Raw genomic sequence first — 53,497 nt, forward strand, 5'->3', positions numbered from 1 at the left:
CGGTCTTCGCGATGGCGGGGAGCCATCGAGTGAAGTGCTGCTTCACGATGGTTGCCCTTTCGATCGTTACGACGCGCTCCGGGGTGAGCGCCCCTGGGGGACTACCGGGCGGTACGGGTTTGCGGCCCGGCCGTACGGGGGAAGCAACCAGCTTCACGTGTCCGTCATTCCGGAAATGCCGGTGCATGCGGCGGGCTGCGGTCCAGGTCACTCGCGCAACGGGCAGCCGTTACCGGCCGCCCGCGGACGTCGCAGCGGGTGTGCCGGGGCGTGCCGGTGACGGTGAGGGTCAGATCAGGCGTCGGTGCCGAAGCCGTCCAGGGCGGCCCGCTCGTCGAGGTCGGTCAGCTCCTGAAAGACGGTGACGTGTAACCCGGCGGGCACGTCGAGGCGCGCGTTGAGCGACCGCCACGGGGTGACCGTAGGCGGGGCGACCTCCACCGCACCGCCTGCCACCAGGCGTTCCGTGACCGCCCGACTGTCGTCCACCTCGAAGGCCACCCGGATCCGCGGTGCCACCTGCCGCCCCACCTCGACCTCGTCGATCAGCCGCTTCTGCGCCGGATTGGCGATCTCCAGCGTGGCCCGGCCGGCCTCGAGTATCACGACGCGCGCGCCGTCCCCACCGGAGAAGGCCGCCTGCTCGGGCAGGCCCAGGACGTCGCGGAAGAACGCCACCGCCGCGTCGTGGTCCTCGGCCTCGACCACGAGGCGCAGCTGGCGTACGGTCGGGGGCCGGCCGGCGTCGGTCACGGCCGCCGATCTTAGCGCCACCGAGGCCGCCGGGCAGGCCGGTCCTCCCGATCGGGGCGGAACGTTACAGTGGGGGCGCGAACCGCGAAAGGCGGAAGACGGTGACGGCAAGTGCGGTGGTCGACCAGATCCAGCTGGGCGACCACGTCTGTTGGGCGTACGACGACGAGGCCGACGGCCTCGACGCCGCCGGCGCCTTCGTCGCCACCGGTCTCCGGCTCGGTCAGAAGGTCATCTGCTACACCGACACGATCACACCGGTCGGCATGCGGCAACGGCTGGAGGCGGCCGGAGTGCCGACGGAGGACGTGCTGGCCACCGGGGCGCTGCGGATCGTCCCGGCGCTGGAGAGCTACGTGCCCGACGGCCCGTTCGCGGGCGACACGATGATCGCCGGACTGGCGGACGAGATCGACCGGGCCGCGCGGGAGAACTACCCCGGACTGCGGCTGGTCGGGGACATGGCCTGGGTACGGCGGACGGGCGTCGGCGTGGCCGAGCTGAGCCGGTACGAGGCGGGCCTCAACCAGCTGTTCCTGGACGGCCGGGCGGCCGGCATGTGCCTCTACGACCGGCGGCTCTTCCCGCCGGCGCAGCTGCGGGCCGTCGGCGCCGCCCACCCGGGCACCGCGGGGACGCACGCCGGCCGCGCCTGGCGGCCCATGCTGCGGGCGTACCGGACCACCGCCCCGGCCGGTCTGCGCCTGGTGGGCCAGGTCGACCGGAGCAACCGGGACGCGTTCCAGGCGGTGCTCGCGGAGCTGACCGGGGACCGTGCGGGCCGGCGAGCAGCGGTGCTCGACGTGTCGGAACTCAGCTTCACCGACGTCGACAGCGCGCACGCGCTGGCCGGGATCGTCCGCGAAGGGCCGGTCGAGGTGCGACTCGTGGGTTGCCGGCCGGCCCTGGTCCGCCTGCTCGACCTGGTCGCCGCCACCAGGGCCGGGACCGTCGCGGAGCGGCCCGCATGAGCGCCCGTACCGACGTCGACGGTCTGGTCCACGAGGGACTGCTCTACACGACCACCGCCGATCTGCTCGCCGGCACCGTGCCCTTCGTCGAGGAGGGACTGCGCCGGGACGAGCGGGTCATGGTCGCCGCTCCCGCCCGGACCCGGGAACCGCTGCGTGCCGCGCTGGGCACGGCCGCCGACCGCGTGGGGTGGGCCGACATGACGCAGGCCGGCCGCAACCCCGGCCGGATCATCCCGTGGGTGTTGCAGGCCTTCGCCGACCGGCATCCCGGACACCGGGTACGCATCATCGGCGAGCCGATCTGGGCGACCCGCACCGCCCAGGAGTATCCGGCCTGCGCCCAGCACGAGGCGATGATCAACGCTGCCTTCGCGGCCCGGCCGATGAGCATCCTCTGCCCGTACGACGCGGTCGGCCTGTCCCCGGGGGCGCTGGCCGAGGCGCGGTGCACGCACCCGGTGCTGGTGGACCGGGCCGGCCGGCGACCCAGCGGCGGGTACGCGCCCGACGACGTGGTGGCCCGGCACAACCGGCCGCTGCCCGCCCCGACCGGCCCGGTCGCCACCCTCGACTACGGGCTGGACACCCTGGCCCAGGTACGCCGCTTCGTCACCGGGCACGCGGCCGACGCCGGGCTGGACCCGGAACGCACCGACGACCTGCTGATCGCGGTCACCGAGCTGGCGACCAACAGCGTCGCCCACGGCGGCGGCTCGGGCGTGCTGCGGGTCTGGTCCACCGACGAGCACCTGGCCTGCGAGATCCGGGACGCCGGACGGCTCACCGATCCCCTCGCCGGACGGCTGGCCCCCGGACACGACGGGGTCGGCGGGCGGGGCCTGGTCATCGTGCACGCCCTCTGCGACCTGGTGCTGCTGCACACCGCACCGGCCGGCACCGCCGTGCGGCTGCACATGCGGCGCGGAACGACCGCCCGATGACCACGGACGGGTACGCGCTGCGCCCGGTCGGCCGGGTGGAGTCGCCGCTGACCGACCCGGAGCTGGCGCCGAGACAGGGGGACGAGGGCGCCCCGCCGGCGTGGCTGGTCTTCGCCGACCCGTACGCCCCGGCGCTGCGCGACCTGCGGCCCGGCGCCGACGTACTGGTGCTGACCTGGCTGGACCGGGCCCGCCGCGACGTGCTGGTGGTGCATCCGCGCGGTGACCGTACCCGCCCGCTGACCGGGGTGTTCGCCACCCGGTCCCCGCACCGGCCCAACCCGATCGGTCTGCACCGGGTACGGGTGCTGGCGGTCGACGGCGTGCGGGTCCGGGTCGCGGACCTCGAGGCGCTGGACGGGACGCCGGTGCTCGACGTCAAGCCGGTCCTCGACGGCGAGCGCTGACGCCGGCTCAGTGCCCCCGGGCGATCCACTCGTCGAGGTGCGGGGCCTCCGCGCCGATGGTGGTGTCGTCACCGTGTCCCGTGTGGACCACCGTCTGCGGGGGCAGGGTGAACAGCCGGCTCCGGATCGACTCCACGATGGTGCCGAAGTCGCTGTACGAGCGGCCGGTGGCACCCGGCCCGCCGGCGAAGAGGGTGTCGCCGGTGAAGACCGCCGCCAGGTCGGGCGCGTACAGGCTGCACGCGCCGGGGCTGTGACCGGGGGTGTGCAGCACCCGCAGCGTCGTTCCGGCGACCTCGACGGCCTGCCCGTCGGCCAGCTCCCCGTCCGGCGGGGTGTCCGGGTGGACCAGGTCCCAGAGCACCCGGTCGGCGGGGTGCAGCAGAACCGGGGCGCCGGTCGCCCGGGCCAGCTCCGGCGCGACGCGTACGTGGTCGTCGTGGGCGTGGGTGGCCAGGATGGCGAGCACCCGGCGGCCGCCGACGGCGCGCAGGACGGCCGGCACGTCGTGCGGCGCGTCGACGACCACGCACTCGGTGTCGTCGCCGATCACCCAGACGTTGTTGTCGACGTCGAAGGTCTGCCCGTCGAGGGAGAAGGTGCCGGAGGTGACGGCGTGGTCGACGCGGGCGGTCACGGGAAGACCACCACCGAACGCAGCACGTCCCCGTGGTGCATCCGGGTGAACGCCTCCTCCACCTGGTCCAGGGCGATCTCCTCGGTGACGAAGGCGTCCAGGTCGAGCCGGCCCTGCCGGTAGAGCTCGGTGAGCATCGGGAAGTCGCGGCTGGGCAGGCAGTCGCCGTACCAGCTGGACTTGAGCGCCCCGCCGCGGCCGAAGACGTCCAGCAGCGGCAGGTCGATCGTCATCTCCGGGGTGGGCACGCCCACCAGCACGACCGTGCCGGCCAGGTCGCGGGCGTAGAAGGCCTGCTTCCAGGTCTCCGGACGGCCGACCGCGTCGATCACCACGTCGGCGCCGAACCCGCCGGTGGCGGCGCGGATCGCCTCGACCGGGTCGTCGTCGGAGGCGTTGACGGTGTGGGTGGCGCCGAACCTGCGCGCCCAGTCGAGCTTCCGGGAGTCGGTGTCCACCGCGATGATCGTGGTCGCGCCGGCCAGGGCCGCGCCGGCCACCGCCGCGTCGCCGACGCCACCGCAACCGATCACCGCGACCGAGTCGCCCCGGGTTACCTGGCCGGTGTTCATGGCCGCGCCCAGGCCGGCCATGACGCCGCAGCCCAGCAGGCCCACGGCGGCCGGCCGGGCGGACGGGTCGACCTTGGTGCACTGGCCGGCGTGCACCAGCGTCTTCTCCGCGAACGCGCCGATGCCCAGCGCCGGGGTCAGCTCGGTGCCGTCGGTGAGGGTCATCTTCTGGGTGGCGTTGTGGGTGGCAAAGCAGTACCACGGCCGGCCGCGCCGGCAGGCCCGGCACTGGCCGCACACGGCCCGCCAGTTGAGCACCACGAAGTCGCCGGGGGCGACGTCGGTGACCCCGTCGCCGACCTGCTCGACGACGCCGGCGGCCTCGTGACCGAGCAGGAACGGGTAGTCGTCGTTGATGCCGCCCTCGCGGTAGTGCAGGTCCGTATGGCAGACCCCGCAGGACTGGACGCGGACCACCGCCTCACCCGGCCCCGGGTCGGGCACCACGATGGTGGTGACCTCCACCGGCGCGCCCTTGCGCCGCGAGACGACTCCCCGGACTTCCTGGCTCACCGTGCCTCCTTGGTCGGGACTGCTCTCCCCGCGAACCTACCGTCCGATCGCCGGCGTCGGCACGCTCCGGTGGTTAGCGCGGCCGTCGCCGGGTAGGCGGGGACACCTTTCCGGTAGCGACGGGAGTGATCATGAGGTTGACGCATGCGCCGCTGCGGGTCGTGATCGGCGCGTTCATCCTGAATTCCGGGCTCGGCAAACGGACCCTGGAGGGGCAGGCCGCCCAGGGCCTGCACGGCATGGCCGTCGGCGCCATCCCGCAGCTCGGGGAGCTGGAGCCGGACCGGTTCGCGAAGCTGCTGTCCCGGGGCGAGATCGCCCTCGGCGCGGCGCTGCTCGCCCCGTTCGTGCCGTCGGCGCTGGCCGGCCTCGGGCTCGCCGGCTTCGGCGCCGGACTGGTCCAGCTCTATCTGAAGACGCCGGGGATGCGCGAGCCGAACAGCCTGCGGCCGACGCAGGCGGGCATCCCCCTGGCGAAGGACGCCTGGCTGCTCGCCGCCGGCCTCACCCTGGCCCTCGACTCGTTCACCCACCGCCGGCGGCGCCGCTGACGGCGGGCACCGGCATCGCGGAGCGTTCGGCGGCGACCCGGCGGCGGGCGGCCCGCCGGTAGCGCAGCACCTGCACCGCGCCCAACGCCCAGAGCAGGTACTGCACGGCGAAGGCGGCGCGGAAGGCGTCCAGCGACGGCGCCGGCCGGCCCGCCGGGGTGGCGAGGTCGAGCAGCACCCCGACGGCGAGCACCACGGCGATGGAGGCGACGAAGCCACCCACGTTGACGATGCCGGTGGCGCTGCCGATGCGGTGGGTGGGGTTGAAGGTGCGGGCGTAGTCGAAGCCGATGACCGAGCCGGGTCCGTTGACCGCGAGGACCAGCACCAGCGCCACCAGCAGCCAGCCCGGCGCGCGGCCGGGCCAGGCGAGCACGAGGGTCCACACCGCGGCGGTCGCGCCGGTCACCGCGAGCACCAGCGCCGAGCGGTGGAACGGGTGCCGGGCGCAGAGGTGGGCGATGACCGGGCCGGCCACCAGGCTGCCCAGGGTCATCAGGGTCAGCAGCGACGCCGCCGCCGTGGGGGCCAGCCCCTGCCCCTGCACCAGGAACGGGTAGCCCCACAGCAGGGCGAAGACGGTGCCGGAGAACTGGCTGACGAAGTGGGTCCACAGGCCGAGCCGGGTGCCGGGATGTCCCCAGGCGGCGGCGAGCTGCCGGCGTACGGTGGCCAGGTCGGGGGCGACGGCGGCGGCGTGCTCGCGGTGCGGGGTGTCGCGGACCACGACGAGCACCAGCAGCAGCACGGTGGCCCCGAGCGCCGCCGCGGTCAGGAACGCCGGGGTCCAGCCGGCCCGGTGCAGCAACGCCACCAGGGGTACGGCGCCGAGCACCGCGCCGAGCTGGCCGAAGGTGCCGGTCAGCTGCACCAGCAGCGGGTTGCGCCGGCCGGGGAACCAGAACGCCACGATGCGCAGCACGCTGATGAAGGTCATCGCGTCGCCCAGGCCGACCAGCACCCGGGCGGCGACTGCCAGGGGCACGTCGCCGGCGAGGGCGAAGCAGAGCTGCCCGGCGACCATCAGGGCGCCCCCGGCGAGCAGCAGCCGGCGGGAACCGTAGCGGTCCAGCAGCACCCCCACCGGCACCTGCATGGCGGCGTAGACGGCCAGCTGGGCCACGGAGAAGGTGGCCAGCGCGGAGGCGTTGATCCCGAACCGGTCGGCGGCGTCGACGCCGGTGACGCCGAGCGAGCTGCGGTGGAACACCGCCGCCACGTACGCGCTGAGCGCCACCGCCCAGACCAGCCAGGGTGAGCGGCGGTCGGTCGTGGTCGGGGCGTTCACCGCAGGGTCCGCAGCACGGTGGCGGCGTTGTCGATGTGCCCGGCGACGGCGGCCAGCCAGGGCTGCGGGTCGTCGCCGTCGAGGGCGGCGAGCTGTGCGGCGTGTTCGGTGAGCGCCACCTCGGCCCAGCCGGGCGAGAGCCGGAAGGTGGCCTCCCCCATCCGCAGCTGCCGGTCGCGCAGCCGGTGGTACAGCTCGGCGAGGATCTCGTTGCCGGCCGCCTCGACGACGGTGGCGTGGAACGCCCGGTCGGCCGCCATCAGGGCCCGGACATCGCCGGCCGCGTGGGCGGCGCGCATCTCGGCCAGCCAGCGGGCCAGGTCGGGGCGGAGCAGGTCGCGCCGGGGCCAGACGCGTTCGGCGGCGTGCAGTTCGACCAGCCGGCGGGCCTCGATCACGTCGGCGATCTCCCGGGCCGACACGGGCCGGATCAGCGCGCCGCGCTTCGGGTAGAGGGCGACCAGCCCTTCGGCCTCCAGGCGGAGCAGGGCCTCCCGGACCGGGGTGCGGGACACCCCGGCGGCCTCGGCGATCTCGCCCTCGCTGACCAGCGAACCACCCGGGTACACCTGCTCCAGGATCGACCGCTTGAGGTGCCGGTACGCCCGCTCGGCGGCCGAGGGGGCGGCCGGCGGGCTGGGATGCGTCATGTATCTATGATGCGTCCCAGCGGTACGGCGCCGCATCCGCCCGCCGCCGGGGTGGCCGCCGTCTCAGTCCGGGGCGATCCGGCCCGCGGCGGGCGGCGTGAGATCTCCGTCGGCGGGTACCAGGGCGGCCATGACGACCGACGTGACCGTGGTGGTGGCCACCCGCAACCGGCGGCACCAGCTGCTGGAGACGCTCACCCGGCACGCCGCGCCGGTGATCGTGGTGGACAACGGCTCGACCGACGGCACGCCCGCCGCGGTCCGCGCCGAGTTCCCGGAGATCCGGGTGATCGAGCTGGGCCGCAACGCCGGCGCCGGGGCGGCCCGCAACGCTGGTGTGGACGCGACCGACACCCCGTTCGTGGCGTTCGCCGACGACGACTCGTACTGGGCGCCCGGCGCGCTGGACCGGGCCGCCGACCTGCTGCGCGCCCACCCCGGCACCGCCCTGCTGGCCGCCCGGGTGCTGGTCGGGCCGGACCGGCGGCTCGACCCGATCTGCCCGGCGATGGCGGCGGCGCCGCTGGGCACCGCCCCGGGGGCGCCCGGCCCCACCGTGCTGGGCTTCCTCGGCTGCGCCGTGGTGCTGCGCCGGGAGGCGTACCGGCGGGTGGGCGGGTTCACCGAACGGCTCGGCACGTACGGCGAGGAGGCGCTGCTGGCGATGGACCTCGCCGCCGCCGGCTGGAACCTGGCGTACGCGCCGGAGCTGGTGGCCCACCACCTGCCCCAGCCCGACGGCCGGGACCCCGGCGCCCGGGCGCGTGTCGAGGCGCGCAACCGGCTGCTGACCGCGGCGTTGCGGCGCCCCGGCCGGGTGGTGCTCGGCGAGATGGTGCGGGCCTGGCGGGCGCCCCGGCAACGGGCCGCGCTGGTCGACGCCGCACGCGAGCTGGGCTGGGCGCTGCGGCACCGACGCCCCCTGCCGTCCGGTGTGGAACGAAATCTCGCCACGCTGGAGCGCGGCGGCGATGGTCGGCCGGATCACATGACGGACACGCCGAGCACACCGGGACGTACGGCGGTCGGAGCCGGCAGAATCGACGGATGACTGCTCGCCGGTGGCTGCTGGCCGACCAGCTCGGCCCGCACTTCCTCGACGACGACCGGCAGCCGGTGCTGCTGATCGAGACCCGGGAGATGCTCGGCCGCCGGTCGACCCACCGGCAGAAGGCGCACCTGCTGCTCTCCGCCCTGCGCCACCGCGCCGCCGAGCTGGGCGACCGGGCCCTGGTGGTCCGGGCCGACACCTACCGCGACGCGCTGGCCCGGGTGGACGGTCCGGTGGAGGTCTGCCACCCGACCTCGCGGACGGTGCTGGAGATCGCCGGTTCGGCGGAGGCGGTGACGGTGCTGCCACCCCGGGGCTTCGTCACCGACCAGGCCGAGTTCGCCGCCTGGGCCGACCAGCCCCGGCGTGGGCCGCTGCGGATGGAGGAGTGGTACCGGCACGCCTGCCGCCGGCACCGGGTGCTGACGGACGGGCCGGCGGAGCCGGGCCGGGCCCGCCGCGCCGCCACCACCCGCACCACCCCGCTGGAGGTGCCCCCGCCGCCGGCGGTCGTCGAGGACGCGATCGATGCCCAGGTGCGCCGCGACCTGGACCGCTGGGTCGCCGAGGGGGTCCGGTTCGTGGGCCGGGACGGTCCCCGCCAGCATCCGGCCACCCACGTCGAGGCCAAGGCCCGGCTGCGGCACTTCCTGCGCCACCGGCTGCCCGAGTACGGCCGGTTCGAGGAGGTGATGAGCGCCGACGACCCGCTGCTGGCGCACAGCGTGCTCTCCTCCTCGTTCAACCTCGGCCTGCTCGACCCGGAACCGGCCGTGCGGGCGGCCGAACGGGCCTGGCGCACCGGCCGGGTGCCGCTGGCCGCGGTGGCGCCGTTCGTGCGGCAGCTGTTCGGCTGGCGGGAGTTCATCTGGCAGCTCTACTGGTACTTCGCTCCGCAGTTCCGCGGCCAGGACTGGCTGGCCGCCAGCGAGCCGCTGCCGGAGTGGTTCGTCGAGCTGGACGCCGACGCGGTGGAGGCCCGCTGCCTGTCCCACGTGCTGGCCGGGGTGCGGGACCGGGGCTGGGCGCACCACCCGCAGCGGCTGCTGGTGCTCGGCAACTACGCCCTGCAACGCGGCTGGCGCCCCACCGAGCTGGTCGAGTGGTTCCGGCACTCGTTCGTCGACGGCGCCGACTGGGTGATGAACACGACCGTGGTCGGGATGAGCCAGTACGCCGACCTGGCCCGGGTGGACACCCGGCCGTACGCGGTGGACGGCAGCTACATCGACGAGCTCAGCGACTACTGCACGGGCTGCCGCTACCAGCCGCAGCGGGTGCTCGGCGACCTGGCCTGCCCGTACACCGGGGGGTTCGAGGCGTTCCTGCAGCGCAACCGGGAACGCCTGGCCGGGGATCCGCGGCTCGCCGCCGAGCTGGCCGACCGCGACGACCCGGAGCGGCGCGAGGCGGTGCTGGCCCAGGAGGAGAAGCGCGGCAGCAACCCGCCCTGACCGGCTCAGTCCACCGTGGCGGCCGGGTCGGCGGGCTCCAGCCGGGACGTGGACCGGGCGGCCGGGCCACCCGCCGCGCGGTTGAGCCCGACGGCCAGCAGCCGCCCGTACGATGCCGGGGCGACCCGGGCCAGCAGGTCGGGCAGCTTCGCGGACCAGCCGATCAGGACCCGGCCGCGCCGGCGCCGCACCCCGCGCAGGATCACCTCGGCGGCCGTCGCCGGCGGGATGGAGAGCAGCTTCTCGAACTGCCGGCGCCCCTCCTCGTACTCCTGCACCGAGACGCCGCTGCCGACCCGGGCGCTGGAGGCGATCCGGGTGGCGATGCCGCCGGGGTGCACGGAGGTGACCCCGACGCCGTCGTCGACCAGCTCGTGCCGCAGCGCCTCGGTGAAGCCGCGTACGGCGAACTTGCTCGCCGAGTAGGCGGCCTGCCCGGCGGGGGCGATCAGCCCGAACAGGCTGGAGACGTTGACCAGGTGGGCGCCGGGTTCGGCCTTGAGCGCGGGCAGCAGGGCGTGGGTCAGCCGGACCACGGCCCGGAAGTTGATGTCGATCACCCAGTTGAACTCCTCCAGGGTGACCTGGTCGAAGCGACCGCCCAGCGCCACGCCGGCGTTGTTGACCAGCAGCCGGATCCGCGGGTGCGCGGCGCGGACGGTCGCGGCGACCCGGTCGGTGGCGTCCGGGTCGGCCAGGTCGACCACGTGGGTGTCGACGGCGCGGCCGGCGTACGCGGCGCGGACGGCGGCGGCCACCGCGTCGAGGCGGTCGGCGTCCCGGTCGAGCAGGACCAGGTCGGCGCCGCGGCGGGCCAGCCCGTGGGCCAGCGCCTCGCCGATGCCGCTGGCGGCGCCGGTGACCACGGCGGTTCCGCCGGGGAAGACGAAGTCACGCATCGGTACGGCTCCTTTCCGCCTCCGGCGCGCCTGCGGCGAACGGCGGGGCGGTCGTGGTCGGGGCGGTGGCGCGGGAGAAGCGGACGCCTTCGTCGGTGAGCCGGCCGTGCCGCATCAGCAGCACGTCGCGGGGGTAGTTCTGGTGCAGCCGCCACGGCGCGGCGGGCCCCTGTTTGGGCAGCTGGTCCACGGCGCGCAGCACGTACCCGGACTTCAGGTCGATGATCGGTTCGAGGTCGTCGGACTCCGGCGCGAGCGGGGTGACGATCTGCTGCCCGGTGGCGTCCAGGTGGCGCAGCAGCCGGCAGACGTACGTCGCGACCAGGTCGGCCTTGAGCGTCCAGGAGGCGTTGGTGTAGCCGATGGTCATGGCGAAGTTCGGCACGCCGGAGAGCATCATGCCCTTGTAGGCCACGGTGTCGGCCAGGTCGACCTCGGCGCCGTCGACCGACAGGGTCATCCCGCCGAAGGCGAGCAGGTTGAGCCCGGTGGCGGTGACCACGACGTCGGCCGGCAACTCCTCGCCGGAGGCGAGCCGCAGCCCGTGCTCGATGAAGGTCTCGATGGTGTCGGTGACCACCGACGCCCGGCCGGACGTGACCGCGGCGAACAGGTCGCCGTCGGGCACCACGCAGAGCCGCTGGTCCCACGGGTCGTAGCGGGGCGAGAAGTGCCGGTCGACGTCGTACCCGAGGGGCAGCTTGCCCTTGGCGGCCCGGCGCAGCAGCCGCTTGACCAGCCCGGGCGCGCGCCGGCTGAGCTGGAAGTTCGCCACCCCGAGCAGGACGTTCTTCCAGCGCACGATGGGATACGCGGCCTTCGCCGGCAGCCGGCTCCGCAGCGCGTCGGCGAGCGGGTCGCGCGAGGGCAGCGAGATGACGTACGTCGGTGAGCGCTGGAGCATGGTGACGTGGGCGGCCTGCCGGGCCATGGCCGGGACCAGGGTGACCGCGGTGGCGCCGCTGCCGATCACCACCACCCGCTTGCCGGTGTGGTCGAGGTCGGCGGGCCAGTGCTGCGGGTGCACCAGCAGGCCGGTGTAGCGCTCCACGCCGGGGAAGTCCGGGGTGTAGCCGGAGTCGTAGCGGTAGTAGCCGGAGCAGGTGAAGAGGAAGTCGCAGGTGAGGACCACGTCCTGCGCGGTGTCGGTGCGGTGGGCGTGCACGCTCCAGCGGGCGGTGGCGCTGTCCCACTCGGCGCGGACCACCCTGTGGTGGAAGCGGATGTGCTCGTCGACGCCGTACTCGCGGGCCGTCTGCGTGACGTAGTCGCGGATGGAGTCGCCGTCGGCGATGGCCTTGGCGGCGGTCCACGGCTTGAACGAGTAGCCGAGGGTGTACATGTCGGAGTCCGAGCGGATGCCCGGATAGCGGAACAGGTCCCAGGTGCCACCGATCGCGCCGCGCGCCTCGAGCACCGCGTAGGTCTTGTCGGGACAGTTGCGGCGCAGGTGGACGGCAGCGCCGATGCCGGACAGCCCGGCACCGACGATGAGCACGTCGACGTGGTCGGTGGCCATGGGTATCAGTCAACACCCTGTCGACTCCAGCCGACAAGGTGTCGAGCCCGGGTAGGATCGGGCCCCATGACCGTCGCCCGTACGCCGACCGGGGCCGTCCCGCCGCGCGGGCGCCGGGCCGGACGCTCGGCCGGCGACGACCGGGAGGCGGCGATCCTGGCCACCGCCGAGCGGCTGCTGGAGCAGCGGCCCTTCGGTGACATCTCCATCGACGACCTGGCCCGCGGCGCGGGCATCTCCCGGCCGACGTTCTACTTCTACTTCCCGTCCAAGGACGCGGTGCTGCTGACCCTGCTGGACCGGGTCACCGCCGAGGCGGACAGCGCCGGCGGCGACGTGCTGGACCGGCTCGCCGAGGACCCCCGGGCCCGGTGGCGGGAGCTGATCGGCCGGTTCCACGCCACCTTCGGCGCGCACCGGGCGGTGGTGCTGGCCTGCGCGCAGGTGCGCGGCACCAACGCCGAGGTCCGCCGGCTCTGGGCCGACGTGCTGGAACGCTGGGTGCAGGCGGTCCAGGCGGCGATCGAGGCGGAGCGGCGGCGCGGCGCGGCCCCGGGCGGACTGCCCGCCCGGGACCTGTCGATCGCGCTGAACTCGATGAACGAGCGGGTCTGGTACGCCACCTTCGCCGGCGACGGCCCGGCGGTGGCCGAGCGGGACGTCGTGGACGTGCTGCTCGACGTGTGGCTGACCGCGATCTACCGCGACACCGCTCCCCCACCGGCGTGACCCTGGCCGGTCCGGGTGAAGTCCATGATCCAGTTGGTCTCCCAGGTCCGCTCGCCGTCGGTGGAGAACGCCTGCTCCCAGCGGCAGGAGGTGGGCGTGATCGCCGACCAGAGGAACCGGCAGCGGACCGGGCGGCCCTCGTCGGTGTCGTCGGCGAAGAAGGTGCCGACGCCGTCGACGAACCGCCCGACCACCGGCGGCAGTTCCAGCGCACCGCGCCGGCTGTTCATCCAGTAGATCGACCAGAGTCCCGTCGCCTGGTCGAGGAGCCGGACGGTGGAGCCGGAGAACCCGCGGGTCGGGAAGCGGATCTCGTCGAAGCTGCCGGCGCCGTCGAAGAACGAGTGGGCCACCGAGGCTCCGGGGAAGACGTCCCAGTCGTCGCTGCCGACGTGCCGCTCGCGCAGCCGCCGGTTGGTGACGTCCCAGGTGCCGACGAAGAAGTCGAAGTCGCCCATCAGCTGCCCACCGGGCCTTCGGCGCGGGTGTCGGCCAGGTATCCGGCCAGGTCGGGGCGGTCGGGGGCGAGGACGTGCCGGATCCAGGCGGTGCGCTCGTGTTCCAGCATCCCCAGTTCCCAGACGCAGCCGACGCCCGGGCGGGTCATCGGGACGAAGTGCGTGGGGTCGTCGTCGGGGCTGCCGACGGCGGGCTGGCCGGCGACCGCGATCCGGCACTCCACCACGTTGTCGAAGAACCAGCTGTACGCCAGCAGGTACGCCCCGGTGTCCGCGCCCCGGTGCAGCACCACCCAGCCGGCCGGCGGGGTGCCGTCCGGCTCGGGCAACAGCTTCGGCAGGTACGCGTACGCGGCCTCGACGACCGCCGGTTCGAGTCGGCGGTCAGGCTGGTCGACGTGGTAGCGCTTGACGTGCCGGCCGGCCACCTCGACGGTCCCCGGCACGGTCAGCTCCTTGTCGTGAAAGGTCATGCCGGGAGGCTAGGAGGGCTTCCCTGACAGCTACTGTCAGTGGATGCGGGCCAGTCGACTCCTCTCCGTCCTGCTGCTGCTCCAGGCGCACGGCCGGTTGACCGCCGCCGAGCTGGCGCAGCGGCTGGAGGTGTCGGTGCGCTCCGTCTACCGGGACGTGGAGGCGCTGCACGCGGCCGGCATCCCGCTCTACGGCGAGGCCGGGCACGCCGGCGGCTACCGGCTGGTCGACGGCTGGCGTACCCGACTGACCGGGCTCACCGCCCAGGAGGCCGAGCGGCTGGTCTTCGCCGGGCTGCCCGGGCCGGCCGCCGAGCTGGGCTACGACGCGGTGGTCGCCGAGGTCCAACGCAAGCTGCACGCCGCGCTGCCCGGCCCGTACGCCGACCGGGCCGCGCAGGTGCGGCAGCGCTTCCACCTCGACCCGGCCGGGTGGTACTCCGACGGGGACGCCTCGGCGCACCTGCCGGCCACCGCCGACGCGGTCTGGCACCAGCGGCGGATCCGGGTCCGCTACCGCGGCTGGCGGGGCGAGGTCACCCGGGTGCTGGAGCCGTACGGGCTGGTGCTCAAGGGCGGCCGGTGGTACGCGGTGGCGGCCCGCCCGGACCGGCCCGAACCGGCCACCTACCGGGTCAACCAGGTCCTGGAGCTGACCACGCTGGACGAGCGCTTCGACCGGCCCGCGGACTTCGACCTGCCGGGCTGGTGGCGGGCGCACGTGGTGGACTTCCGCTCCCGGCTGCACCGCGACGAGGCGACGATCCGGCTCTCGCCCCGGGGCCGGCAGCGCCTCGGGGAGGTCGCCAGCGACGTGGTGGTCGCCGCGGTGGACGCCACCGCCGGGCCGCCGGACGACGCCGGGTGGGTGGAGGCGGTCGTACCCATCGAGTCGCTGACCCACGCGCACGGCGATCTGCTGCGCCTCGGCGCGGAGGTGGAGGTCCGCTCCCCCGCCGCGCTGCGCGACCGGCTCGCGGCGACCGCCGCCGGACTCGCGGCGCTCTACGCCGCCGGCTGACCGTCAGCGCAGGTCGCGCAGGGCCGCTCCGAGCGCGGCCACGCCCCGCTCGATGTCGCCCGTGGGGTTGGCGGCGTAGCCGAGCACCAGGCCGGGCGGCTGGGCACGCTGCCCGTGCCAGGACAGCGGCTGCACCTTCACCCCGCGGCGCAACGCGGCGGCGGCGAGCGCCACGTCGGGCCCGGACCCGTCGAGCGTGACCATCAGGTGCAGGCCGGCGGCGGCGCCGTGCACCACCGCGCCGGGCAGGTGGGCGCGGACGGCGCGGATCATCGCGTCCCGGCGGCGGACGTGCCGGCGGCGCAGCAGCCGCAGGTGCCGTTCCAGCGCCCCGGACTCCATCAGCTCGGCGAGCACCAGCTGCGGCAGGGCCGCGTTGCCGAGGTCGGCGGTGCGCTTCGCGGCCACCAGCGCCGTGCGGTACCGGGGCGGGACCAGCACCCAGCCGATCCGCAGCGCCGGGGCGAGCAGCTTGGAGACGCTGCCGGTGTAGCAGACCCGGTCGGGCAGCATGGCCCGCAGCGCCGGCACCGGCGGCCGGTCGTAGCGGTGCTCGGCGTCGTAGTCGTCCTCGATCACCAGGCCGCCCCGCTGCGCCCAGTCGATCAGCCGGCGCCGTCGGGCGCCGTCGAGGACCACCCCGGTCGGGAACTGGTGCGCGGGGGTGAGCATGACCGCCGGCGCGCCGGTCGCGGCCAGTTCGTCGACCCGCAGGCCGTGGGCGTCGACCGCGACCGGCGGGGTGGACAGGCCCCAGTTGCGCAGGTGCTGGCGTACGCCCAGCGAACCGGGGTCCTCCACGGCGACGGTGTGCACCCCGTCGGCGTGCAGCACCTGGGCGAGCAGGCCGAGCGCCTGGGAGACGCCGGCGACGACCACCACCTCGGCCGGGTCGACCCGGATGCCCCGGTTGCGGGCCAGCCAGGTGGCCACGGCGTGGCGCAGCGCGGGCGTGCCGGTCGGGTCGCCGTAGCCGAAGGCGGCCGGGGCGAGGCGGTGCAGCACCGTCCGCTCGGCGCGTAGCCAGGCCGCGCGGGGAAACGCCGCCAGATCGGGTACGCCGGGGGTCAGGTCGATCTCGGCCGGGGCGGTACGCAGCGCGTCGAAGACGTCGGTGCCGGGCCGGTGCGGGAACAGGTCAGCGTCCGGGTACGCCGGGTCCGGGGCGGTGACCGGGGGCGGTGCGTGCCCGCCGGCCGGCCCCGGGCGGGCCACCACGACGGTGCCGGCCCGACCCCGCCCCGCCACGTGCCCGTCCTCGGTCAGCCGCTGGTACGCCTCGGTCACCACGCCCCGGGAGACGCCGAGGTCGGCGGCGAGCACCCGGCTGGCCGGCAGCCGGGAGCCGACCGGCAGTTGGCCGCCGGCGATGGCCGCGCGCAGGCGCCGCGCCAGCCACTCGGCGCGCCCACCGCGGGGCGCCTGACCCACGTCGAGCTGGAGGAAGTCCGACCCGGCCGTTATGGACCGGTCGTCGGTCACCGCTTTGGCACTGTCCACCGGACCATTGTGGCCGCAGGCTGGACGGCGTGAGCATCGCCTTCCTGTCGGCCACCCTGCTGGTCGTGGTCACCCCCGGTCCCGGGGTGCTCTACACGCTCTCCGCCGCGCTGGCGCACGGCCGGCGGGCCGGGCTGGTGGCCGCGCTGGGCTGCACGGTGGCCACCGTGCCGCACGTGGTGGTGGCGCTGGCCGGGCTCGCCGCCCTGGTGCATGCCGGCGGACCGGCCTTCACGGCGGTCCGCTACCTGGGCGCGGGCTACCTGCTGTACCTGGGCCGGGCGATGCTGCGGGAGCGCTCCGAAAACACCGGGCCGGTGGATGCCGCACCGCCGACCGCGGCCCGGTTGGTCGGCACGGCGGTGCTGGTCAACCTGCTCAACCCGAAGCCGGTCCTGTTCCTCGTCGCGTTCCTGCCCCAGTTCGTGCCGGCGGACGCGCCGGGGGCGGCCGGCCGGATGCTCGCCCTCGCGGCGATGTTCACCCTGGTCACCCTCGTGGTCTTCGGCGGGTACGCGATCGGCGCCGCCGCCGTACGCGACCGGGTGCTCGCCCGGCCCCGGGCCGCCGACCGGCTGCGCCAGGGCTTCGCCGTGTCCTTCCTCGTCCTGGGCGTCTCGCTCGCCCTCAGCACACCGTAGGAGTCCCACCGTGCGCTTCCAGCACTCGGACGTGATCTGGTCCCGCTTTCCCGAGCTGACCTGCGGCGTCCTGCACGCCACCGGCATCACCGCGGAGCCGGACGCGACACCGTGGACCACACCGTTCGTCGAGCGTGCCCGCAGCCGGCTGGCCGCCGGCCCGGAGAGTGGGCTGCCGCAGGTCCAGGCCTGGCGGCGGGTGTTCGCCGCGATGGGCCTGCCGCCGACCCGTTACCGGTGCGCCGCCGAGTCGCTGCTGCGTCGGTTGCGCCGCGACGGGGCGCTGCCCCGGGTGCACCCGCTGGTCGACCTCTGCAACGCGCTCTCCGCCGGGCACGCGGTCCCGGTGGGCGTCTTCGACCTCGCCCGCGTCACCGGCGACCTGACCGTGCGGCCCGCCGACGGCGACGAGGACCACCTGACCTTCGCCGGGGAGTCGCAACGCCCGGAGCCGGGTGAGGTGATCTTCGCCGACTCCGCCGGGCGGGCCCACGCGCGGCGCTGGACCAACCGGCAGAGCGGCTGGTCGGCGGTGGGGCCGGGCACCGGCGAGGTGCTGGTGGTGGTGGAGGCGGTGCATCCCGGCGGCGCCGAGGAGGTGGCCAGCATGCTGGCGGAGCTGGCCGGCGTGCTGGCGCGGGCGTGGGGCGCGCCGGCGCGTACGGCGCTGTTGAGCGCCGCCGCGCCGGTGTTCGAGGTGCCGGTGTCCCGGCCCGCGGATCAGGCGGTCTCGCCCGGGCCGAGGTAGCGGTACCGGTCGCCGAGGGTCTCGCCGAACCAGCCGTCGACGCTGGCCAGGCCGCGGTCGTTGAGCTGCGCGTCGTGGATCGGGACGACCCGGCGGGAGCGGACCTCCTCGGCGAAGGCGATCGCCTCGGTCAGCTTCAGCCAGGACGCCTGGGCCGGGACCAGCAGCGTCTCCACCGGCATACCGGGCCGGTGCAGCGAGTCGCCAGGGTGGTAGACGGCGTCCTGCACGAGGTAGCCGAGGTTGGCGCAGTCCGGCTGCCCGCCGTGGATGGTGGCGTGCCGGCCACCCACCGCGGTCACCTCGAAACCGGCGGCGGTGAAGCGCTGTCCGGCGCGGACCCGGGTGGCCGGCAGGTCGGGCGTCCCCTGCAGTACGGCGTCCTCGGGCAGGAAGACCGGCACGCCGAGGCCGGCCAGGCGCAGCACGTCGATGTGGTCGGTGTGCTCGTGGGTGACCAGCACCGCGTCCGCGCCGGCCAGGGCGTAGGGCTCGCTCCAGGTGCCCGGGTCGACGACCAGCACCCGCCCGGCGTCCTCCAGCCGTACGCAGGCGTGGGTGAACTTGGTGATCCGCATCCGGGCACGCTACCGCGCCGGTCACCGCCCTCGTGGACCCGACGGGATCGACGTGTCGAGCTCCGACGGCGACCCGTCGGTGACATCCGGGCAGCGTCGCCGGCAGCGGCACGGTGGCGCGGATGCCCGGCGCGTTCGTCCCCGACACCTGCCGGAGCGGCCCCCGACCCCGCACGGCGGCGGCAGGATCGAGGCATGGAGCCAGCACGACCCGCGCGCGGCCACCGCGCCGTCCCGCACACCGCCGACGTCCGGATCGAGGCCTGGGCGCCCCGGCGGGAGGAGTGCGTGGCCGAGGCGGTCACCGCGCTGGTCGAGACGTTCGCCGACACCAGCGGGGCCGCCCCCGGCGCGGAGACCGGCTTCACCGTCCCGGCCGCGGCCGACCCGGACCTGCTGGTCGGCGTCCTGGACGAGGTGATCTTCCGGCTGGAGACCGAGGGGACGCTGCCCCTGGAGGTCCGGGTGACCGCGGCCCCCGACGGCGGCCTGCGGGTGCGCTGGCGCGGCACCGACACCGACGCGGTGGAACCCGTCGGCGCCGTACCGAAGGCGGTGTCCCTGCACGAGCTGCGGTTCGGCCCCGACCGGGGCGGTTGGTCCTGCGCGCTGACCCTGGACGTGTGACCGCCTCAGCCCTTCACCACGCCCAGCGGCACCAGCCGGGCCACCCGCCGGCACAACCCCGCCCCCTCGGCCGCCGCCACCACCGCCGTGACGTCCTTGTACGCGGCCGGCATCTCCTCGGCCAGCCCGCGCCGGGAGGCGCCCCGCACCGCGATGTCCAGTGCCTCCAGCTCACGGCGCGGGTCCCGGCCCCGCTCCGCCTTCGTGGCCTGGTTGCGGCTGCGCACCCGACCCGCGCCGTGGCAGGTGGACGCGAAGGCCGGCGAGCCGGCCACCCCGGTCAGCACGTACGACCCGGTGCCCATCGAACCGGGGATCAGCACCGGCTGCCCCACCGCCCGCAGGTCGTCGGGAAGGTGCGGATGGCCCGGCGGCAGGGCCCGGGTGGCGCCCTTGCGGTGCACGCACAACCGGCGGCCGGCACCGTCCACGTCGTGCGTCTCGATCTTGGCGAGGTTGTGCGAGATGTCGTAGACCAGGTCCAGGTCGCAGCCGAGCACCCGGGTGAAGACCTGCCGCGCGGCGTGGGTGAGCAGCTGCCGGTTGGCCCGGGCGTAGTTCGCCGCCGCGGCCATCGCCCCCAGGTACGCCCGCCCCTCGGGAGAGGAGACCGGCGCGCAGGCCAGCTGCCGGTCGGGCACCTCGATGCCGTACCCGGGCATCGCCTGCTCCATCGCCCGCACGTGGTCGGTGCAGATCTGGTGCCCCAGCCCCCGCGACCCGCAGTGGATCATCACGGTGACCTGGCCGGCCCGCAGCCCGAACGCGGCGGCCGCCGCCGTGTCGTAGACCTCCTCGACCGCCTGCACCTCCAGGAAGTGGTTGCCCGAGCCGAGGCTGCCGACCTGACCCGCGCCACGCTGCACCGCCCGCTCGCTCACCTGCGCCGGGTCGGCGTCGTCCACCGCGCCACCGTCCTCGCACCGGTCCAGGTCCCGCCGCACGCCGTAGCCGCGCTCGACGGCGTACCGGGAACCGCCGCGCAGCACCGCGTCCAGCTCCGCCCGGTCCGCCAGGTGCCACACCGCGCCCCGGCCCATCCCCCGCGGGGTGGCCGCGCCGAGGCCGTCGAGCAGCGCGTCCAGCCGGGGCCGCAGCCCGGCGCGGTCCAGGTCGGCGGTGAGCAGCCGAACCCCGCACGAGATGTCGAAGCCCACGCCGCCCGGGGAGACCACCCCGCCAGCCGCGACGTCGGTGGCGGCCACCCCGCCGATCGGGAAGCCGTAGCCCCAGTGCACGTCGGGCATCGCGTACGAGGCGCCGACGATCCCGGGCAGCGTGGCCACGTTCGCCACCTGCTCCAGCGACCGGTCCTCGCCCGCGTCGGGCAGCAGCGACCGGGAGGCGAACACCACGCCCGGCACCCGCATCGGATCCCGCCGGTCGATCCGGAACCGGTACGGCGACTCCTCGACCAGCTCCATCCACGGCGGCTACCCCCTCACCGCCCGGATACACCCGGCCCGGCCCGCCGCGCACCGGGACTCGCACCCGACCCGCAGGGTCCAGCGGCCGGCCCGGCCGGCCCGGGTCAGCGCCGCCCGCCTCAGAGTCGCCCGGCGACGGTGATGATCTCCGGGCTGGTGGCGGTGAGCGGGCTGCCGTCCCAGTCCCCGTGGCGCCGCCGCACCACCAGGCCGGCCTCGGCGAGGAACCCGTCGAGGGCCGGTGCGTCCAGGAAGCGCAGGCTGCTGCGGCTGGTCCGGGGCGCCGGCCAGGCGGGAGCGGTGAAGCTGGTGGTGAAGGTGACCACCGGACCGTCGAGGCGGTCCACCCGGTGGGCCACGTCGACCGGGGCGCCGTCGGGGCCGGTGATCCGCACCCCGTTGGCCGGGGTCCAGCTGTCCCAGGGTCGGACCGCGGGGTTGCGGGTCTCGAAGGCGAACCGGCCACCGGGGGCGAGGACCCGGCGCACCGCGGCCAGGCCGGCGCGGACGTCGTCGTCGGTGAGCAGCACCTGGAAGGCGTGCCCGGTCATCACCACCAGGTCGAACTCCGCCCGCCACGGCGCACCGGCCAGGTCGCCGAGGACCCACTCGACGTCCGGGCAGACCCGCGCCCGCTCCAGCATCGCGGCGGCCGGGTCGAGCCCACAGAGCCGCCCGGTGTGCCCGGCCTCCCGGGCCCGGCGCAGCAGCACGCCGGTGCCGCAGCCCACGTCGAGCACCGCCTCGGCGTCGCGCACCAGCCGCAGGTGGAAGTCGTCGCCGGGCCCCCACGGGTTCAGCGCGTCGTAGAGGGCGGCCAGCGCGCCGTCGGCGTACGCCTGGTCGATCATCGGGCCAGGATGCCCGCCGCCGCACCCGAACGCCACCGGGTTGCCCGGCCGCACTCAGCGGTTCAGCAGCGACGAGCGGTTGACGTGGAACAGTTGCCCGGCGAAGGCGAGCAGCGCCCCGACCACACCGACCAGGATCGCCGCCGTGGGACCGACCCCGGCCACGCCCAGCAGCAGGGCCACCCCCGCACCGATCAGCAGGGCGTTGACCGCGCCCACCATCGCCGCGGTGGTGAGCAGCAGGTGGTAGCGGGCCGGGCGCGTCCCGACCGCCGCCCAGCTGGCCCGGACCGGGTCGGTGATCGTCGCGTCGGCGAAGAAGTCGTACCCGGTGGCGTAGTGCTCGTGGTAGTAGGCCCGGATCTTCTGGATCCGCCGCAGGTCCAGCGAGTTCTCCACCATATTCTGCACCAGCCGGGCGAAGGTCAGCAGACCGGTGATCACCAGGGTGGGCAGCACCGCGGCGAGGTACGGCTTCACCAGCGGCCCGTTGCCGGAGACGAAACCCAGGCCGATCAGGGCGGCGGAGAGCAGCGAGAGGAAGATCGTGGCCCGGCCCACCGACTCGGAGATCGTCGCGCCCCGGGAGGTCTGCAACACGAAGTGCTCGGTGGTCAGGGCGGTGAGCAGCGCCTGTTCCCGCTCCCGGTCCGCCATGCCCGGACTCCCCCGCCGCCTGTGAGCTGGACCCCATCCACGATACGGAGCCGCCCGGCCCCCGGTGGGCGAACGCCGACCCACCGGCCGGCTGCCTGCCGCCGGGGCGGAGAATGGCCCGTCGAGGCCCCCGCCGGGGCGCGGAGAAACGGGAGGTCGACGTGCCGGAACGCGAGCTGCGGGCCGACTGCGGTCGCTGCTTCGGCATCTGCTGCGTGGCGCCCGCCTTCGCCGCCTCGGCGGACTTCGCCCTCGACAAGCCGGCCGGGCGGCCCTGCCCCCACCTGGGCGCCGACTCCCGCTGCGGCATCCACGCCGACCTGCGCGACCGCGGCTTCCCCGGCTGCACCGTCTTCGACTGCTTCGGCGCCGGCCAGCACGTCGCCCAGGTGACCTTCGGCGGGCGGGACTGGCGCGACGACCCCCGGCACGCGGCGACGATGTTCGACACCTTCGCCGTCGTCCGCCCGCTGCACGAGCTGCTCTGGTACCTGACCGAGGCGCTGGCGCTCACCCCCGACGGCGAGCTGCGCGCCGCACTGACCCGCGCGTACGACGACACCGCCCGGCTGGCCGACGGCAGCCCCGCCGAACTGCTCACCCTGGACGTCGACGGGCAGCGGGCCAGGGTCAACCCGCTGCTGTCCCGGGCCGGGGAGCAGGCCCGCTCCCGGGCCGGACGCGTCGGCGCCGACCGGCGGGGCGCCCCGCTGATCGGCGCCGACCTGCGCCGCGTCGACCTGGCCGGGGCGAACCTGCGCGGGGCGTACCTGATCGGCGCCGACCTGCGCGGCGCGGACCTGGGCTGGGCCGACCTGACCGGGGCGGACCTGCGCGGCGCCGACCTGCGCGGCGCGGACCTGCGCCACACCCTGTTTCTGCACCAGTCGCAGCTCGACGCGGCCCGCGGCGACGCGACCACCCAGCTGCCCGCCCGGTTGCGCCGCCCGACGCACTGGTCGGCGACCCTCATCCCGATCCGGCCCGCCCGCCGGTCCCCCGCCGGACGCCGCCGACGCTGACCACGCCCGCCGGGCCGGGTTTGTCCCGACGTGGGGTGGGCAGAAGGTGCGCCATGACGAGTGAAGAGTCCTTCGGCCGCGCCGACACCGACGAGCCCGACGGCGCCACCGCCTACGAGGCGTCGCTGCGCCCGCCGGGCGAGTCCCTGCACAGCACCGACGACACCGGCGACGACTTCGCCGACGAACCGGCCGAGAACCGGCGCTCGGCCCAGGAGGTCAGCCGGGCCGGCTACGACGTCGACGCCGTCTCCGGCGCCGGTGACCCGGCCGACGGGCCGGAGCAGATCGAACAGGGCCGCCCGCAGCGGTAGCCCGCCCCGCGCCGGGTCAGCGGGCCGCCGCGAACCCGGCGCGGGCCTCGGTCATCCCCCGGTTGGCCAGCGCGTCCGCGCGCTCGTTCTCCGGGTGCCCGTTGTGCCCCTTCACCCACAGCCAGGTCACCTGGTGCCGGGCGCAGGCCGCCTCGAGGCGCTGCCACAGGTCCGCGTTCTTCACCGGCTGCTTCGCCGCGGTCCGCCAGCCGTTGCGCTTCCACGACGCCAGCCAGCTGGTGATCCCGTTACGCACGTACGTGCTGTCGGTGTGCAGCTCCACCGTCACCGGCCGGGTCAGGCTCTCCAACGCCTGGATGGCGCCCATCAGCTCCATCCGGTTGTTGGTGGTCGGGGTCGCCTCACCCCCGCACAGCTCCCGCTCGTGCCCGCCGTAGCGCAGCACCACGCCCCAGCCGCCCGGGCCTGGATTGCCGCTGCACGCCCCGTCGGTCCAGATCTCCACGACCCGCCCGGCCGCCGCGTCCACCATGCCGGCAACCTACCGTGCCCGACCCGCCGGACGGAAAACCCGGTGCGACGCGCGTCGCGACGATGGCAGGGTCGACCACCATGAGCGACGGCTGGGACGGCCTCCGGGCCAAGGTGCACGAATTCGTCGACGACCTGGTCGGCTCCGGCCGGGAGGCCGGCGTGCAGGTCGCCGCGTACCTGCACGGGCGGCCGATCGTCGAGGCGTACGCGGGGACCGCCGACCCCGCCACCGGCCGGCCGGTCACCCCCGACACCCCGTTCCCCAGCATCTCCACCGGCAAGGGCCTCACCGCCACCGTGGTGCACGTGCTGGCCGAACGCGGTCAGCTCCACCACGACCTGCCGCTGGCGCGGGTGTGGCCGGAGTTCGCCGCGCACGGCAAGGACCGGATCACGCTGCGGCACGTGCTCACCCACACCGCCGGACTGCCCGCCCTGCCCGCCGACACCACCCCCGCCGACCTGGCCGACTGGGACCGGATGTGCGCGCTGCTCGCCGACGCCGAACCGCTGTGGGAACCCGGCGAACGGCTCGCGTACCACGCGTGGACGTTCGGCTGGCTGGTCGGCGAGACGGTCCACCGGGCCACCGGCCGGCGCATCTCCCAGGTGCTCGCCGAGGAAATCGCCGCCCCGCTCGGCGTACCCGGGGAGCTGTTCTTCGGGGTGCCCGAGGCGGACCTGCCGCGGGTCGCGCGGCTGACCGACAACGGCCTCGCCGCCATGATCGACCAGGCGGCCGGCGTGCTGCCGAACCTGGACCGGGTCGCCCCGCCCGGCGTGCGACCCGACGCCCGCACCGCCGGCCGGCCCGAGGTGCTCCGCGCCGACCTGCCGGCGGTCGGCACGCTCAGCGCCCGCGCCGCCGCCCGGATGTACGCGGCGCTGCTCGGCGACGTCGACGGCGTACGCCTGATCTCCGCCGACCGGCTCCGCGAGGTCACCACCGAAGCGGTCCGCGGCCCCGAATGGGTCTTCGGCGCGGAGGCGGCGTGGGGCCTGGGGTACGCGGTGGACGCCGACGGGTCGTTCGGCGCCGCCGGCAGCGGCGGCAGCCTCGCCTTCGCCTACCCGCAGCTCGGCCTCACCGTCGCCGCCACCCGCAACCGGGTCGCCGCCGGCGACGGTGACCCGATGGAGCAGCTGCGGACGCTGATCCGCGACGAGGTACGCGCCGGTGTCGAATCGGACGGGGGCCGAACGTATCGGAGGTGAGGGGCCGGCGACCGGCCGGCCCACCGATCCGCGAGGTAGCCGGATGCGAAAGATCGTGGTGACCAACAACCTCACCCTCGACGGGGTGATGCAGGCCCCCGGGCGTCCCGACGAGGACCTCCGCGGCGGCTTCGACCGGGGCGGCTGGGCGCTGCCGTACCAGGACCCGGTGCTGGGCCGGAAGATGGGCGAGGGGATGGCCGGCACGGATGCCCTGCTGCTCGGCCGGCGCACCTACACCGACTTCGCCGGCTACTGGCCCCAGCAGACCGGCAACCCGTTCACCCCCGTCCTCGACAAGCTCGACAAGTACGTCGTCTCCACCACCCTCACCGCCCCGCTGCCCTGGCAGAACTCCATCCTGATCGGCGGCGACCCGGTGGCGGAGGTGACCCGGCTCAAGCAGCGCCCGGGCGGGGACATCGCGGTGCTCGGCAGCGGCGAACTGGTCCGCACCCTGCACCGGCACGGCCTGGTCGACACCTGGGTGCTGCTGGTGCACCCGCTGCTGCTCGGCCGGGGCCGGCGGCTCTTCCCCGACGGCACCACCCCGGCCGACCTGCGGCTGACCGACAGCGTCACCAGCACCACGGGCGTGCTGATCGCCACCTACGAGCGGGGCTGACCCTCCGCTGGCGACCCGGCACGCGGACGGGGGGTCGGGTCGCGGCGCAGCCGGGCGCGCAGCCGGCCGGCTGCGTCCCCGGCCACCGCCGACGTCATCGGCAGCAACGGGCTGGACCGCATCACCGCCAGGTCCTCCGCCGGGCTGGTCGCGCCGTCGAGGAACCGCAGCACCCGCTCGGCGGGGTTGCGGTCGAACAGGCGCTGGAAGAACTCCGGCCCGCCCACCCGACCCCGGTCCAGCGCCCGCAAGGCCACCGCGTCCATCCACCGGTGCCGCCCCGGGTACGCCGGCCGGGGCACCGGCGGCCGCCCCGCCGCCAGGGCGGCGGCCACCTCCCCGGCCTGCCGGTGCATGGCCGAGAAGGTGAACCCGGTCGACGGTCGGGTCGCCCCGCCGGCGGTGCCGAGGCGGACCACCCGCGGCGACGGCCGGCGCGGGAACGGCGCGTCGGTCATCGGGATCACCCCGTCCTCCACCTCCCGCACCCGCAGCTGCGCCGGATCCAGGCCGAGCAGGGCCAGGTAGCCGCGCAGGCCGGCGTCGTACCCGGCGTCGTCGAGCAGGGCGGGCGAGAACTCGGTGTACTCCACCAGCGCGTACCGGTCGCTGACCGGCAGCACGTAGCCGAAGGACACCCCCCGGGCCGGCTGCGGGGTGCGGAAGTCCATCAGGACCGCCCGGTCCGGGTCGAACAGCGGCCGGTCACTCTCCACCCACCAGCCCCGGAAGTGCTGCAACCAGCTGGTCAGGCCGGGGCGTACCGGCGGCCGGGGACGGGAGTCCAGCACCCAACCGGCGCGCAGCAGCGCCCGCCCGTCGGTGTCCCGCACGGTCACCCCCGACCCGTCGTCGGCCAGCCCGCCGACGGCGGCGTCGAACCGGGTCGCGCCCAGCCGCTCGGCGGCCTCCGCGGCCCGCGCGTAGACCGGGGCGGAGCGCAGCATCGCGTACCGCAGCGGGGCCAGCGGCAGCACCTGCCGGCCGGCCGCGGTGACCACGTCGACCCGCGACCAGCTGGCGCTCAGCATCGGGTCGAGGTCGGTGCCGGGCCGGCCCCAGAACGCCCAGGTGCGGTCCTGGCCGCTCTTGCGCACCGGATCCAGCACGGCGATCCGCAGGCCACGCAGGTCGTGGCGGTCCAGGGCGGCGAGGACGAGCGAACCCGCTCCCCCACCCCCGACGAGGGCCAGGTCGAAGTGCGGCGGCGCTGCGGTCACCCGCCCACGCTGTCACACCGCCGCCCGGGTGACCGCGCCGGCTCCCCGCCGGCCGCGTAGGTTCGAAGGCGCCAGGCTCACCGACCGGACGGGGGACGACCATGGGTGACGCGCCACTGCGGGTGGGCTTGCTGGGGTACGGGGTGGCCGGCCGGGTGTTCCACGCCCCGCTGATCGCCGCCACCTCCGGGCTGCGGCTGGACGCCGTGGTCACCGCCAACCCGGAACGGCGCGAGCAGGCCCGCCGGGAGCACCCGCAGGCCCGGCTGGTCGACGACGCCGACGACCTCTGGGCGCAGGCCGACACGCTGGACCTGGTGGTGGTGGCGACACCGAACGACCAGCACGTGCCGCAGGCCCGGGCGGCGCTGGCGGCCGGCCTGCCGGTCGTGGTGGACAAGCCGCTCGCCGCCACCGCCGACCAGGGCGCCGACCTGGCCGCCGAGGCCGACCGGCGGGGAGTGCCGCTGACGGTGTTCCAGAACCGCCGCTGGGACGGCGACTTCCTGACCGCCCGTCGGCTGGTCGCCGGGGGCGAGCTGGGCCGGGTGGCCCGCTTCGAGTCCCGCTTCGAGCGCTGGCGGCCGGCGATCAAGCCGGGGTGGCGGGAGAGCGGCAGCCCCGAGCAGGCCGGTGGCGTCCTCTACGACCTCGGCGCCCACCTGATCGACCAGGCGGTGCAGCTCTTCGGCCCGGTGCGGCGGATCTACGCGGAGGTGGACCGGCGGCGGCCCGACGCCCGGGTCGACGACGACGCGTTCGTGGCGCTCACCCACACCGGTGGGGTCCGTTCCCACCTGTGGATGAGCGCGGTCGCCGCGCAGCTCGGGCCGCGGCTGCGCATCCTCGGTGACCGGGCCGCCTGGACGACGTACGGGCTGGACCCGCAGGAGGCGGCGCTGCGCGACGGCGGGCGGGCCGACGCGCCCGGCTGGGGCGAGGTCTCCCCCGACCGGTACGGCCGGCTCGGCGCCGACGACGACCTGCGCCCGGTGCCCACCGAGCCGGGCCGCTACCAGGACTTCTACGCCCAGGTGGCGACCGCGTTGCGCAGCGGCGCCCCGATGCCGGTGGACCCGCGGGACGCGGTGGCCACCGTGCGGCTGATCGAACTCGCGCACGCCTCCGCCATCGAGGGGATCACCCTGCCGGTCCCGCCGCCGGAGTGACCGGTCAGCCGACCGGCGCCGGGGCGACCCGGTCGGCGGGGGTGGCGTACGTGCCGGCGTCGACGGCGAACGGGACGGCGGCGGCCACCAGGAAAAGGAACCCGCCCAGCGGACCGGCCACCAGGTTCTGCGTCACCTGCGTCCCGCCGCTGAGCCAGCCGTTGGCCCGTTCCAGGCGGGATCGCGGCACCACCGCGGGGACCAACGCCTGGGCGGCGACCCGGAACACCACCTCGCCGGCGTTGACCACGAACAGCACCGCGTACAACAGGGCGATGCCCGCCCGCCCGGTGAGCAGCGCGACGGCGAGCACACCGAGCACCGCCACCCGGGCCCAGTCGATGCCGATCATCAACCACCGCCGGTCGACCCGGTCGGCCAGCACCCCACCGGGCAGCGCGAAGAGCAGCCACGGCAACCAGGAGACCGCCGCGCCGGCCGAGACGACCAGCGGGTCGTCGGTCCGGGACGCCACGTAGAGCGGCGCGGCCACGGTGGCGAGACCGCTGCCCAGCGCCGACATGGTGGCTGCGGTCCAGAGTCGGGCGAAGCGCCCGTCGAGCCTTTCCCCCGTCACAGCGGCGGAAGCTACCAGGGGCCGCGCCGCGCGCCGGCCGAGTTTCGGGTCGGCGCGCGGCTGTCGCACACACTCCCTAAAGCGTCCTAGGAGGGTAGTTGGGTTCGCCTCGATCGGTGGGCGCGGGTCGGCGCCGCCGAGCCGCGTCGGGACTCGTGGGTCGACGACTGCTGCGGCACAAAGCCCGCGCGAGCGTGATACCTCAGGGTCATCAATATGACTCTGAGGTATCACTCTCGATCGCCTTCTCATCTCCGCCGCGTCACGACGCTCACCGCCCGCGCCAGCGACGCCGCCCATGCGCGACAACGGCGCTCACCCCTCCACGCCAGCAGCGCCGACCGCCCACCGCGGGGTCGGCGACCACCGCCCCCGCGACGCCGACCCCACATCCACCACCGACGACGCCCACAGCGCCGACGAGGAGAGCCGAGGACACCGACCGCCGCCCGAGCAGGGCCGGCCGTCCGCGCGCTCGTGAACCCGGCGGCGGGATACCTGGACATGCAACCATCAGGCTGCCTATCCTGCGAAGGGCAGCCGGATGGCTGCCTGAACGAGGTGGTGACAGGTGGACGAGGTGTTCCGGGCGCTGGCCGACACCAGCCGGCGCCGGCTGCTGGACAGCCTCAACGTCCGCAACGGGCAGAGCCTGCGGGAGCTCTGCGCCGGGCTCGACATGACCCGCCAGTCGGTGAGCAAACACCTCGCCGTGCTGGAGGCCGCCGGGCTGGTCACCACCAGCCGGCGCGGCCGGGAGAAGCTGCACCACCTCAACGCCGCCCCGATCAACGCCATCGCCGACCGGTGGATCAGCCGGTACGACCGTGAGCGGGCCCGCGCCCTCGCCGACCTGCAGACCGCATTGGAGGCCCGATCCGTGTCCAGCCCCCGCTTCGTCTACACCACCTACATCCGCACCACACCGCAACGGCTCTGGGCGGCCCTCACCGAGCCGGCCTTCACCCGTCGGTACTGGGGCGGGGTCGCGCTGCGTTCCGAGTGGACCACCGGCTCCCCCGTGCTCTGGCAGGACGAGCCGGACGGCGAGTTCCGCGACCTCGGCCAGCGGGTGGTCGTCGCCGAGCCGTACCGGCGGCTGGCGTACACCTGGCACGGGTTCCAGCCCGAGCACGCCGCCCACTTCGGCTGGTCCGCCGAGGAACTGGCGGCCCGGCTCGGCGAACGCCGCTCCACCGTCACCTTCGCCCTCGCGCCCCACGGGGACGCCGTCCGGCTCACCGTGACCCACGACGACTTCTCCCCGGACAGCGAGATGTACCGGGCGATCAGTGGTCAGCTCGACGGCAGCGGCGGCTGGCCCGAACTGCTGGCCAGCCTCAAGACGCTGCTGGAGACCGGCGAACCGCTGCCCGAGCCGGCGCCCGCCGCCACGGCGGGCGCCTGACCCGACGCGCGGCCCCACGGTCCCGGTCCGCCCGTCGCACCCGGGCCGACCGGGGCGGCGGGCCCACCGGTCAGCGGACCGCCGTACGGCGCAACGCGGGGACGAGCAGGCCGGCGGCGAGATGCATCGCCACCAGGGTGAGCTTCGCGGCCACCCCGACCCCCTCGACCAGCGGCGGGAGCAGCGACACCAGCAGGACTGCCAGCGCCAGCCCGGTCCAGATCGACCGGGCGCGTCGGGTACGCCGCTCCAGCAGGGCCAGCACCGCCCAACCGGCCAGCCCCACCAGCAGGGTGGTGCCGGCGACGGCACCCGGCCCGACGCTCCGGTCGGCGCCGCCGGACCGGGCGACCAGGTCCACGCCGGCGAGAGGGACGGCCACCGCCCAGACCGCGACGGTGGCGCAGGTGACGGCGAGGATCGCCAACGGACGGGCCCGCCGCGGCGGGCGGGTCACGCCGGCGGGGTGCGTGGCGACAGGGTGGACGGTGCTCATGGCGTACCTCCGGATCGGTCGCGGGCCCGGCCCGCGACGGTGGCCTCACCGGCACGCTAGGCCCGAGCGGACCCGGTCCGGATCGGGCCGCGGAACGGTTCCGGAGTACGTCCCGCGACCCGGTCCCGCCCGGATCTCCGTCTCGCGACCGATGAGCTCACCCCCGGTACGCCTCTAGCATCCGCGGTGTGTGCAGATGGCCGAGGTCCCTGGTGCTCCCGCTGATCGACGGCGGGATCGCCGCCGTGCTGTTCGCCCTGCTGCTGGTCGCCGTGACCGCCGGCGGGCAGCGACCGGACAGCCCGACAGGTGTCGCCCTCGCGGTCGCGCTCTGCGCCGTGCAGGCCGGCTGCCTGCTGTGGATCCGCCGGCACCCGATCCCGGCCCTGGCGGTGGCGGCGCTCGCCGGCGTGGGGCTGGAGGCGCTCTGCCCCCAGCTGGGCTGGCTCGGGCAGGTCGCGGTGCCGTTGAGCTACGTCGCCCGGCTGCGACCGCCGCGGGTTTCGCTACCCGCCCTGGGCGTGCTGCTCGCCCCCACCCCGTGGAAACTGGTCCACGGTGGCTGGCGGGACCTGCTGCTCGCGGTGGCCGGGCTCGGCCTCGGCTGGGCGTTGGGCGAGGTGCAGCGCGGGCGGGCCGAGCGCTGGCAGGCCCACCGGGCCCGCGCGATCGGCCGGGAGCGGGAACGGATCTCCCGGGAACTGCACGACGTGGTGGCCCACCATGTGGCCGTCATCGCGGTGCAGGCGGCCGCCGCCGAGGACGTCCTCGACGAGCGCCCCGACCAGGCCCGGGCCGCCCTCGGGTCGATCCAGGACGCGGCCCGGTCCGCGCTGACCGAACTGCGGGCGATCCTGCACGCCCTGACCGCCGACGCCGGGCCCGACCCGGCCGTCCCACAGCCCCGGCTGACCCAGCTCGACGCGCTCGCCGACGCCGTCCGCGCGGCCGGTCTGGAGGTCACCATGGACCGGCCCGGCGGCACCGTCGGGCTGCCCGGTGGGGTGGAGCTGTCCGCGTACCGGATCGTGCAGGAGGCGCTGACCAACGCCGTGAAACACGGCCACGCCACCCGGGCCGAAGTCAGCGTCCGCTACGACGACGGCGTGCTGCGGGTGGAGGTGGTCAACGACGGCCCGGTGGCGCCCGCCCCGCGTACCGCCGAAGGGCACGGCATCCTCGGCATGCGGGAACGGGCCCGGCTGCTCGGTGGCACCCTCGACGCCGGTCCGCTGGCCGCCGGCGGCTTCCGGGTCAGCGCCCAGATCCCGGTACGGGTGACCCGATGACCGTGAAGGTGGTGGTCGCCGACGACCAGGACCTGATCCGCGCCGGCCTGCGGATGATCCTCGAGGCCCGACCCGACCTGACCGTGGTCGGGGAGGCCGCCGACGGGCGGGAGGCCGTCGACGTGGTGCGGCGGACCCGGCCCGACGTCGTCCTCATGGACATTCGGATGCCCCGGCAGGACGGCATCGCGGCGACCCGCGAACTGGTGGCCGCCGGTGACCCGGCCCGGGTGGTCATCCTGACCACCTTCGACCTCGACGAGTACGTCTACGCCGCGCTGCGCGCCGGGGCGAGCGGCTTCCTGCTCAAGGACACCCGTCCCGGCGAACTCGCCGAGGCGGTCCGGGTGGTGGCCCGCGGCGACGCCCTGCTCGCCCCGGGCGTCACCCGCCGGCTGCTGGACCGGTTCGCCGACCGGCTGCCCGGCGCGGGTACGCCCGCCCGCCGGCTGGCCGCCCTGACCGCCCGGGAGGTGGAGATCCTCGCCCTGGTCGCCGGAGCGTTGTCCAACGCCGAGATCGCCGCCCGGCTGCACCTGAGCACCGCCACGGTGAAGACCCACGTCTCCGCCGTGCTGACCAAGCTGGGCCTGCGGGACCGGGTCCAGGCCGTCGTCCTCGCCTACGAGGTGGGCCTGGTCCGCCCGGCCCCGCCGGTCGACTGACCGCCCCTGCCCCACACCGAACGGAGCCGAGATGAGCACGTTGACCTTGCACCGGACCCACCGTCGATCGTGGGAGCTGACCGACGGAGCCACCCCGCGCGGCACGCTGCACGCCGGTCGAGGTCTGGTCCGGGCCGAGGCGACGACCACCGAGGGGAGCTGGGCGCTGCGGTCCCAGGGGAACCGGCGCTGCCGGATCGTCGCCGGACCGGCCGGAGCCACCGCCGTGGAGCTGGAGCCGCCGCTGGCCCGGCTGGCGGGTCGGGACGCCCCCGCGCACTGGTCCGTCGGCCGGGGCTTGCGGCACTACCGGGGTGTCCTGACCGACGGGGACCGGGAGATCTCCGCCCGCACCGTTTCCGGGCGCGCCGGGACCATCCGGGTGGAGGTGGCCGGCGTGCCGTCCGACCTGCTGGTGGTGACCGTGTGCTTCGCCCTGCTGAGCCGGCGGCACCAGGACCGGATGCGGGCGCTGTGGATCGCCGCGATCACCTCGCACGGCCCGCGGTGACCGAGGTACACACCCGCTGCCCGGTGACTCCCGGGAGGGAGCGGACCTCCCGTGCCGGAGGGAGTCGCCGGGTCCTGGCCGCTCCTAGCGTCGTGGGCATGCAGACTCCACGCCCGCACCTCGGCAGCCCGGCCACGGCGGCGGTCGTCGTCGCGCTGGTCACCGCCGGCATCGGCGCGACCTGGCTGGCCCGGCCGTCGAGCTACCCGTTCGGCGCCGCGGACCGGGTGACCATGTCGGTCACCCACGTGATGCCCGTCGCGGTGGCCGGCTGGCTGCTGCTGGCGGCCTCGGTGGTGGGGCTGTCCATCGCCGCCCTGGCCGGCCGGCCCACGCCCGGCAACCGGGTGGCCGGTCCACTCGCGACCGCGCTGGCCGGGTTCTTCGCCCTGGTCATGGCGGACACCTCCCTGATCAGCCTGCTCGGGTACGCCATCGCGCTGGGCGCGCCGGTGGCGGTGACCGCGGGGATCGTGCTGGCCTGCGTACGCGGTGGGCGGTGGGGACGGTTCGCCGGGGCGGTGCTGCTGCTCGCCACGGTGGCGGTGCTCGCCGGCCCGGTCGACCCCGGTGTGCTCCTGCGGTTCGCGCGCAACGTGCTGCACGCCTTCGCCGGCTACGGCACCCGGCTGCTCTGGGGGCTGGCCATGGCGGCGGTCGCCGGGGCGTGGGGTGCGGTCGCGTACCGGCTGCTGCGCGCCGGGCGGACCGGTACGCGCCCCGGGTGGGCCCGACCGGAGCGGGCCCGCCGCTGGGGGCGGGTGGCCACGCTCGGGGCGGCCCTGTGCCCGCTGCCGTACGCGTTCGTCCGGTTGACCTGGCTGACCCCGTGGGCGATCGGCCTGGACCGCGACTTCGACGATCCGGCGGTGCGGTTGCAGGGCGGGTCGCTGGGCTGCGCCGCCCTGCTCGGTGCCGTGCTCACCGTCGGCCTGGTCAGCCGCTGGGGCGAGCGGATCCCCGGCTGGGTGCCGCTGCTCGGCCACCGGCCGGTGCCGGTCGCCCTGGCGGCGGCGCCGGGCGGTCTGGTGGCGGTGGCGACGTGCGTGGCGGCGCCGGGGCTGCTGCTGCACGCCGTGGAGACCGACGGGTTCGGGGAGGGGCTGCGGGGCGTCGCGCTCGGGCTGCTGTTCTTTCCGTTCCCGGTGTGGGGCCCGCTGCTCGCCGCGGCGGTGCTGGCGTACGCGCTGCGACGGCGGCCGGTGGAGGCACCGGTCACCGGGTGAACCGCGGCGCGAACGGGGGTCGGCGGCCCGGGCGGTGACGCCCGGGCCGCCGGTGCGCCGCCGACGCTACAACCGGGCGTCGACCTCGTCGATCAGCGGCAGCAGGCCCCGGGAGCCGGTCGCGGCGGCTATCCGCGCCGCCTAGGCCGCCAGCGCCGTGGCGTCGTCCGGGCGCCCCTCGTCGACGGCGAGACGGGCCAGCCCGACGAGGTTCGCGGCGACGCCGGGCAGGAACCCGACCTCCCGACGCAGCCTGGTCGACTCCTCCAGCAGGAGCCGGGCCTCGTCCACCCGGCCGGCGGCGTGCGCGGCGAAGCAGAGGTTCCGCAGCGCGTACGAGCAGTTCAGCTGGTCACGGCGACCTGCGGCCAGCCAGCGGCGACGTGGCCGGTTGATGGCCCCGTGTCCGTTTGCGCGCCGCGTCCCCGGCGCGGATCCGACCGCCCGGTCGGAGGCTCCGTGCCGGCATGTCCGCACCTGCGCGGCGAGGGGGCGGACACCGGACGGCAAAGAGGAATTCTCATTTTCCCTGGGTGGAGGCACCAAGCGGCCTAGTGTTGGCCACACCGGTGCTAGTCACGGAGTTGGCCACCCGAACGACGTCCCACGCAGTCAGCGGACGAAAAGTGAGGGAAGACGCGTATGAAGGCAAAGGCAGTTCTCGGCTCTGCGGCGGTCGGCGTGGGTCTCGGCGCGCTCCTGCTCCCGGCGATCGCCCTCGCGGAGACCACCGTGTCACCGGCCACCACACCGGTCGGCGGAACGGTCGTGCTCACCGCCAAGACGTGCAACCCCAAGGACGGCGACGCGATCTTCCGCGTCACCGGCCCCGACCGGGACCAGAACGTCCGGTCGACCACCGCCGCCGCGGGCGGCGGGCTGAGCGCCGAACTCTTCACCGCCGGGTTCACCCTCGGCACCTACACGGCGGCCGCCACCTGCGGTGACGGCAGCTCGGCCGGCAGCGCCCAGTTCACCGTCACGCCGATCGGCGGCGCGCCCGCCGGCGCCGGGGGCGGCGGTGGGGGCACCGGCACCGGCGCCGCGGTCGCCTTCGGCGCGGGCGGCGCGCTCCTCGGGGCCGGCGCCACCGGTCTGGTCGTGCTGCTGCGCCGCCGGCGCCACGCCGGCGCGATGGCCTGACGCGCCGGCACGCCGCGCGAGGTCGGGCCCGGCCACACGACGGGCCGCACGACGACACACCATCTGAGAACGGGTGCCCGCGCCGGTGACACCGGCGCGGGCACCGGTCACCCCCGTCGGACGGAGGTGGGACCCTGCCATCGCCGAACCGCGCCGGCTCCCCGGCGCCCACGACCCGGTCGGCGGTCGCCGCGATCGCCGTCGCCGGGGCGACCGGGTTCGCGCTGCTCGCCGCCGGCACGGTCCTGGAACCCGCGCCGCCGCCCCGCCCGCCGGCCACCACGGTCGCGCCGGAGCCGTCCGCCCCCCGCGGGGACACGCTGCCCCGCTCCGCCCCGGTGCGGGTCACCATCCCGGCGATCCACGTGAGCGCCGACGTGGTCCCGGTGGCCGGGGACGCCGACGGGCGGCTGGAGGTGCCGCCACTGGACCGGCCCGGGGTCACCGGCTGGTACCGACCCGGCGTCAGCCCCGGCGAGGCCGGCAACGCGGTGATCGTGGGGCACGTCGACTCGCTGAGCGGCCCGGCGGTCTTCTTCAACCTGGGTCGGTTGCGGACCGGCGACACCATCCGCGTCGACCGGACCGATTCCACGACGGTCACCTTCCGGGTGGACGGGGTGGGGTCGTACCCGAAGGACAGCTTTCCCACCGAGCGGGTCTACGGTGGCGGTGACGCCCCCCGGTTGCGCCTGGTCACCTGCGGGGGCCGGTTCGACGTCCGGCGGGGTGACTACCTGGACAACGTCGTCGTCTTCGCCACCCGCGTGCCCTGAGCCCGAACCCGGTCCGGGCCGGTCGGGATCGGACGGCCCGCACGGCGCGGGCCATCCGGCGTGGTCCCGGTCCTCCGGGCCGGATAGGTTGTCCGACATGCGTTCGGCTCTCCTCACCGGCACGCTCGTCACGGTGCTCGTCGGCGCGCTCGGTTGCGCGGCCACCCCGCCCGAGGCGCAGCCGCCCGTCCAGCGGCATCCCTTCCGCGACGCCGTCATGGCGGTCGACCCCGCCCTGCCGGCCCTGCGGTGGCAGCGGGCGCACCGCGCCGGTTGGCTCGACCCGATCACCCAGCGACCGCAGGCCCGCTGGGTGAACGGACCACGGGACCTGCCCGAGCTGGACCGGCTGCTCCGCTCGGCCGACCAGGCCGGCGCCCTGGCCGTGCTGGTGGTGCGCTACCTGCCGAACCGGGACTGCGAGGGCTGGGGGGCGGCCGACGGGGCCACCTACGACGCGTTCCTCGGCGACCTGGTCAGCCGGATCGGTGACCGCCAGACGGCGGTGATCCTCGAACCCGGCGGCCTGGACGCGGAGTGCTTCGACGACGAGCGGGCCGCGCTGCTGACCGCCGCGGTGACCCGGCTCGCCGACGCCGGGCAGTACGTCTACCTCGACGCCGGGATCCCCTACCGGCTCGACGAGAGAGAGACCGCGCAGCGGCTGCGCCGGGCCGGCATCGACCGGGCCGAGGGTTTCGCGGTGAACGTGGGCGGCCGGGAGCTGACCCAGTTCAGCCACCTGTGGGGGCTGGCCGTCTCCGACCTGGTCGACGGCCGGGAGATGGTCATCGACACCTCCCGGAACACCGGGCCACCGCCGGCGGAGGCGCAGTCGTGCAACCCGCCGAAGCGGGGGCTGGGTTATCCCCCCACCACCCGGCCCGAGCTGGAGCGGGTCGCGGCGCTGCTGTGGGTGAAGCATCCGGGTGAGTCGGACGGCGACTGCGAGCGCGGCGAGCCGGCGGAGGGGCAGTTCTTCCCCACCCTGGCCTGGGACGCCATCGTCCGCGCACCGTGGCTCGCCCCCTTCGAACGGTTGCGGGCCGCCTCGGCCCGGCGTCCCGAGCCGCCGCCGGCGCCCGGGCCGGACGGCGCGGCGCTGCGCTACTGACGGCGCCACGCGACGGAGCCGGGCCCGCCGACAGCGGACCCGGCTCCGAAGGTACGACGGTCAGCCGGCCAGCTCACCGTGCGAGTGCGCGTCGACGCCCGCCTCGGCGCTGTGCCCGGCGTCGTGCGACCGGCCCGGGGCCCGCCGTACGCCGTTGATCGCCGAGGTGTCGAACGCGAACGTGATGATCGCGGTGGCGATCGCGTCCGCGTTGACGTCCAGCGCGAAGGTGTTGACGTTGCCGTGCAGGTCGTACGCGGCGTCGAGGGCCGCGTACAGGTCCGCGTCGGCCCCGTCGGCGACCGGGGTGAGGCTGTCGCAGGCCTGGTGGTAGCAGGGGTCGTAGGACTTGCCCGCGACGCCGCCGAAGAGCGCGGCCTCCTGCGCGGTCTTCACCCCTTCCGCGCCGGTGAACAGGCCACCGGCCGGGATGTCCACCCCGGCGGCGATGAACGGCCCGTAGTCGGAGCGGCCGGTAAAGTCGGCCGGCACGGTGGCCAGGCCACGCTCGGCGAAGAACCGCTCGAACACCGACTCGATCTGCGCCGAGCCTTCCGGGCCGGGACCGGCGCCGGTGGTGGCCGAGTCGTCACCGTCGTAGACGCCCAGCACGTAGTTGGGCGAGCCGACCATGTCGAAGTTGAGGTAGAGCGCGATCTGCGCGATCTGGGCGTCGGTCAGCTCGGCGACGTAGTGGTTGGAGCCGAGCAGGCCCCGCTCCTCCGCGCCCCACCAGGCGAACCGCACCGCGTTGTTCGGCTTGACCTTGGCCATCTGCAACGCGACCTCGAGCAGCGCGGCGCTGCCGGTGCCGTTGTCGTTGTAGCCGGGGCCCTCCGGCACCGAGTCCAGGTGGGCGCCGGCCATCACCACGTTGTCGGTGCGGCCGTACCGGGACTGGGCGACGACGTTCCAGGTGGTGCGGATCTCCGACTCGGTGTCCGCCACGATCCGCACGACCAGCCCGGCGGTGGCCGCGAACTGCGCGCCGGTGTCGAAGGAGACGGAGACGGCGGGAATGCCGACCGGGGCGCTGAGCGTGCCGGCGAACAGGGCGAACCGGTCCGGGTTGGCCTCCCGGGTGCCGTTGCCCTGGTTCATGATGATCACCGCCGCCGCGCCGGCGTTCTTGGCGTTGGTGGCCTTCACCCCGAAGCCGCAGTTCGTGCCGCCGCGCTGGATGAGGGCGACCTTGCCGGTCAGGTCCAACCCCGCGAAGTCGGAGGCCGTGCAGCCGGAGGTGGCCGCCGCCGGGTTGGCGAGGTTCAGGTCGACCGGCACCACCGCGCCGGTGACGTCTCCCGGCCCGGAGTACGTCATCAGGCTGTAGTCGACGCCCGCCGTGTAGGTGGTCGGGTTCGGCGCGACCTGGGCGAAGGACGACCCGTGCGCCTCGTAGTAGGGGAACGGGAAGGCCTGCCGGGTGACCTGGTAGCCGGCCCCCTCCAGCTTGCCGGCGACGTAGTCGACGCTGGCCTGGTAGCCGGGGGTGCCGGAGGCGCGGGTGCCGCCGTTGGCGTCGGCGATGGCCTGGAGCGCGTCGAGGTGGCGCAGGACGCCGTCCACCGTGACGGCCTTGGTGAGCTTCTTCGCGGAATTGTTGTTGGGATCGGCCTGGACGGGGGCCGCGAGGGCCATCGACGCGGCCACGACACCGGCGACGGCGCCGGCGAGCCTTCTCTGGACAGACACCACGATGTGCCGTACCTCCTCGGTGCGGGGAACCGGCGACCAGCTCCGCCCGCCGGTCCATCGACTGTAGACACAGTTACGGGTGCTGGGAAGCGCCGGAGCAGCGCAATCGCCGGACCCGGCGGCGACGTCCGGCCGACCGTCGGGCACCGGGCCCCGCCGATCGGTGCGGGACGATCGGGGACAATGGTGGGGTGGCGAGACGTGCAGCCCGGCCGGACGTGGCCGATCGACCCTGCCCCTGCGGCTCCGGCCGGCCGTACGCGCGGTGCTGCGGGCCGCTGCACCGCGGCGAGTCCGACGCCCCGACGGCGGAGGCGCTGATGCGTTCCCGGTTCAGCGCCTTCGCCGTCGGCGACGCCGACTACCTGCTGCGCAGCTGGCACTCCACCACCCGGCCGGCGCGGCTGCGCCTGGACCGGGACCAGCGCTGGGTCCGCCTGGAGGTGCGCGACACCCACGGCGGTGGCCTCTTCGACGCCGAGGGCACCGTCGGGTTCCGCGCCCACTACCGGGAGGCGGGCCGGCCGGGCACCCTGGAGGAGCGCAGCCGCTTCGTCCGGGAGGACGGCCGCTGGGTCTACCTGGACGCCCTGCCCGACTGAGCCGGCCGGCGTGGCCGCGCCGGCCGGCGGGCCACCAGCAGCCAGCCGGCCACCAGCAGGTAGGGCACCGCGGCCACCGCGAAGGCCCACCGGTGCCCGCCCACACCGGCGGCCAGCGCGTAGCCGGCGTAGACCCCGATGATGGTCAGGTCGGTGGCCATTCCCGCCAGCGACGTCACCGTCGCCCGGCTCGGGCCGGTGATCCGCGTCTGCAGCCCGGCGTCGGCCAGCACGGTGGCCAACTGGAGGCCGCCGAACGCCGCAGCGACCAGCGCGAGGCCGACCGGCTGCCCCGAACCGGCGCCCACGGCCAGCGCCACGGCCGAGGCGGCCAGCAGGGCGGCGTACCCGCGGTCGCCCAGCCGCTCCCCCAGCGGGGCGGCCAGCCCGCCGAGGGTGACCCCGATCGTCATCAGCGCCACCAGGGCCGGCACACCGGCCGCCGGCACACCCGTCTCGCGGATCAGCAGCGGCACGTACTCGTCCAGGCCGCCCCAGACCGCGGCGACCACCGCGACCAGCAGCACCGCGGCGGCGAGCCTCCGGTCGGTGCGCGCCTCGTCGAGGCCGGTGCGCAAGCTGGCCAGCCAGCCGGATTCCGCGCTGACGTCCGTCTCGGGATCGCCGTGGGCGTGGGTCGGACCGTCGCCGGTGGGCGGACCGGTCGGGGCGGGGTCGGGCGCGCGGTGTTCCGGGAACCGGACCGCGATCGCCGCGGCCAGCAGGCACGCCGCCACGCTGGCCACCCCGACGGCCGGATAGCCGCCGGCCGCGAGCACCGGCCCGGCGAGCGCCGCGGCGGCCAGGGTGCCGAGCACCCCTGCCGTCTTCGCCCGGCCCATGGTGCGCGCGTACCGGCCGGCGGCGCCCAGCCGGTCGAGTTCGGTGAAGACCAGCGCCTCCAGGGCCCCGGAGGCCAGCGCCCCGCCGGCTCCCCAGAGCAGGAAACCGGCGGCGAAGGCCGGGTACGACGGGAGGAACACCCAGACCGCGAAGCCGGCGCCGGCCAGCAGCGGGGCCAGGCACAGCAGCAGCCGGCGGGACACGGCGTCGGCCCAGGCGCCCGAGGGCACCTCCAGCGCGATCGCGGTGACCGACCAGAGCACGAAGAGCGAGGAGATCTGCCCGACCGACAGCCCGGTGTCGCTGAACAGCAGCGGATACAGCGGATAGAGCAGGACGACGTCGGTGAGGAACGCGTAGCCGTAGAGGGTGGCCGCCAAGCGGCGCACACGGGTGTCGGGCACCCGCGCGGAGGTGACAGTCATGAGGCCTTCCTGGGGACGAGGTGGACGCCGGCTGGTGCGGCGGCCACGGCGGCCCGCGGTCAGTGCCTCTGGCTAGGGATCAACATCGCCAGGTCATGGGGGTGATGGTAGCCCGACGGCCGCTCCGGCGCGGCCCGGTGCGGATGGCGAAGGGGTGGGACCGGACCGGTCCCATCCCTTCCTGCTGCCCGCCAGGGTCAGCGGCGGAACTTGTCGACGTCCTGCTGGGACGGAATGATCATGGTGGCCTCGGCGTCACCGCCCGGGCGCTCGGCGGGCGGCGCCGGCTGGCTCGGCACGGTCGGCTCCGCCGGGACGGCCGGCGTGGTCGGAGACGTGCGGTCGGCGTCGGCGTACGGCGCGACGGGCTGGGTCAGCTCCGCCTCGTCGGGTCGGGAGACGATCTGGGTGGTCTCGGCCGCGTCGTACGGGGTGGCCGGCGGGGTCGGCACGGCGTCCGCGGTGGCGGGGGCGGCCGGCGGGGTGGCCCGGGCCGCCTCCTCACGCCGCTGCTCCCGGTAGGCGCGGGCGTGCGTGGCGATCGTCGAGGACTCCCGCTCGGCCCGGCTGAGCCAGGACTCCCAGCGGCTCTGCATCGGACGGACCAGGCCGCCACCCACCCCGACGACCAGGATGCCGCCGACCGTGGCGAGGACCGCGATCAGCACCGGGGTGGTCACCGCGGTGGCCACCCCGATCTGGTTGAGGGCGGCGATGACGCCCAGGCCGAGGATGAACACCGAGGCGACGGTGGCCAGCACCCGGCCGTACGACAGGCCGCCGAGCGCGGCGCCGATGATGTCCTTGACGGCCCGGGCGATGGCGGCGGCGACCACCACGATGACGATCGCCACGAAGGCGCGCGGCAGCCAGGCGACCACCCCGGCGATCAGGTCCGAGATGGGGTTCGGGCCCCAGATGCCGAAGGCGAGTTGCAGGGTCACCAGCAGCACACCGTAGTAGGCGAGCTTGGCGACGATGTCGCTGGCGTCGTAGCGGGACCGGGCCAGGGCGGTCTTGACGCCGCCGCGCTCGACCGCCCGGTCGAAGTGCACCCGCTCCAGGACCTTGTCGACAATCTTGAGTACCGCCTTGGCGATCAGCCAGCCGACCACCAGGATCGCCACGAAGGCGACCGCCTTGGGCAGGAACAGCATCACCGACCGGAGCGCGTCACCCACCGCGTCCCCGAAGTTGTCCTTCATCTGAGGTTCCTCCACGCCTGTCAGCTCGGGTCGTACCGGGCGGCACTACCCTGGCTGGCTGAGCGGGAAACGCCGTCATGGTTCGGTTACCCTGCTGCCGTGAACAGCAGCTCCACAGCGGGAGGCGGCCGACGGGCCGCCCTGACGACCAGCCGGTGGCTCAGCATCATGATGCTGGCGATGACCGTGCTGGTGCTCGCCGGTGGCGGGTTCGGGGCCGGGCAGCTGGCCCACACGGCCGCCGTGTCGAACCGCCTCTCCGACCGGATCGCCCCGGCCCGCACCGCCGTCGGGCGCTTGGACGTCGGCCTGTTGGAGCAGGTCGCGGCGGTTCGCGGGTACGTCATCACCGGCGACGCCCAGCTGCTGCGCCCGTACGACGAGGGGTTGCGGACCGAGCGCGCGACGGTGACCCGGGTGCGCGGCCTGCTCGCCGGCGAACCGGCGGCGCTGGACGAGCTGGACGCGGCGCTGGCGCTGGCCGACCGCTGGCGGGCCGACTTCGCCACCCGGCTGATCGCCCAGCGGCGGGCCGGAACGTCCGCGACGGCGCTGGCGCCGGTGGTGCAACGCGGCCGGCTCGCCTTCGACGCCGCCCGGGCCGCGCTGACCCTGCTGGAGAGCCGGCTGGACCGGGTGCAGGCGGCAGGGCGGGCCGACCTGGACCGGGCGCGGGCCCGGCGGGACCTGTTCTTCGTGCTGCTGCTGGCCGCCCTGCTGTTGTCCAGCGTGGTCATCGCGGTGCTGGTACGCACGACGGTGCTGCGCCCGCTGAACCGGCTCGGCGCGTCGGTGCGGCAGGTGGCCGGCGGCGAGTTCGACCACCGGCTGCGCCCGGAGGGCCCGGCCGACATCGCCCGGCTGACCGCCGACGTGGAGACCATGCGGCAGACGGTGGTCGACGCGCTGATGTCCAGCCGCCGGGACCGCGACGCGTTGGAACAGCAGGCCGCCGAGTTGCGCCGCTCCAACGAGGACCTGGAGCAGTTCGCCTACGTGGCCTCGCACGACCTGCAGGAGCCGCTGCGCAAGGTGGCGTCGTTCTGCCAGATGCTCCAGCGCCGCTACGGCGACCGGCTCGACGACCGGGCCCGGCAGTACATCGGGTACGCCGTGGACGGCGCGACCCGGATGCAGGACCTGATCAACGACCTGCTGGCGTTCTCCCGGATCGGCCGGGTCTACAGCGACGAGCGGGAGGTCCACCTGGCCGAGGTGTTCGCGCAGGCCCGCTCCAACCTGTCCGGCGCGGTGGCCGAGGCCGACGCCGAGATCGAGGCCGACCCGATGCCGGTGGTCCACGGCGACCCGACGCTGCTCACCATGCTCTGGCAGAACCTGCTCGGCAACGCGGTGAAGTTCCGCAGCCCGGACCGGCCGCCCCGGGTGCGGGTCACCGTCATCGAGGAGGCGGCGGGCTGGTCGTTCGCGGTGGCCGACAACGGCATCGGGGTCGACCCGAGGTTCGCCGACAAGATCTTCCTGATCTTCCAGCGGCTGCACCCGCGCGGCACCTACGACGGCACCGGGATCGGCCTGGCGATCTGCAAGAAGATCGTCGAGTACCACGGCGGGACGCTGCACCTGGACGACGCGTACGCCGACGGGGCGCGGTTCGTGTTCACCCTGCCGAAACCGACGGATCCGGTCGTCGAGCCGCTGCCGGAGCAGCGCGACGGACGGGAGCCGGTGGTCCCGGTCTGAGCCCACGACCACCGGTGCGAGGCGCCCGCCCCGTCAGTGCCGGGTCTCCGGGTGGCCGCGGTGCCCGTCCCCCGCCGGTACGCCCTGCGGGGTAGGCACCGGTGTGACCGGCTGCCCGGCGGCCGGGGCGGGCTGCTGCCGGGTGCCGTTGGCGAACTCGTCGAAGAACCGCAGCAGCTCGACCGGGAACGGCATCACCAGCGTGCTGTTCTTCTCCGCCGCCACGTCCACCACCGTCTGCAACAGCCGCAGCTGGTACGCACCCGGCGTGTCGGCCATCGCCCGGGAGGCGTCGGCGAGCCGCCGGGACGCCTGGTACTCGCCGTCCGCGGCGATCACCCGCGCCCGGCGTTCCCGCTCCGCCTCGGCCTGCCGGGACATCGAGCGCTTCATCCCCTCGGGCAGCGCGACGTCCTTGACCTCCACCCGTTCGATCAGCAGGCCCCACGGCTTCTCGGTCGGGGCGTCGATCACCGACTTCAGTTCGGCGTTGATCCGCTCGCGGTCGCCGAGGACGGTGTCCAGGTCGGCCTTGCCGATCACCGAGCGCAGCGCCGTCTGGGCCACCTGGAGCACGGCCGACGGGTAGTCCCGCACGTTCACCAGCGCCTTCACCGGGTCCACCACCCGGTAGTAGACGACCGCGTCCACGGTCAGGGTGACGTTGTCCCGGGTGATCGCGCCCTGCGCCGGCACGCCGATCACGGTGGTCTGCATGCTCACCCGGACCATCCGGTCCGCGATCGGCACGATCAGGTGCAGACCGGGCTGCCGGATGCGTTCCAGCACCCGGCCGAAGCGGAACACGATCCCCCGCTGGTACTGCTGGACCAGGCGGACGCTCAGCGACGCGAGCAGCACCACCAGGACCACGACGACGACCAGGCCGATGACGGCGGCGGCGCTTCCCATGACCCCTCGATCCCGGAGGCCCCCGCCTCCCGGCGCCGCGCATACCCACCGCGGCGCCGGTCACTCCTACCCGGCCGCGCGTACGGTCAGCGCAGGTCGTCCAGGACGTCCGCGGCCAGCTCACGCAGCTGCGGGCGCAGCGCCCGCAGCTGCCCGGTGACCACCGGCAGCCGGTTCTCCGGCGAGCGGCCCAGCAGGATCCGCACGGTGACCACGGCGTTCGCCGACCGGACGGTCGTCGCGGCGACCTTCTCGGCCGGGTAGAGCACGGTGAACGCCTCGTCGCCCGGCGTCGCCTCCGGCACCAGCACCGTCCGTCCGCCGTTGCTCGCCTCGCCGGCCTCGGCACGGATCCCGGTGAGCAGCCCGGCCAGCTGCGAGGTCGCCTCCTTCGTGACGTCCCCGCCGGCCGGCAGGCGCCGGTAGACGGTCACCTTGGCGTTGACCCCGGGACGGCCGCCCTGGGCGGCGGCACCCCAGGCGCAGCCGGCCGTCGCCACGTACGTCCCGTCGCCGGACTCGGCGCGGTCCGGCGTGCCCGCCCCGGTGGCCTTCAAGGTCCGGGCGGCAGCGCTGGTGAGCTGCGGGCAGCGCTGCGCGAGCCCGGTCCACCGGGCGCCGGTGGACGCCGCCTCGGTGGCCCGGGGCGTACCGGCGGCCGTGGTCGGCGCGGGGTCGGGCTGCTCTGCGTCGTCCCCGGTGGATCCGCAGCCGGCCGCCAACAACAGGGCGGGCAGGGCGGCGGCGGTGACGAGACGGAATGCGCGCACGCGGGCTCCTCCTGGTGGGTCAGCCGGTCACGGACTGCGGCCAGCGGCCGCCGTTCAGCTCGCCGCTGTGGTCGGCGATCTCGTTGGCCAGGGTGTTGATCGACTGGATCACCTCGGCGAGCCGCTTGCCGAGGTTGAGCAGGTAGCTCATCCCCTCGCTGACGGCGGTGCCGATCAGGCTGGAGAACTCCTGAAGCGCGAACGGCGCCTGGGTGACCGCGCCGGCCGCGGTCTCCGAGATGTCGATCGCGGTGCTGGTGATCGCGCCGGCCACGGCGGCGTAGTGCTCACCCACCTCGACGATGTACGCGGTGTTCGCCGTGGCCACGTCGGCGAGCCACTGGCTGGTCGCCTTGACCTTGCCGACGCTGGCGTCCACCGCCTTGGTCTGCCGCTCGACCTCCTGGGTGTAGACCTCCTTGGTCGGGCCCTGCCAGTAGGCGAGGTTGTGGCCGCCGCCCATGTCGTTGCCGATCTCGGAGAGCGGGGTCAGCACGCCGGTGGTGAACTGGAAGCCGGTTTCGAAGAGCGAGCCGATCGGCACGGAGCCCTGGAACGCGTACTCCAGCCGCTGCAGCGCGTTGCTCACCTCCTTGCCGATGGTCTCCATCAGCTCGTGGATCTTCCGGACCGCGCTGGCGATCTTCTCGGTCCACCACTCGGAGATGGTCGCCCAGATGCTGTCGTTGTCCAGCTCGTCCTCGACCCGCTTGAGCAGCGAGTTGACGCTGGCGACCAGCTTGTCCCAACCCTCGCGGATGCGCCGGAGGACATCCTCGACCAGGTCGACGCCCTTCCGGAAGGCGCTCATGATGTTGGGGGCGAACTCCGTGCTCTGCGGCGGCACGACGGCTCCTGTCGGTTGGGTCGGGCGGGAGGGTCAGGCGGACCAGATCTTGTCGAAGTTGGCCACGTTGTCCTCCTCCGCGTGCTCGTACCAGTCGGCGTTGCGGTTGAGCGCCCCGGCGAACTGGTCGAACTCGGTGGCCGCGTCGGTGAACAACGTGGTCAGCTGGCTGTGCATCTTCTCGTAGGCGCTCTGCAGGTCGGTGGCGGAGACGCCGCCGATCAGCGGGTCGGGCACCACGAAGGCCAGTGGGGAGAGGTTCTGGTCGCCGGTGGTCCGCGCGACGGTCTGCATCCGGTCGGAGAGCTTGCGCCACTTGACCGCCTCCGCGCGGATGGCCTCGGTGGCGACCTGCACCTTGGCCCGCGAGTAGTCACCCATCGGTCTTCCTCCCTGTCAGCGCCGGGCGGCGGTGGTCAGCTGTGCGGCCTCGCGGAGCGCGGCCACGGCGTCGGCGGCGATCCGGTCACCGTCGGCGGGCCCGAGGTCGTACCCGTCCACCTCGGCAGCGAGCACGCCGCCGCCGGCCAGGGTGAGTCGGACCAGGCCGTACGGGCCGACGACCACCCGGTGGTCGAGCTCGGCGGCCTGCCGACTCAGCCGGTCCGCCGCGGCGAGGATCTCGAAGCCCCGGTCGGCCTTGGCCTGGATCGCCTCGACGTAGCGCGGCGAGTCCGGGTCGGGCAGCGGCCCGGTGGGGGACGGCAGCAGCCGCTGCGGGCGCGGTGGGGCGGGCAGCTCGTGGCCGTACCGCTCGGCGACCGCGCGGGCGACGCCGAGCTTGGAACGGGCGAAGTCCAGGGCCGCCAGCAGGGCCACACCGACACCGGTCGGACCCACGGCCCGCCACCAGCCCGGGTCGAGCCAGAGGTCGACCAGGTCGCCGTCGGTGTCGACCAGGCAGGTCACCGAGCCGGTGACGTCGGTGCCGGAGACCGGGCCGTACCCGCCGACGTCCTCGCCGGGGCGCGCCTGGCCGAAGTGGCGCTCCATCCGGGCCAGGAACTCCCGGGCGTCGTCCAGGCGCGGGTCGTCCGCGCCGTGCTGCTCGTGGTAGGGCATCCGCTCCCCCGCTGGCCGGCACGGGTCCGGCGGCCGGCCACGCGACCGTGCGGCCACGCACCCCCGTGCTGAGTGACGCCGACGACCATAGTCGACCACCGCCACCGCGCGGTGCCCGCCACCGCCGCTCAGGGAGCCGGATATCGCCGGCGCAGGAAGGCGACCAGCCCGCCCTGCTCCAGGGTGACCAGCTCCCAGTTGCGGGTCTCCAGGAACTCCACGGCGGCGAGCAGCCGGTCGACCTCGGCGAGCGTGCCGGCGCCGAGGGAGAGGGTGTTGCTCACCATCGCGCCGGGCGACGGCGTCAGCATGATGTACCGGAACGGGTACGGGTCGAGGTTCACCCGACCGCTGAGGATGTCGTCGGAGTGGAACCGGCGCGGCGGGCGCTGCGGTACGGGATGGGCCACGCCCCGAGGGTAGGGCCCGGCCGCCCGTGGCCCGGGACGGACGTACCCGCCGTCGACGGTTTTCGATCGACGCAGCCTCTGGCGCCCGACCGTTGTTGGCAATATCCTCCACTGCACGCGTAGCCGATGGAGTTCCTTTTCACGCACCCCGGCGTGCCCGCGCTGGCCACTGAGGAGACGTCATGCACTTCGACCACCCCGAACTCGACCGCCGGACCCTGCTGCGGGCCGGTCTCGGCGCCGCCGCGGTCGCGGTCGTCGGCAGCGAGCTGGCCCTTCCGTCCGCCGCCCTGGCCGCCACCGGCGCCGACCTCGACTGGATCATCAGCTGCGACGAGTGGGGCGCCCGCCCGCCGGCCGACCCGCTGTCGATCAGCGCCATCGCCACCAACAAGATCATGCTGCACCACATGGCGTTTCCGAACGTCACCGACTACTCCGAGGAGCACGCCAAGCAGCTCGCCCGCGACTGCCAGGACCTGCACCTGGACGTCAACCACTGGTCCGACACCGGCCAGCACTTCACCGTCAGCCGGGGCGGGTACGTCCTGGAGGGACGACACGGCAGCCTGGAGCGGCTCGGCGTGGGCGACCGGCAGATGATCTCGGCGCACTGCCCCGGCGAGAACGGCCGGTCGATCGGCATCGAGAACGAGGGCACCTACGTCACCGACACCCCGCCGCAGCAGCTGCTGGACTCGCTGGTGAAGCTCTGCACCACCATCTGCCGGCAGTACGGGCTGCACGCCCACGACATCTTCGGCCACTGGGACTTCCGGGCCACCCAGTGCCCCGGCGCGATGTTCTACCGCGAGTTCCCCGCCCTGCGCCGCCGGGTCTTCACCGCCCTCGGCACCGACCTGGCCGACGTGCCGGCCCGCCGCTGGCCGGACATCTGGCGCTTCGTCGGCGGACCGGTGGTGCGGGTGGCGCAGTACCTGCTCACCCACCGTGGCTACACCGTGCCGGTCACCGGCGTCTTCGACGCGGCCACCGTGGCCGCCGTGCAGGACTGGCAGTCCCGCAACGGCATCCCGGTCGACGTCGACGCCACCCTCACCGGCCCCACCTGGGAGACGCTCGCCCCGGAGCTGGGCAAGGACGCCACCGGGATCCCGGTGCAGGCGGTCCAGTTCATGCTCAACTCCAAGGGCTACACCGACGTGGCGATCACCGGCCAGTACGACTGGGTGACCAAGAAGGCCCTGCAGGACCTCCAGGAGCTGCACGGGCTGGACACCAACGGCAAGGTCTCCACCACCACCTGGTGCGCCCTGGTCGGCGGCGTGGTGCGCCAGTCGTTCACCCAGGACTGACCGGGCCGTCCCCTCGAGGCGGCGGTGGGGGCGTCGACGGCGCCGCCCCCACCGCGTACGCCCGGCGCGCCACCCCTGTCCCCACCGGTCCGGATGCGACGATGCGCTGACCAGGACAGGAGGAGGGCGCGATGAGATCCCGGCTCAACCCGTACCTGAACTTCCCCGGCAGCAGCCGGACGGCGATGGAGTTCTACCAGCGCGTGTTCGGCGGCAAGCTCACCATGAGCACGTTCGCCGAGTTCGGCAACGACGACCCGGCGCTCGCCGACAAGATCATGCACGCGCTGCTGGAGACCGACGACGGCTTCACCCTGATGGCCTCCGACACCGCCCCGGGCATGGACCACCACCCGGGCAACGACATCGCGATCTGCCTCAGCGGTGACGACGCCGGGCAGCTGCGCGCCTGGTGGACGGCGCTCGTCGAGGGCGGCACCGTCTCCGTGCCGCTGGAGCGTCAGATGTGGGGCGACGAGTTCGGCACCTGCACCGACCCCTACGGCGTCGCCTGGATGGTCAACATCACGACACCCCGGGACTGACCGGCGGGTCGTCCGGGCAGCAGACGGTCAGCGCCCGCGGTACCACCCGTACCTTCAGCCGGTCGGTCTCGCCGCGGTCGCCGCCGTCCAGCTCGTAGGTCATCGGCGCGCCGAACCGCACCCTGATCCGGCGCCCCCGGGTCAGCCGCACGAAGGGCGAGTCCTCCGACCGGCCGCCCGCCATCCGGCCCAGGGTGCGGGCCCACTGCATCACACCGGTCGCGGTGGTCACCCCGACATCCAGGCAACCGTCGTCGGGGCGGGCGTCGTCGAAGGCGGGGATGCCGCCGGTGATCGTGCCGACGTTGCCGAACAGCACGCAGGTGGCCTCGCCGTCGAACCAGTCGGCCCCGTCGACCCGGATCCGCATCCGCACCGGCTCACCGCGCACGTGCCGCAGCCCGGTCCAGACGTACGCGAGGCGCCCCAGCCGGCCCTTGAGCTTCCGGTCCGCCTCGGCGATCATCTCGCCGTCGAAGCCGGCGCCGGCCATCACCGCGAAGTGCTCGCCGTTGACCCGGCCCAGGTCCAGGGCGCGACGCCGGCCGAGCAGGCCGATCCGGACCGCCTCGGTGAGATCGTGCGGGATGCCGAGGTTGGTGGCGAAGAGGTTGGCGGTGCCGGCCGGCAGGATCGCCATCGTCGCCCCGGAGCCGGCCAGGGCGTCGGCGCAGCGCTGCACCATGCCGTCGCCGCCCCAGACGAAGACCAGCTCGGCGCCCTCGCGCAGCGCCTTGCGGGCCTTCTTCGGGGCCTTGCGGCTCTTGGGCACCTCGTACCAGATCGGGTCGGTGATGCCGGCGTCGGCGAGCGTGGCGCGCAGCTCGGCCAACCCACCACCGAGGGTCTTGCGACGGTGGGCGACCACGGCGACGGTGCCCACCCGCTCGGCGGTCGACGGTACGGCACGCAGGTCGGCCCGGCTGCTGCTCATGACGGCGTTGGTACCCACCCCGCATGATCGGCATGCCCGCGCGAACCGTGCGGACCGCCACGATCCCGGGGAGACTGGCGGGCATGACCTGGGCCCGTCGAGCCGTACCCGTCGCCGCCGCCGCTCTCGCGGCACTCGCCGCGCGCGACCTCACCCAGCGCGACCACGCGCTGCTGCGCAACTTCCCGCTGCTGGGCCGCGCCCGGTACCTGCTCGAGTCGATCGGCCCGGAGCTGCGGCAGTACATCGTCGCGGCCAACGACGAGGAGCGGCCGTTCACCCGCGACCAGCGCCGCTGGGTGTACGCCTCGGCCAAGCAGGAGAACAACTACTTCGGCTTCGGCACGGACAACGACATCGAGCACACCGCCGGATATCCGATCATCAAGCACAAGACGTTCGGCGCGGCCGTGCCGCCGTCCACGCCGGCCGCTGGGCACGACGTGCGGCTGCCCTGTGCCAAGGTGCTCGGCGGCGCCCGGGGCCGGACGAAGGCGTTCCGGCCCGAGTCGGTGGTGAACATCTCCGGGATGAGCTTCGGCTCGCTGTCGGGCAACGCGATCGAGGCGCTGAACAAGGGCGCCGCGCTGGCCGGTTGCTGGCAGAACACCGGCGAGGGTGGCCTGTCGCCGTACCACCGCAACGGCGGTGACCTGGTCTTCCAGCTGGGCACGGCGTACTTCGGCTGCCGCGACGAGCACGGCCGGTTCAGCCTGGACCGGCTCAGGGAGGTCGTCGCGGGCGCGCCGGTGCGGGCGCTGGAGGTGAAGCTCAGCCAGGGCGCCAAGCCCAGTCTCGGCGGGCTGCTGCCCGGGGCGAAGGTGTCGGCGGAGATCGCGGCGACCCGCGGCATCCCGGCCGGCCAGGACTGTGTCAGCCCGTCCCGGCACGCCGAGTTCTCCGACTGCGACAGCATGCTGGACTTCGTCGAGCTGCTCGCCGCCGAGACCGGCCTGCCGGTGGGGATCAAGTCGGCGGTCGGCGACCTGGGCTTCTGGACCGAGCTGGCCGACCTGATGCGCGACACCGGCCGGGGGGTGGACTTCGTGACCGTCGACGGCGGGGAGGGCGGCACCGGCGCCGCGCCGTTGATCTTCACCGACTCGGTGTCGCTGCCGTTCCAGCAGGGCTTCTCCCGGGTCTACCGGACCTTCGCCGAGCGTGGCCTGCACGAACAGGTGGTCTTCGCCGGAGCCGGCAAGCTCGGCCTGCCGGACAACGCGATCGTGGCGTTCGCGCTCGGCTGCGACCTGGTCAACGTGGGCCGGGAGGCGATGCTGGCGATCGGCTGCATCCAGGCCCAGAAGTGCCACACCGACACCTGCCCCACCGGTGTCGCCACCCAGAACTCCTGGCTGGCCCGCGGCCTCGACCCGGCCAGCAAGTCGGTGCGGGCCGCCAACTACCTGCAGACCCTGCGGCGGGACCTGGTCAAGGTCGCCGAGGCCTGCGGCGTGGAGCACCCCGGCCTGATCGACACCTCCGCGGTGGAGATCCTCAACGGCCGCACCGGCTCCACCCCGCTGCACGAGGTGTACGGCTACCGACCGGAGTGGGGGCTGCCCGGCGCCACCGACCGGGCGGAGATCAGCCGGCTGATGGCCGGCGAGGCGCCGCGCGGCGGCAGCGCCCCTCCCTCCCCCACCGCGCAGCGCTGACCGCGCCGGTCCGGCGGTGACCGGCGCCGGTCCCCGGCACGGTCGCCGCCCGGACGAACCACGTCGCACCACATCGGACGTCCGGAGTGGATGCCGCCGCGCGGGGCTTACCAGGACGGCCCTACTGGCCGGGCGCGCCCGGCTGCACGATCCGTTCCGCCGGCGCCGGGCGGTACGCCTCCTTCTCGTCCGGGGCGAGGGCGGCGAAGAGCCCCACACCGGCCGGCCGCCCCGCCAGCCGGCTGCGCTGGGTCACCACCACGCAGGCCAGCACCGCCACCGCCGCCGCGACGGAGGCCGCCGTGACCCGCTCGCCGAGCAGCAGCGCCGACCACACCAGGGTCAGCACCGGCTGCGCCAGCTGGACCTGGCCGACGTGCGCGATGCCGCCCCGGGCCAGCCCGGCGTACCAGGCGAAGAAGCCGAGGAACATGGAGACCACGGTGAGGTATCCGAACGCCGACCAGGTGGTGGCATCGGCGCGCGGCGGGTGGATGACACCGGCCAGCACCGTGACGGGCACGGTGACGGGCAGGGCGAGCAGCAGCGCCCAGCAGATGGTCCGGGCACCACCCAACTGGCGGGCGAGCGCGCCGCCCTCGGCGTACCCGAGGCCACAGAGGACGACCGCCGCGAGCAGGGAGAGGTCCGCCAGGGACAGGCTGCCGTGGACCGCGCCGCTGGCGCCGAGGAAGGTGAGCACCGCCAGCATCCCGCCGGCGCTCGCGGCCCAGAACAGCGGGGACGGCCGCTCACCGGCGCGCAGCACCGCGAAGACGGCCGTCATGGCGGGCAGCACGGTGACGACGACCGCGCCGTGCGCGGAGGTCTGGCTCAGCAGGGCCAGCGACGTGAACAGCGGGAAGCCCACCACCACGCCGAGGGCGACGATGGACAGCCGGCGCCACTGGTCGCGGGTGGGGCGTGTCGCGCCGACGCCGTGCAGGTAGGCCCCGGCCAGCAGGGCCGCGCCGACCGCCCGCCCGAACGCCACGAACCACGGGTCGAGTTGCTGCACCGCGACCCGGGTGGCCGGCAGGGACAGGCTGAACCCCAGCACGCCCAGCGCACCCAGGGCGAGGCCCGCCGCCCGGCCCGCCGTTACCGATCCGCCGACAGTAACGCTACTCTTGTCTCTCATGGACCAGGGTAACGCAGCGGAGCGGGTCGTCCAAGATCTGCTCCGCGTCGTGTCCGCCGCGGCGCCCGGGGCCCGGCTGCCCTCGGTGCGCGAGCTGAGCGCCCGGCACCAGGCCTCGCCGGTCACCGTCACGGCGGCGATCCGGCAGCTGGTGGCGCGTGGAGTGGTGGAGGCGCGCGCCGGCCGGGGCACCTTCGTGGCCGCCCCGCCGGAGCACCGCACCACCCCCGACCTGTCCTGGCAG

The 53,497-nt window shown here is 74.9% G+C and carries 61 protein-coding genes (2 of these 61 cut by a window edge); 30 read left to right on the forward strand and 31 right to left on the reverse strand.

Features of this window, described 5'->3' with window-relative positions; genetic code table 11:
• Positions 1 to 46, reverse strand: the beginning of a protein-coding gene (locus GA0074704_RS17605; protein ID WP_088971518.1) for a hypothetical protein. 662 nt of this gene lie to the left of the window's left edge; the window shows 46 of its 708 coding nt (coding positions 1-46); the start codon lies at positions 44 to 46; its stop codon lies beyond the left edge, outside the window.
• A 248-nt stretch (positions 47 to 294) separates the two neighbouring features.
• Positions 295 to 753, reverse strand: coding sequence for a VOC family protein (locus GA0074704_RS17610; RefSeq protein WP_088971519.1), 459 nt, complete (start codon positions 751 to 753; stop codon positions 295 to 297).
• Between the two features lie 101 nt (positions 754 to 854).
• Between GA0074704_RS17610 and GA0074704_RS29075 the strand changes: the two genes are divergently transcribed.
• The 3 genes from GA0074704_RS29075 to tsaA are packed head-to-tail and all read left to right on the forward strand — an operon-like array spanning position 855 to position 3,075.
• Complete coding sequence (locus tag GA0074704_RS29075) at positions 855 to 1,724, forward strand: MEDS domain-containing protein (RefSeq protein ID WP_172880604.1); 870 nt, start codon at positions 855 to 857, stop codon at positions 1,722 to 1,724.
• Positions 1,721 to 2,668, forward strand: a complete 948-nt coding sequence (locus tag GA0074704_RS17620; RefSeq protein WP_088971521.1) for a sensor histidine kinase — start codon at positions 1,721 to 1,723, stop codon at positions 2,666 to 2,668. Before GA0074704_RS29075 ends, GA0074704_RS17620 begins: the two co-directional genes overlap by 4 nt.
• A complete protein-coding gene (gene tsaA / locus GA0074704_RS17625) occupies positions 2,665 to 3,075 on the forward strand; it encodes a tRNA (N6-threonylcarbamoyladenosine(37)-N6)-methyltransferase TrmO (protein ID WP_088971522.1) in 411 nt (136 codons plus the stop codon). The genes GA0074704_RS17620 and tsaA overlap by 4 nt, the downstream gene beginning before the upstream one ends.
• Before the next feature lie 7 nt (positions 3,076 to 3,082).
• Here the strand turns inward: tsaA and GA0074704_RS17630 are convergent, their stop codons facing one another.
• Together GA0074704_RS17630 and GA0074704_RS17635 are read right to left on the reverse strand one after the other, a co-directional pair.
• Entirely contained in the window at positions 3,083 to 3,712 is a 630-nt protein-coding gene (locus GA0074704_RS17630) for an MBL fold metallo-hydrolase (protein ID WP_088971523.1), read from the reverse strand.
• Positions 3,709 to 4,797, reverse strand: a complete 1,089-nt coding sequence (locus GA0074704_RS17635; protein WP_088971524.1) for an S-(hydroxymethyl)mycothiol dehydrogenase — start codon at positions 4,795 to 4,797, stop codon at positions 3,709 to 3,711. Before GA0074704_RS17635 ends, GA0074704_RS17630 begins: the two co-directional genes overlap by 4 nt.
• Positions 4,798 to 4,928: 131 nt before the next feature.
• On the opposite strand from GA0074704_RS17635, the gene GA0074704_RS17640 reads away from it, so the two are divergent.
• Positions 4,929 to 5,348 (forward strand): hypothetical protein, encoded by a 420-nt coding sequence (locus tag GA0074704_RS17640; protein WP_088973769.1) that lies wholly within the window; start codon positions 4,929 to 4,931, stop codon positions 5,346 to 5,348.
• On the opposite strand, the gene GA0074704_RS17645 is transcribed toward GA0074704_RS17640, so the two are convergent.
• On the reverse strand, positions 5,323 to 6,636 hold the full coding sequence (locus GA0074704_RS17645; RefSeq protein WP_231926511.1) for an MFS transporter: 1,314 nt from the start codon (positions 6,634 to 6,636) through the stop codon (positions 5,323 to 5,325). The two genes, GA0074704_RS17640 and GA0074704_RS17645, sit on opposite strands and share 26 nt — an antisense overlap.
• Positions 6,633 to 7,286, reverse strand: a complete 654-nt coding sequence (locus GA0074704_RS17650) for a GntR family transcriptional regulator (RefSeq protein ID WP_088971525.1) — start codon at positions 7,284 to 7,286, stop codon at positions 6,633 to 6,635. The genes GA0074704_RS17645 and GA0074704_RS17650 overlap by 4 nt, the downstream gene beginning before the upstream one ends.
• A gap of 130 nt (positions 7,287 to 7,416) precedes the next feature.
• On the opposite strand from GA0074704_RS17650, the gene GA0074704_RS17655 reads away from it, so the two are divergent.
• Positions 7,417 to 8,337, forward strand: coding sequence for a glycosyltransferase family 2 protein (locus GA0074704_RS17655; RefSeq protein WP_088971526.1), 921 nt, complete (start codon positions 7,417 to 7,419; stop codon positions 8,335 to 8,337).
• Positions 8,334 to 9,791, forward strand: coding sequence for a cryptochrome/photolyase family protein (locus tag GA0074704_RS17660; protein WP_088971527.1), 1,458 nt, complete (start codon positions 8,334 to 8,336; stop codon positions 9,789 to 9,791). Before GA0074704_RS17655 ends, GA0074704_RS17660 begins: the two co-directional genes overlap by 4 nt.
• Positions 9,792 to 9,796: 5 nt before the next feature.
• On the opposite strand, the gene GA0074704_RS17665 is transcribed toward GA0074704_RS17660, so the two are convergent.
• Positions 9,797 to 10,690 (reverse strand): SDR family NAD(P)-dependent oxidoreductase, encoded by an 894-nt coding sequence (locus GA0074704_RS17665; protein WP_088971528.1) that lies wholly within the window; start codon positions 10,688 to 10,690, stop codon positions 9,797 to 9,799.
• On the reverse strand, positions 10,683 to 12,209 hold the full coding sequence (locus GA0074704_RS17670) for a flavin-containing monooxygenase (protein WP_088971529.1): 1,527 nt from the start codon (positions 12,207 to 12,209) through the stop codon (positions 10,683 to 10,685). Before GA0074704_RS17670 ends, GA0074704_RS17665 begins: the two co-directional genes overlap by 8 nt.
• Positions 12,210 to 12,275: 66 nt before the next feature.
• Here GA0074704_RS17670 and GA0074704_RS17675 point away from each other — a divergent pair, with 66 nt between their 5' ends.
• Entirely contained in the window at positions 12,276 to 12,938 is a 663-nt protein-coding gene (locus GA0074704_RS17675; RefSeq protein ID WP_088971530.1) for a TetR/AcrR family transcriptional regulator, read from the forward strand.
• Here the strand turns inward: GA0074704_RS17675 and GA0074704_RS17680 are convergent.
• Complete coding sequence (locus GA0074704_RS17680; protein ID WP_088971531.1) at positions 12,908 to 13,396, reverse strand: hypothetical protein; 489 nt, start codon at positions 13,394 to 13,396, stop codon at positions 12,908 to 12,910. The genes GA0074704_RS17675 and GA0074704_RS17680 overlap by 31 nt on opposite strands.
• Positions 13,396 to 13,869 (reverse strand): hypothetical protein, encoded by a 474-nt coding sequence (locus GA0074704_RS17685; RefSeq protein WP_088971532.1) that lies wholly within the window; start codon positions 13,867 to 13,869, stop codon positions 13,396 to 13,398. Before GA0074704_RS17685 ends, GA0074704_RS17680 begins: the two co-directional genes overlap by 1 nt.
• Positions 13,870 to 13,912: 43 nt before the next feature.
• Here GA0074704_RS17685 and GA0074704_RS17690 point away from each other — a divergent pair, with 43 nt between their 5' ends.
• Entirely contained in the window at positions 13,913 to 14,890 is a 978-nt protein-coding gene (locus tag GA0074704_RS17690; protein ID WP_088971533.1) for a helix-turn-helix transcriptional regulator, read from the forward strand.
• 3 nt (positions 14,891 to 14,893) lie between these two features.
• Here GA0074704_RS17690 and pdxR read toward each other — a convergent pair whose 3' ends face one another.
• Positions 14,894 to 16,390, reverse strand: coding sequence for a MocR-like pyridoxine biosynthesis transcription factor PdxR (gene pdxR, locus GA0074704_RS17695; RefSeq protein WP_088971534.1), 1,497 nt, complete (start codon positions 16,388 to 16,390; stop codon positions 14,894 to 14,896).
• A 29-nt stretch (positions 16,391 to 16,419) separates the two neighbouring features.
• On the opposite strand from pdxR, the gene GA0074704_RS17700 reads away from it, so the two are divergent.
• Together GA0074704_RS17700 and GA0074704_RS17705 are read left to right on the forward strand one after the other, a co-directional pair.
• Positions 16,420 to 17,031: a LysE family translocator gene (locus GA0074704_RS17700; protein ID WP_088971535.1), complete on the forward strand. Its 612-nt coding sequence runs from the start codon at positions 16,420 to 16,422 to the stop codon at positions 17,029 to 17,031.
• Positions 17,032 to 17,041: 10 nt separating this feature from the next.
• On the forward strand, positions 17,042 to 17,779 hold the full coding sequence (locus tag GA0074704_RS17705; protein WP_088971536.1) for a B3/B4 domain-containing protein: 738 nt from the start codon (positions 17,042 to 17,044) through the stop codon (positions 17,777 to 17,779).
• Here GA0074704_RS17705 and GA0074704_RS17710 read toward each other — a convergent pair.
• Positions 17,752 to 18,357, reverse strand: coding sequence for an MBL fold metallo-hydrolase (locus GA0074704_RS17710; protein ID WP_088971537.1), 606 nt, complete (start codon positions 18,355 to 18,357; stop codon positions 17,752 to 17,754). The genes GA0074704_RS17705 and GA0074704_RS17710 overlap by 28 nt on opposite strands.
• 195 nt (positions 18,358 to 18,552) lie before the next feature.
• Between GA0074704_RS17710 and GA0074704_RS17715 the strand changes: the two genes are divergently transcribed.
• Positions 18,553 to 18,984, forward strand: coding sequence for an archease (locus GA0074704_RS17715; protein WP_088971538.1), 432 nt, complete (start codon positions 18,553 to 18,555; stop codon positions 18,982 to 18,984).
• A 5-nt stretch (positions 18,985 to 18,989) separates the two neighbouring features.
• Here GA0074704_RS17715 and GA0074704_RS17720 read toward each other — a convergent pair whose 3' ends face one another.
• The 3 genes from GA0074704_RS17720 to GA0074704_RS17730 all read right to left on the reverse strand — a co-directional run bounded on the left by GA0074704_RS17720 (position 18,990) and on the right by GA0074704_RS17730 (position 21,919).
• The gene (locus GA0074704_RS17720; protein ID WP_088971539.1) at positions 18,990 to 20,408 is read right to left on the reverse strand and encodes an RtcB family protein; all 1,419 of its coding nucleotides are present in this window, start codon (positions 20,406 to 20,408) and stop codon (positions 18,990 to 18,992) included.
• Between the two features lie 122 nt (positions 20,409 to 20,530).
• On the reverse strand, positions 20,531 to 21,262 hold the full coding sequence (locus GA0074704_RS17725) for a class I SAM-dependent methyltransferase (protein WP_088973770.1): 732 nt from the start codon (positions 21,260 to 21,262) through the stop codon (positions 20,531 to 20,533).
• 54 nt (positions 21,263 to 21,316) lie between these two features.
• Entirely contained in the window at positions 21,317 to 21,919 is a 603-nt protein-coding gene (locus tag GA0074704_RS17730) for a hypothetical protein (RefSeq protein WP_088971540.1), read from the reverse strand.
• 113 nt (positions 21,920 to 22,032) lie between these two features.
• Between GA0074704_RS17730 and GA0074704_RS17735 the strand changes: the two genes are divergently transcribed.
• Both GA0074704_RS17735 and GA0074704_RS17740 read left to right on the forward strand, forming a co-directional pair.
• A complete protein-coding gene (locus GA0074704_RS17735) occupies positions 22,033 to 22,941 on the forward strand; it encodes a pentapeptide repeat-containing protein (protein WP_088971541.1) in 909 nt (302 codons plus the stop codon).
• Between the two features lie 53 nt (positions 22,942 to 22,994).
• On the forward strand, positions 22,995 to 23,255 hold the full coding sequence (locus tag GA0074704_RS17740; protein ID WP_088971542.1) for a hypothetical protein: 261 nt from the start codon (positions 22,995 to 22,997) through the stop codon (positions 23,253 to 23,255).
• A 16-nt stretch (positions 23,256 to 23,271) separates the two neighbouring features.
• On the opposite strand, the gene rnhA is transcribed toward GA0074704_RS17740, so the two are convergent.
• On the reverse strand, positions 23,272 to 23,748 hold the full coding sequence (gene rnhA, locus GA0074704_RS17745) for a ribonuclease HI (protein ID WP_088971543.1): 477 nt from the start codon (positions 23,746 to 23,748) through the stop codon (positions 23,272 to 23,274).
• An 80-nt stretch (positions 23,749 to 23,828) separates the two neighbouring features.
• Between rnhA and GA0074704_RS17750 the strand changes: the two genes are divergently transcribed.
• Both GA0074704_RS17750 and GA0074704_RS17755 read left to right on the forward strand, forming a co-directional pair.
• Entirely contained in the window at positions 23,829 to 24,965 is a 1,137-nt protein-coding gene (locus tag GA0074704_RS17750; RefSeq protein ID WP_088971544.1) for a serine hydrolase domain-containing protein, read from the forward strand.
• Between the two features lie 43 nt (positions 24,966 to 25,008).
• Complete coding sequence (locus GA0074704_RS17755) at positions 25,009 to 25,590, forward strand: dihydrofolate reductase family protein (RefSeq protein ID WP_088971545.1); 582 nt, start codon at positions 25,009 to 25,011, stop codon at positions 25,588 to 25,590.
• Here the strand turns inward: GA0074704_RS17755 and GA0074704_RS17760 are convergent.
• The gene (locus tag GA0074704_RS17760; RefSeq protein ID WP_088971546.1) at positions 25,575 to 26,810 is read right to left on the reverse strand and encodes a lycopene cyclase family protein; all 1,236 of its coding nucleotides are present in this window, start codon (positions 26,808 to 26,810) and stop codon (positions 25,575 to 25,577) included. The two genes, GA0074704_RS17755 and GA0074704_RS17760, sit on opposite strands and share 16 nt — an antisense overlap.
• A 101-nt stretch (positions 26,811 to 26,911) precedes the next feature.
• On the opposite strand from GA0074704_RS17760, the gene GA0074704_RS17765 reads away from it, so the two are divergent.
• Positions 26,912 to 27,979, forward strand: a complete 1,068-nt coding sequence (locus GA0074704_RS17765) for a Gfo/Idh/MocA family protein (RefSeq protein WP_088971547.1) — start codon at positions 26,912 to 26,914, stop codon at positions 27,977 to 27,979.
• Positions 27,980 to 27,983: 4 nt separating this feature from the next.
• Here GA0074704_RS17765 and GA0074704_RS17770 read toward each other — a convergent pair whose 3' ends face one another.
• Positions 27,984 to 28,556: an MFS transporter gene (locus GA0074704_RS17770; protein WP_231926515.1), complete on the reverse strand. Its 573-nt coding sequence runs from the start codon at positions 28,554 to 28,556 to the stop codon at positions 27,984 to 27,986.
• Between the two features lie 571 nt (positions 28,557 to 29,127).
• Here GA0074704_RS17770 and GA0074704_RS17775 point away from each other — a divergent pair.
• Positions 29,128 to 29,964: an ArsR/SmtB family transcription factor gene (locus GA0074704_RS17775; protein WP_088971548.1), complete on the forward strand. Its 837-nt coding sequence runs from the start codon at positions 29,128 to 29,130 to the stop codon at positions 29,962 to 29,964.
• Between the two features lie 70 nt (positions 29,965 to 30,034).
• Here the strand turns inward: GA0074704_RS17775 and GA0074704_RS17780 are convergent, their stop codons facing one another.
• Positions 30,035 to 30,460: a DUF6069 family protein gene (locus tag GA0074704_RS17780; RefSeq protein ID WP_088971549.1), complete on the reverse strand. Its 426-nt coding sequence runs from the start codon at positions 30,458 to 30,460 to the stop codon at positions 30,035 to 30,037.
• 188 nt (positions 30,461 to 30,648) lie between these two features.
• Here GA0074704_RS17780 and GA0074704_RS17785 point away from each other — a divergent pair, with 188 nt between their 5' ends.
• From GA0074704_RS17785 to GA0074704_RS17800, 4 genes are all read left to right on the forward strand, one after another.
• Complete coding sequence (locus tag GA0074704_RS17785; protein ID WP_088971550.1) at positions 30,649 to 31,749, forward strand: sensor histidine kinase; 1,101 nt, start codon at positions 30,649 to 30,651, stop codon at positions 31,747 to 31,749.
• On the forward strand, positions 31,746 to 32,414 hold the full coding sequence (locus tag GA0074704_RS17790) for a response regulator (protein ID WP_088971551.1): 669 nt from the start codon (positions 31,746 to 31,748) through the stop codon (positions 32,412 to 32,414). Before GA0074704_RS17785 ends, GA0074704_RS17790 begins: the two co-directional genes overlap by 4 nt.
• Positions 32,415 to 32,445: 31 nt before the next feature.
• Positions 32,446 to 32,925 carry a hypothetical protein gene (locus tag GA0074704_RS17795; protein ID WP_088971552.1) on the forward strand — a complete coding sequence of 160 codons (480 nt, stop codon included), beginning with the start codon at positions 32,446 to 32,448 and terminating at the stop codon, positions 32,923 to 32,925.
• A 98-nt stretch (positions 32,926 to 33,023) separates the two neighbouring features.
• Positions 33,024 to 34,151, forward strand: a complete 1,128-nt coding sequence (locus GA0074704_RS17800; RefSeq protein ID WP_157743708.1) for a hypothetical protein — start codon at positions 33,024 to 33,026, stop codon at positions 34,149 to 34,151.
• Positions 34,152 to 34,292: 141 nt separating this feature from the next.
• On the opposite strand, the gene GA0074704_RS29210 is transcribed toward GA0074704_RS17800, so the two are convergent.
• Complete coding sequence (locus GA0074704_RS29210; RefSeq protein ID WP_197697542.1) at positions 34,293 to 34,661, reverse strand: hypothetical protein; 369 nt, start codon at positions 34,659 to 34,661, stop codon at positions 34,293 to 34,295.
• A gap of 132 nt (positions 34,662 to 34,793) precedes the next feature.
• Between GA0074704_RS29210 and GA0074704_RS17810 the strand changes: the two genes are divergently transcribed.
• From GA0074704_RS17810 to GA0074704_RS17820, 3 genes are all read left to right on the forward strand, one after another.
• Positions 34,794 to 35,294: a hypothetical protein gene (locus GA0074704_RS17810; RefSeq protein ID WP_088971555.1), complete on the forward strand. Its 501-nt coding sequence runs from the start codon at positions 34,794 to 34,796 to the stop codon at positions 35,292 to 35,294.
• A 320-nt stretch (positions 35,295 to 35,614) separates the two neighbouring features.
• Positions 35,615 to 36,070, forward strand: coding sequence for a class F sortase (locus tag GA0074704_RS29470; RefSeq protein WP_269458926.1), 456 nt, complete (start codon positions 35,615 to 35,617; stop codon positions 36,068 to 36,070).
• A 97-nt stretch (positions 36,071 to 36,167) separates the two neighbouring features.
• Positions 36,168 to 37,184: a glycoside hydrolase family 6 protein gene (locus GA0074704_RS17820; RefSeq protein ID WP_088971557.1), complete on the forward strand. Its 1,017-nt coding sequence runs from the start codon at positions 36,168 to 36,170 to the stop codon at positions 37,182 to 37,184.
• A 60-nt stretch (positions 37,185 to 37,244) separates the two neighbouring features.
• Here GA0074704_RS17820 and GA0074704_RS29475 read toward each other — a convergent pair whose 3' ends face one another.
• A complete protein-coding gene (locus tag GA0074704_RS29475) occupies positions 37,245 to 38,879 on the reverse strand; it encodes a M28 family peptidase (RefSeq protein ID WP_231926519.1) in 1,635 nt (544 codons plus the stop codon).
• Positions 38,880 to 39,070: 191 nt separating this feature from the next.
• Between GA0074704_RS29475 and GA0074704_RS17830 the strand changes: the two genes are divergently transcribed.
• Entirely contained in the window at positions 39,071 to 39,481 is a 411-nt protein-coding gene (locus GA0074704_RS17830) for a YchJ family protein (RefSeq protein ID WP_172880607.1), read from the forward strand.
• Here GA0074704_RS17830 and GA0074704_RS17835 read toward each other — a convergent pair.
• Together GA0074704_RS17835 and GA0074704_RS17840 are read right to left on the reverse strand one after the other, a co-directional pair.
• Positions 39,457 to 40,749: an MFS transporter gene (locus tag GA0074704_RS17835; protein ID WP_088971559.1), complete on the reverse strand. Its 1,293-nt coding sequence runs from the start codon at positions 40,747 to 40,749 to the stop codon at positions 39,457 to 39,459. The two genes, GA0074704_RS17830 and GA0074704_RS17835, sit on opposite strands and share 25 nt — an antisense overlap.
• Positions 40,750 to 40,946: 197 nt before the next feature.
• Entirely contained in the window at positions 40,947 to 41,954 is a 1,008-nt protein-coding gene (locus GA0074704_RS17840; RefSeq protein ID WP_088971560.1) for a mechanosensitive ion channel family protein, read from the reverse strand.
• 99 nt (positions 41,955 to 42,053) lie between these two features.
• Between GA0074704_RS17840 and GA0074704_RS17845 the strand changes: the two genes are divergently transcribed.
• The gene (locus GA0074704_RS17845; RefSeq protein ID WP_197697543.1) at positions 42,054 to 43,658 is read left to right on the forward strand and encodes a sensor histidine kinase; all 1,605 of its coding nucleotides are present in this window, start codon (positions 42,054 to 42,056) and stop codon (positions 43,656 to 43,658) included.
• A gap of 33 nt (positions 43,659 to 43,691) precedes the next feature.
• Here the strand turns inward: GA0074704_RS17845 and GA0074704_RS17850 are convergent, their stop codons facing one another.
• The 6 genes from GA0074704_RS17850 to GA0074704_RS17875 form a co-directional block, all read right to left on the reverse strand.
• A complete protein-coding gene (locus tag GA0074704_RS17850) occupies positions 43,692 to 44,570 on the reverse strand; it encodes an SPFH domain-containing protein (protein ID WP_088971562.1) in 879 nt (292 codons plus the stop codon).
• A gap of 86 nt (positions 44,571 to 44,656) precedes the next feature.
• A complete protein-coding gene (locus tag GA0074704_RS17855; RefSeq protein WP_088971563.1) occupies positions 44,657 to 45,340 on the reverse strand; it encodes a hypothetical protein in 684 nt (227 codons plus the stop codon).
• Positions 45,341 to 45,359: 19 nt separating this feature from the next.
• Positions 45,360 to 46,187, reverse strand: a complete 828-nt coding sequence (locus tag GA0074704_RS17860; RefSeq protein WP_088971564.1) for a hypothetical protein — start codon at positions 46,185 to 46,187, stop codon at positions 45,360 to 45,362.
• Positions 46,188 to 46,220: 33 nt separating this feature from the next.
• On the reverse strand, positions 46,221 to 46,568 hold the full coding sequence (locus GA0074704_RS17865) for a hypothetical protein (protein ID WP_088971565.1): 348 nt from the start codon (positions 46,566 to 46,568) through the stop codon (positions 46,221 to 46,223).
• Positions 46,569 to 46,583: 15 nt separating this feature from the next.
• Positions 46,584 to 47,249 (reverse strand): hypothetical protein, encoded by a 666-nt coding sequence (locus GA0074704_RS17870; RefSeq protein ID WP_088971566.1) that lies wholly within the window; start codon positions 47,247 to 47,249, stop codon positions 46,584 to 46,586.
• Between the two features lie 128 nt (positions 47,250 to 47,377).
• The gene (locus tag GA0074704_RS17875; protein WP_088971567.1) at positions 47,378 to 47,659 is read right to left on the reverse strand and encodes a hypothetical protein; all 282 of its coding nucleotides are present in this window, start codon (positions 47,657 to 47,659) and stop codon (positions 47,378 to 47,380) included.
• 182 nt (positions 47,660 to 47,841) lie between these two features.
• On the opposite strand from GA0074704_RS17875, the gene GA0074704_RS17880 reads away from it, so the two are divergent.
• Together GA0074704_RS17880 and GA0074704_RS17885 are read left to right on the forward strand one after the other, a co-directional pair.
• Positions 47,842 to 48,975: a peptidoglycan recognition protein family protein gene (locus tag GA0074704_RS17880; RefSeq protein WP_088971568.1), complete on the forward strand. Its 1,134-nt coding sequence runs from the start codon at positions 47,842 to 47,844 to the stop codon at positions 48,973 to 48,975.
• Between the two features lie 131 nt (positions 48,976 to 49,106).
• The gene (locus tag GA0074704_RS17885; protein WP_088971569.1) at positions 49,107 to 49,520 is read left to right on the forward strand and encodes a VOC family protein; all 414 of its coding nucleotides are present in this window, start codon (positions 49,107 to 49,109) and stop codon (positions 49,518 to 49,520) included.
• Here GA0074704_RS17885 and GA0074704_RS17890 read toward each other — a convergent pair.
• Positions 49,501 to 50,454, reverse strand: coding sequence for a diacylglycerol/lipid kinase family protein (locus GA0074704_RS17890; protein ID WP_088973772.1), 954 nt, complete (start codon positions 50,452 to 50,454; stop codon positions 49,501 to 49,503). The genes GA0074704_RS17885 and GA0074704_RS17890 overlap by 20 nt on opposite strands.
• Before the next feature lie 83 nt (positions 50,455 to 50,537).
• Between GA0074704_RS17890 and GA0074704_RS17895 the strand changes: the two genes are divergently transcribed.
• Positions 50,538 to 52,112 carry an FMN-binding glutamate synthase family protein gene (locus GA0074704_RS17895; RefSeq protein WP_088973773.1) on the forward strand — a complete coding sequence of 525 codons (1,575 nt, stop codon included), beginning with the start codon at positions 50,538 to 50,540 and terminating at the stop codon, positions 52,110 to 52,112.
• 121 nt (positions 52,113 to 52,233) lie between these two features.
• On the opposite strand, the gene GA0074704_RS17900 is transcribed toward GA0074704_RS17895, so the two are convergent.
• Positions 52,234 to 53,253 (reverse strand): DMT family transporter, encoded by a 1,020-nt coding sequence (locus tag GA0074704_RS17900; protein ID WP_172880610.1) that lies wholly within the window; start codon positions 53,251 to 53,253, stop codon positions 52,234 to 52,236.
• Between GA0074704_RS17900 and GA0074704_RS17905 the strand changes: the two genes are divergently transcribed.
• A protein-coding gene (locus GA0074704_RS17905; RefSeq protein WP_088971570.1) for an aminotransferase-like domain-containing protein crosses the window boundary here: on the forward strand, positions 53,252 to 53,497 show its 5' end (the start). It continues 1,140 nt past the right edge of the window; 246 of the gene's 1,386 nt are visible here — the first part of the coding sequence; its start codon is at positions 53,252 to 53,254; its stop codon lies beyond the right edge, outside the window. The two genes, GA0074704_RS17900 and GA0074704_RS17905, sit on opposite strands and share 2 nt — an antisense overlap.

The organism is Micromonospora siamensis (assembly GCF_900090305.1).
Lineage (GTDB): Bacteria > Actinomycetota > Actinomycetes > Mycobacteriales > Micromonosporaceae > Micromonospora > Micromonospora siamensis.

Coding starts and splice junctions, on each gene's coding strand:
- GA0074704_RS17710 (WP_088971537.1), bottom strand. CDS start 18,357: ATGCGGATCACCAAGTTCACCCACGCCTGCGTACGGCTGGAGGACGCC.
- GA0074704_RS17655 (WP_088971526.1), top strand. CDS start 7,417: ATGACGACCGACGTGACCGTGGTGGTGGCCACCCGCAACCGGCGGCAC.
- GA0074704_RS17780 (WP_088971549.1), bottom strand. CDS start 30,460: ATGAGCACCGTCCACCCTGTCGCCACGCACCCCGCCGGCGTGACCCGC.
- GA0074704_RS17640 (WP_088973769.1), top strand. CDS start 4,929: ATGAGGTTGACGCATGCGCCGCTGCGGGTCGTGATCGGCGCGTTCATC.
- GA0074704_RS17750 (WP_088971544.1), top strand. CDS start 23,829: ATGAGCGACGGCTGGGACGGCCTCCGGGCCAAGGTGCACGAATTCGTC.
- GA0074704_RS17680 (WP_088971531.1), bottom strand. CDS start 13,396: ATGGGCGACTTCGACTTCTTCGTCGGCACCTGGGACGTCACCAACCGG.
- GA0074704_RS17725 (WP_088973770.1), bottom strand. CDS start 21,262: ATGATCGACCAGGCGTACGCCGACGGCGCGCTGGCCGCCCTCTACGAC.
- GA0074704_RS17650 (WP_088971525.1), bottom strand. CDS start 7,286: ATGACGCATCCCAGCCCGCCGGCCGCCCCCTCGGCCGCCGAGCGGGCG.
- rnhA (WP_088971543.1), bottom strand. CDS start 23,748: ATGGTGGACGCGGCGGCCGGGCGGGTCGTGGAGATCTGGACCGACGGG.
- GA0074704_RS17820 (WP_088971557.1), top strand. CDS start 36,168: ATGCGTTCGGCTCTCCTCACCGGCACGCTCGTCACGGTGCTCGTCGGC.
- GA0074704_RS17730 (WP_088971540.1), bottom strand. CDS start 21,919: ATGGCGGACCGGGAGCGGGAACAGGCGCTGCTCACCGCCCTGACCACC.
- GA0074704_RS17740 (WP_088971542.1), top strand. CDS start 22,995: ATGACGAGTGAAGAGTCCTTCGGCCGCGCCGACACCGACGAGCCCGAC.
- GA0074704_RS17690 (WP_088971533.1), top strand. CDS start 13,913: ATGCGGGCCAGTCGACTCCTCTCCGTCCTGCTGCTGCTCCAGGCGCAC.
- GA0074704_RS17870 (WP_088971566.1), bottom strand. CDS start 47,249: ATGCCCTACCACGAGCAGCACGGCGCGGACGACCCGCGCCTGGACGAC.
- GA0074704_RS17890 (WP_088973772.1), bottom strand. CDS start 50,454: ATGAGCAGCAGCCGGGCCGACCTGCGTGCCGTACCGTCGACCGCCGAG.
- GA0074704_RS17900 (WP_172880610.1), bottom strand. CDS start 53,253: ATGAGAGACAAGAGTAGCGTTACTGTCGGCGGATCGGTAACGGCGGGC.
- GA0074704_RS17765 (WP_088971547.1), top strand. CDS start 26,912: ATGGGTGACGCGCCACTGCGGGTGGGCTTGCTGGGGTACGGGGTGGCC.
- GA0074704_RS17835 (WP_088971559.1), bottom strand. CDS start 40,749: ATGACTGTCACCTCCGCGCGGGTGCCCGACACCCGTGTGCGCCGCTTG.
- tsaA (WP_088971522.1), top strand. CDS start 2,665: ATGACCACGGACGGGTACGCGCTGCGCCCGGTCGGCCGGGTGGAGTCG.
- GA0074704_RS17720 (WP_088971539.1), bottom strand. CDS start 20,408: ATGGAGCTGGTCGAGGAGTCGCCGTACCGGTTCCGGATCGACCGGCGG.
- GA0074704_RS17735 (WP_088971541.1), top strand. CDS start 22,033: ATGGCCCGTCGAGGCCCCCGCCGGGGCGCGGAGAAACGGGAGGTCGAC.
- GA0074704_RS17895 (WP_088973773.1), top strand. CDS start 50,538: ATGACCTGGGCCCGTCGAGCCGTACCCGTCGCCGCCGCCGCTCTCGCG.
- GA0074704_RS17660 (WP_088971527.1), top strand. CDS start 8,334: ATGACTGCTCGCCGGTGGCTGCTGGCCGACCAGCTCGGCCCGCACTTC.
- GA0074704_RS17865 (WP_088971565.1), bottom strand. CDS start 46,568: ATGGGTGACTACTCGCGGGCCAAGGTGCAGGTCGCCACCGAGGCCATC.
- GA0074704_RS17755 (WP_088971545.1), top strand. CDS start 25,009: ATGCGAAAGATCGTGGTGACCAACAACCTCACCCTCGACGGGGTGATG.
- GA0074704_RS17685 (WP_088971532.1), bottom strand. CDS start 13,869: ATGACCTTTCACGACAAGGAGCTGACCGTGCCGGGGACCGTCGAGGTG.
- GA0074704_RS17800 (WP_157743708.1), top strand. CDS start 33,024: ATGCAGACTCCACGCCCGCACCTCGGCAGCCCGGCCACGGCGGCGGTC.
- GA0074704_RS17880 (WP_088971568.1), top strand. CDS start 47,842: ATGCACTTCGACCACCCCGAACTCGACCGCCGGACCCTGCTGCGGGCC.
- GA0074704_RS17670 (WP_088971529.1), bottom strand. CDS start 12,209: ATGGCCACCGACCACGTCGACGTGCTCATCGTCGGTGCCGGGCTGTCC.
- GA0074704_RS17790 (WP_088971551.1), top strand. CDS start 31,746: ATGACCGTGAAGGTGGTGGTCGCCGACGACCAGGACCTGATCCGCGCC.
- GA0074704_RS17840 (WP_088971560.1), bottom strand. CDS start 41,954: ATGAAGGACAACTTCGGGGACGCGGTGGGTGACGCGCTCCGGTCGGTG.
- GA0074704_RS17665 (WP_088971528.1), bottom strand. CDS start 10,690: ATGCGTGACTTCGTCTTCCCCGGCGGAACCGCCGTGGTCACCGGCGCC.
- GA0074704_RS17810 (WP_088971555.1), top strand. CDS start 34,794: ATGAAGGCAAAGGCAGTTCTCGGCTCTGCGGCGGTCGGCGTGGGTCTC.
- GA0074704_RS17620 (WP_088971521.1), top strand. CDS start 1,721: ATGAGCGCCCGTACCGACGTCGACGGTCTGGTCCACGAGGGACTGCTC.
- GA0074704_RS17675 (WP_088971530.1), top strand. CDS start 12,276: ATGACCGTCGCCCGTACGCCGACCGGGGCCGTCCCGCCGCGCGGGCGC.
- GA0074704_RS17715 (WP_088971538.1), top strand. CDS start 18,553: ATGGAGCCAGCACGACCCGCGCGCGGCCACCGCGCCGTCCCGCACACC.
- GA0074704_RS17795 (WP_088971552.1), top strand. CDS start 32,446: ATGAGCACGTTGACCTTGCACCGGACCCACCGTCGATCGTGGGAGCTG.
- GA0074704_RS17850 (WP_088971562.1), bottom strand. CDS start 44,570: ATGGGAAGCGCCGCCGCCGTCATCGGCCTGGTCGTCGTCGTGGTCCTG.
- GA0074704_RS17885 (WP_088971569.1), top strand. CDS start 49,107: ATGAGATCCCGGCTCAACCCGTACCTGAACTTCCCCGGCAGCAGCCGG.